General features: G+C 46.2%; 46 protein-coding genes and 2 riboswitches. Of the genes, 41 read left to right on the top strand and 5 right to left on the bottom strand.

The window, feature by feature from the left end; genetic code table 11:
* Window positions 1-310 precede the first annotated feature (310 nt).
* The 26 genes from CXF70_RS15325 (at window position 311) to CXF70_RS15200 (ending at window position 28,831) form a co-directional block, all read left to right on the top strand.
* Complete coding sequence (locus CXF70_RS15325; protein WP_199172846.1) at window positions 311-832, top strand: DUF2179 domain-containing protein; 522 nt, start codon at window positions 311-313, stop codon at window positions 830-832.
* Complete coding sequence (locus tag CXF70_RS15320) at window positions 829-1,017, top strand: NETI motif-containing protein (protein ID WP_084242335.1); 189 nt, start codon at window positions 829-831, stop codon at window positions 1,015-1,017. The genes CXF70_RS15325 and CXF70_RS15320 overlap by 4 nt, the downstream gene beginning before the upstream one ends.
* 86 nt (window positions 1,018-1,103) lie before the next feature.
* Window positions 1,104-1,203, top strand: a riboswitch (purine riboswitch).
* Between the two features lie 134 nt (window positions 1,204-1,337).
* Window positions 1,338-1,826 carry a 5-(carboxyamino)imidazole ribonucleotide mutase gene (gene purE, locus CXF70_RS15315; protein ID WP_084242334.1) on the top strand — a complete coding sequence of 163 codons (489 nt, stop codon included), beginning with the start codon at window positions 1,338-1,340 and terminating at the stop codon, window positions 1,824-1,826.
* Window positions 1,823-2,962 (top strand): 5-(carboxyamino)imidazole ribonucleotide synthase, encoded by a 1,140-nt coding sequence (gene purK, locus CXF70_RS15310; RefSeq protein WP_101803376.1) that lies wholly within the window; start codon window positions 1,823-1,825, stop codon window positions 2,960-2,962. The genes purE and purK overlap by 4 nt, the downstream gene beginning before the upstream one ends.
* Entirely contained in the window at window positions 2,962-4,257 is a 1,296-nt protein-coding gene (gene purB, locus CXF70_RS15305) for an adenylosuccinate lyase (RefSeq protein WP_084242332.1), read from the top strand. The genes purK and purB overlap by 1 nt, the downstream gene beginning before the upstream one ends.
* A gap of 16 nt (window positions 4,258-4,273) precedes the next feature.
* Entirely contained in the window at window positions 4,274-4,990 is a 717-nt protein-coding gene (gene purC / locus CXF70_RS15300; RefSeq protein WP_101803375.1) for a phosphoribosylaminoimidazolesuccinocarboxamide synthase, read from the top strand.
* On the top strand, window positions 4,987-5,241 hold the full coding sequence (purS, locus tag CXF70_RS15295) for a phosphoribosylformylglycinamidine synthase subunit PurS (RefSeq protein WP_084242330.1): 255 nt from the start codon (window positions 4,987-4,989) through the stop codon (window positions 5,239-5,241). The genes purC and purS overlap by 4 nt, the downstream gene beginning before the upstream one ends.
* Window positions 5,238-5,921, top strand: a complete 684-nt coding sequence (purQ, locus tag CXF70_RS15290) for a phosphoribosylformylglycinamidine synthase subunit PurQ (RefSeq protein WP_101803374.1) — start codon at window positions 5,238-5,240, stop codon at window positions 5,919-5,921. Before purS ends, purQ begins: the two co-directional genes overlap by 4 nt.
* Window positions 5,905-8,133, top strand: coding sequence for a phosphoribosylformylglycinamidine synthase subunit PurL (gene purL, locus CXF70_RS15285; RefSeq protein ID WP_101803373.1), 2,229 nt, complete (start codon window positions 5,905-5,907; stop codon window positions 8,131-8,133). The genes purQ and purL overlap by 17 nt, the downstream gene beginning before the upstream one ends.
* Entirely contained in the window at window positions 8,109-9,530 is a 1,422-nt protein-coding gene (gene purF / locus CXF70_RS15280; RefSeq protein WP_101803372.1) for an amidophosphoribosyltransferase, read from the top strand. The genes purL and purF overlap by 25 nt, the downstream gene beginning before the upstream one ends.
* Window positions 9,531-9,541: 11 nt before the next feature.
* Window positions 9,542-10,603 carry a phosphoribosylformylglycinamidine cyclo-ligase gene (purM, locus tag CXF70_RS15275; protein WP_101803371.1) on the top strand — a complete coding sequence of 354 codons (1,062 nt, stop codon included), beginning with the start codon at window positions 9,542-9,544 and terminating at the stop codon, window positions 10,601-10,603.
* Window positions 10,593-11,177: a phosphoribosylglycinamide formyltransferase gene (gene purN / locus CXF70_RS15270; RefSeq protein WP_101803370.1), complete on the top strand. Its 585-nt coding sequence runs from the start codon at window positions 10,593-10,595 to the stop codon at window positions 11,175-11,177. The genes purM and purN overlap by 11 nt, the downstream gene beginning before the upstream one ends.
* 352 nt (window positions 11,178-11,529) lie before the next feature.
* Entirely contained in the window at window positions 11,530-13,068 is a 1,539-nt protein-coding gene (purH, locus tag CXF70_RS15265) for a bifunctional phosphoribosylaminoimidazolecarboxamide formyltransferase/IMP cyclohydrolase (RefSeq protein WP_101803369.1), read from the top strand.
* Window positions 13,069-13,086: 18 nt separating this feature from the next.
* Window positions 13,087-14,340 (top strand): phosphoribosylamine--glycine ligase, encoded by a 1,254-nt coding sequence (gene purD, locus CXF70_RS15260; RefSeq protein ID WP_084242323.1) that lies wholly within the window; start codon window positions 13,087-13,089, stop codon window positions 14,338-14,340.
* A 203-nt stretch (window positions 14,341-14,543) separates the two neighbouring features.
* Window positions 14,544-15,134, top strand: coding sequence for a GNAT family N-acetyltransferase (locus CXF70_RS15255; protein WP_101803368.1), 591 nt, complete (start codon window positions 14,544-14,546; stop codon window positions 15,132-15,134).
* Window positions 15,135-15,339: 205 nt separating this feature from the next.
* Window positions 15,340-17,070 (top strand): adenine deaminase C-terminal domain-containing protein, encoded by a 1,731-nt coding sequence (locus CXF70_RS15250; protein ID WP_101803367.1) that lies wholly within the window; start codon window positions 15,340-15,342, stop codon window positions 17,068-17,070.
* A gap of 125 nt (window positions 17,071-17,195) precedes the next feature.
* Window positions 17,196-17,516: a YerC/YecD family TrpR-related protein gene (locus CXF70_RS15245; protein ID WP_101803366.1), complete on the top strand. Its 321-nt coding sequence runs from the start codon at window positions 17,196-17,198 to the stop codon at window positions 17,514-17,516.
* 205 nt (window positions 17,517-17,721) lie between these two features.
* On the top strand, window positions 17,722-18,423 hold the full coding sequence (pcrB, locus tag CXF70_RS15240) for a heptaprenylglyceryl phosphate synthase (RefSeq protein WP_101803365.1): 702 nt from the start codon (window positions 17,722-17,724) through the stop codon (window positions 18,421-18,423).
* Window positions 18,424-18,451: 28 nt separating this feature from the next.
* A complete protein-coding gene (pcrA, locus tag CXF70_RS15235) occupies window positions 18,452-20,665 on the top strand; it encodes a DNA helicase PcrA (RefSeq protein WP_101803364.1) in 2,214 nt (737 codons plus the stop codon).
* Window positions 20,666-20,679: 14 nt separating this feature from the next.
* A complete protein-coding gene (gene ligA, locus CXF70_RS15230; protein ID WP_101803363.1) occupies window positions 20,680-22,686 on the top strand; it encodes an NAD-dependent DNA ligase LigA in 2,007 nt (668 codons plus the stop codon).
* A 13-nt stretch (window positions 22,687-22,699) separates the two neighbouring features.
* Window positions 22,700-23,848 (top strand): CamS family sex pheromone protein, encoded by a 1,149-nt coding sequence (locus CXF70_RS15225; protein ID WP_084242315.1) that lies wholly within the window; start codon window positions 22,700-22,702, stop codon window positions 23,846-23,848.
* A 122-nt stretch (window positions 23,849-23,970) separates the two neighbouring features.
* Window positions 23,971-24,261, top strand: coding sequence for an Asp-tRNA(Asn)/Glu-tRNA(Gln) amidotransferase subunit GatC (gatC, locus tag CXF70_RS15220; RefSeq protein WP_084242314.1), 291 nt, complete (start codon window positions 23,971-23,973; stop codon window positions 24,259-24,261).
* Window positions 24,262-24,278: 17 nt separating this feature from the next.
* Entirely contained in the window at window positions 24,279-25,748 is a 1,470-nt protein-coding gene (gene gatA, locus CXF70_RS15215) for an Asp-tRNA(Asn)/Glu-tRNA(Gln) amidotransferase subunit GatA (protein WP_101803362.1), read from the top strand.
* Complete coding sequence (gatB, locus tag CXF70_RS15210) at window positions 25,745-27,175, top strand: Asp-tRNA(Asn)/Glu-tRNA(Gln) amidotransferase subunit GatB (RefSeq protein ID WP_084242312.1); 1,431 nt, start codon at window positions 25,745-25,747, stop codon at window positions 27,173-27,175. The genes gatA and gatB overlap by 4 nt, the downstream gene beginning before the upstream one ends.
* A gap of 101 nt (window positions 27,176-27,276) precedes the next feature.
* Entirely contained in the window at window positions 27,277-27,837 is a 561-nt protein-coding gene (locus CXF70_RS15205) for a thioredoxin family protein (protein WP_084242311.1), read from the top strand.
* 82 nt (window positions 27,838-27,919) lie between these two features.
* Window positions 27,920-28,831, top strand: a complete 912-nt coding sequence (locus CXF70_RS15200; protein WP_084242310.1) for a diacylglycerol kinase — start codon at window positions 27,920-27,922, stop codon at window positions 28,829-28,831.
* 46 nt (window positions 28,832-28,877) lie between these two features.
* Here the strand turns inward: CXF70_RS15200 and CXF70_RS15195 are convergent, their stop codons facing one another.
* A complete protein-coding gene (locus CXF70_RS15195) occupies window positions 28,878-29,306 on the bottom strand; it encodes an NUDIX hydrolase (protein WP_101803361.1) in 429 nt (142 codons plus the stop codon).
* 207 nt (window positions 29,307-29,513) lie between these two features.
* Between CXF70_RS15195 and CXF70_RS15190 the strand changes: the two genes are divergently transcribed.
* The 6 genes from CXF70_RS15190 to CXF70_RS15170 all read left to right on the top strand — a co-directional run bounded on the left by CXF70_RS15190 (window position 29,514) and on the right by CXF70_RS15170 (window position 35,712).
* Window positions 29,514-30,863, top strand: coding sequence for a cytochrome ubiquinol oxidase subunit I (locus tag CXF70_RS15190; RefSeq protein WP_101803360.1), 1,350 nt, complete (start codon window positions 29,514-29,516; stop codon window positions 30,861-30,863).
* Entirely contained in the window at window positions 30,860-31,888 is a 1,029-nt protein-coding gene (locus CXF70_RS15185; protein WP_101803359.1) for a cytochrome d ubiquinol oxidase subunit II, read from the top strand. The genes CXF70_RS15190 and CXF70_RS15185 overlap by 4 nt, the downstream gene beginning before the upstream one ends.
* A 15-nt stretch (window positions 31,889-31,903) precedes the next feature.
* The gene (cydS, locus tag CXF70_RS18605) at window positions 31,904-32,014 is read left to right on the top strand and encodes a cytochrome bd oxidase small subunit CydS family protein (protein ID WP_372869524.1); all 111 of its coding nucleotides are present in this window, start codon (window positions 31,904-31,906) and stop codon (window positions 32,012-32,014) included.
* Window positions 32,015-32,129: 115 nt separating this feature from the next.
* Entirely contained in the window at window positions 32,130-33,494 is a 1,365-nt protein-coding gene (rlmD, locus tag CXF70_RS15180; RefSeq protein WP_101803358.1) for a 23S rRNA (uracil(1939)-C(5))-methyltransferase RlmD, read from the top strand.
* Window positions 33,495-34,036: 542 nt separating this feature from the next.
* On the top strand, window positions 34,037-34,195 hold the full coding sequence (locus CXF70_RS15175; protein ID WP_084242305.1) for a Fur-regulated basic protein FbpA: 159 nt from the start codon (window positions 34,037-34,039) through the stop codon (window positions 34,193-34,195).
* A 68-nt stretch (window positions 34,196-34,263) separates the two neighbouring features.
* A complete protein-coding gene (locus CXF70_RS15170) occupies window positions 34,264-35,712 on the top strand; it encodes an amidase family protein (RefSeq protein WP_101803357.1) in 1,449 nt (482 codons plus the stop codon).
* Window positions 35,713-35,757: 45 nt separating this feature from the next.
* Here CXF70_RS15170 and CXF70_RS15165 read toward each other — a convergent pair whose 3' ends face one another.
* Window positions 35,758-36,615 (bottom strand): TetR/AcrR family transcriptional regulator, encoded by an 858-nt coding sequence (locus CXF70_RS15165; RefSeq protein ID WP_084242303.1) that lies wholly within the window; start codon window positions 36,613-36,615, stop codon window positions 35,758-35,760.
* A gap of 176 nt (window positions 36,616-36,791) precedes the next feature.
* On the opposite strand from CXF70_RS15165, the gene CXF70_RS15160 reads away from it, so the two are divergent.
* From CXF70_RS15160 to CXF70_RS15145, 4 genes are all read left to right on the top strand, one after another.
* Window positions 36,792-38,264, top strand: coding sequence for a DHA2 family efflux MFS transporter permease subunit (locus tag CXF70_RS15160; protein WP_101803356.1), 1,473 nt, complete (start codon window positions 36,792-36,794; stop codon window positions 38,262-38,264).
* 133 nt (window positions 38,265-38,397) lie between these two features.
* Window positions 38,398-39,555, top strand: coding sequence for a DEAD/DEAH box helicase (locus tag CXF70_RS15155; RefSeq protein ID WP_101803355.1), 1,158 nt, complete (start codon window positions 38,398-38,400; stop codon window positions 39,553-39,555).
* Window positions 39,555-40,784 (top strand): aminopeptidase, encoded by a 1,230-nt coding sequence (locus CXF70_RS15150; protein ID WP_101803354.1) that lies wholly within the window; start codon window positions 39,555-39,557, stop codon window positions 40,782-40,784. The genes CXF70_RS15155 and CXF70_RS15150 overlap by 1 nt, the downstream gene beginning before the upstream one ends.
* 12 nt (window positions 40,785-40,796) lie before the next feature.
* Window positions 40,797-41,729: an SGNH/GDSL hydrolase family protein gene (locus CXF70_RS15145; RefSeq protein WP_101803353.1), complete on the top strand. Its 933-nt coding sequence runs from the start codon at window positions 40,797-40,799 to the stop codon at window positions 41,727-41,729.
* Between the two features lie 45 nt (window positions 41,730-41,774).
* Here CXF70_RS15145 and CXF70_RS18395 read toward each other — a convergent pair whose 3' ends face one another.
* Window positions 41,775-41,921, bottom strand: a complete 147-nt coding sequence (locus CXF70_RS18395; protein WP_179135655.1) for a hypothetical protein — start codon at window positions 41,919-41,921, stop codon at window positions 41,775-41,777.
* A 69-nt stretch (window positions 41,922-41,990) separates the two neighbouring features.
* On the bottom strand, window positions 41,991-43,064 hold the full coding sequence (locus CXF70_RS15140; RefSeq protein WP_101803352.1) for a M20 family metallopeptidase: 1,074 nt from the start codon (window positions 43,062-43,064) through the stop codon (window positions 41,991-41,993).
* Between the two features lie 141 nt (window positions 43,065-43,205).
* Window positions 43,206-43,305, top strand: a riboswitch (TPP riboswitch).
* A gap of 94 nt (window positions 43,306-43,399) precedes the next feature.
* On the opposite strand from CXF70_RS15140, the gene thiT reads away from it, so the two are divergent.
* Both thiT and map read left to right on the top strand, forming a co-directional pair.
* Window positions 43,400-43,975, top strand: a complete 576-nt coding sequence (gene thiT / locus CXF70_RS15135; RefSeq protein WP_101803351.1) for an energy-coupled thiamine transporter ThiT — start codon at window positions 43,400-43,402, stop codon at window positions 43,973-43,975.
* Between the two features lie 117 nt (window positions 43,976-44,092).
* A complete protein-coding gene (gene map / locus CXF70_RS15130) occupies window positions 44,093-44,845 on the top strand; it encodes a type I methionyl aminopeptidase (protein ID WP_084242296.1) in 753 nt (250 codons plus the stop codon).
* Window positions 44,846-45,329: 484 nt separating this feature from the next.
* Here the strand turns inward: map and CXF70_RS15125 are convergent, their stop codons facing one another.
* Window positions 45,330-46,049, bottom strand: coding sequence for a tryptophan-rich sensory protein (locus tag CXF70_RS15125; RefSeq protein WP_101803350.1), 720 nt, complete (start codon window positions 46,047-46,049; stop codon window positions 45,330-45,332).
* A 203-nt stretch (window positions 46,050-46,252) separates the two neighbouring features.
* Here CXF70_RS15125 and CXF70_RS15120 point away from each other — a divergent pair, with 203 nt between their 5' ends.
* The 3 genes from CXF70_RS15120 (at window position 46,253) to CXF70_RS15110 (ending at window position 49,170) form a co-directional block, all read left to right on the top strand.
* Entirely contained in the window at window positions 46,253-48,052 is a 1,800-nt protein-coding gene (locus CXF70_RS15120) for a M3 family oligoendopeptidase (RefSeq protein WP_101803349.1), read from the top strand.
* Between the two features lies 1 nt (window position 48,053).
* Window positions 48,054-48,602: a GNAT family N-acetyltransferase gene (locus CXF70_RS15115; protein ID WP_101803348.1), complete on the top strand. Its 549-nt coding sequence runs from the start codon at window positions 48,054-48,056 to the stop codon at window positions 48,600-48,602.
* Between the two features lie 85 nt (window positions 48,603-48,687).
* Window positions 48,688-49,170 (top strand): DinB family protein, encoded by a 483-nt coding sequence (locus CXF70_RS15110; RefSeq protein WP_101803347.1) that lies wholly within the window; start codon window positions 48,688-48,690, stop codon window positions 49,168-49,170.
* The last annotated feature ends 7 nt before the right edge of the window (window positions 49,171-49,177 follow it).

Here is a 49,177-nt window from a genome sequence, read left to right as displayed (position 1 = left end):
AAAAGAAAGGTCGTTACCGCGCAAGCGGTAGCGGCCTTTTTTTATTAATAAATGAAAGTTATAAATGTTTATATTATTATTTCCCTACTATATTATTATGGAAAAACAAATTATGTAGACGCTTCTCAAATTAATGCCAACCGTAATCGAGGCAGTTCCTATTAAAAGCAGAATAAAGCAGATTCCCCAGTAAACATAAAGCTTTGGAAGACCTTTCGCCCTTGCTTTATAGAGCGGTTTCCACTAATATGTAATTTGATTCTTAAGGGAAAATGAAAGGGTGTACGAATTGGAAATAAATCCATGGTTGATGGTAATCATCATTTTCTCCATCAATATTGTGTATGTATCATTTTTTACTGTAAGGATGATCATGACATTAAAAGGCTACCGCTATTTAGCGGCGTTGGTCAGTATGGTAGAAACAGTAATATATATAGTAGGGCTTGGATTGGTGCTGGACAACTTGGATCAGATCCAAAACCTGGTAGCCTATGCAATCGGATATGGTTCAGGAGTTATTGTCGGTTCTAAAATAGAAGAGAAGATGGCTCTGGGTTATATTACGGTGAACGTTATCACCAGTGAACAAAACCAGCAGTTGCCTAATGCGCTGCGCGAAAAAGGTTATGGTGTTACTGATTGGGCAGCCAATGGACGGGACGGAGACCGTCAGTCTATGCAGATATTGACGCCGAGAAAAATGGAATTGAAACTATATACCACTATTAAGGAAATTGATCCTAAAGCGTTTATCATTGCTTATGAACCAAAATCGATACATGGAGGTTTCTGGGTTAAGCAGGTTAGGAAAGGGAATCTTTTTAAATGAATAAAAAAACAGTATGGTTTGAAGTGGCTGAGAACGAAACAATGGAAGATTGTTTGAAACGTATGAAAACAGAAGGTTATATGGCTGCCGGCAGAAAAGAAGAACCGTTATTCGAAGAAAAAGATGGTGTACCGGTACCTGTAAGGCAAATAATAAAATTTAAAGGGTTAAAAATAGAAGAATAATTTGTTAAAAGAGTAAAATCCGAACTATAATATATTCTGAAAAATTATTGTTCGGATTTAATTATTGACTAGTAAATAATGAGTTGTTATGATTGATTAGGAAACCCCATATATGCAGAAGAATTGGCTTCTGCGTCTCTACCAAGACACCGGAATGTCTGGACTATGCGGGAAAGCAACTTATGGAAATGACGCGAGGGATGTGCATGTATGCCATCAGTCTCTATTTCGTTGATTTTGAAGTCCTTAAGTAAACTGCTTTTCACGTAAAAGTGAGCAGTTTATTTGAGGGCTTTTTACTTTTTAAAAGGAGAGATACGATGAATCCGAAAATCGGTGTGATTATGGGAAGTTCGAGTGATTGGGAAACGATGAAAAATACCTGTGAGATTCTGGATGAGCTTGATATTGCTTATGAAAAGAAAGTCATTTCCGCTCATCGGACGCCTGAATTGATGTTCAGCTATGCAGAAGATGCCAGAAACAGCGGGCTCAAGGTAATTATTGCCGGCGCAGGTGGGGCGGCGCACCTTCCTGGGATGGTAGCAGCAAAGACCACTTTGCCGGTCATTGGAGTTCCTGTGCAATCCAAAGCGCTGAATGGATTGGATTCATTATTATCGATTGTACAAATGCCTGGAGGAGTGCCGGTAGCTACTGTCGCAATTGGTAAAGCGGGTGCTGTAAATGCCGGTCTTTTGGCTGCCCAAATTCTAAGTACCTCTGATGAACGTGTGGCAGAAGCGCTGCAGAAGCGCAGAGATCATACAAAAGCTGAAGTTTTAAAAAGTACGGAGGATTTAATATGATGAAAAAGATCTTACCGGGTCAAACTATCGGAATCATCGGTGGCGGTCAATTAGGACGCATGATGGCCATGGCAGCGAAAGAGGCAGGTTTTAAAATAGCGGTTTTAGATCCTTCAATGGATTCCCCGACGGGCCAGATTGCTGATATGCAATTGATTGCAGCTTATGATGATTTGGAAGCGTTGGAAGAATTGGCTTCGGTCAGTGATGTAATCACTTATGAGTTCGAAAATATTGATGTTGAAGGATTAGCGCATTTATGTAAAATTGCATATGTTCCACAGGGCTCTGAACTTATCCGCATCACTCAGAATCGCGTTTTTGAAAAAGAAGAAATAGCTAAAGCTGGAGTTCCTGTAGCGAAGTATATCGTAGCCGAAAATTTTTCGGATTTATTGGAACAAAAAGCAACGATCGATTATCCGTTTATAGTAAAAACCGCAAAAGGCGGTTATGACGGAAAAGGGCAGCAGACCATTCAATCAGAAAGAGAGTTGGAGCTGGCGAAGCCGCTTTTTGATAACGGGATCTGTGTTGCTGAGGAATTTGTAGGCTTCACGAAAGAAATTTCGGTTATCATTCAACGCAACGGCAACGGCGAAACTGTTTTATTGCCGATAGGGGAGAATATCCATAAAAATCATATTTTGCACGAAACGATTGTTCCAGCCCGAGTGGGTGAGACGACGATTGCAAAAGCGACCGAGGCCGCCAAAAAAATTGCAGAGCATCTAGGGATGGTTGGGACATTGGCGGTTGAAATGTTCGTTTTGGAAAATGGCGATATAATGGTGAATGAACTGGCGCCGAGACCACATAATTCGGGGCATTATTCAATTGAAGCGACAAGCAGTTCGCAGTTTCACCAACATATCCGGGCTGTATGCGGCTGGCCGCTGCGTCAGTCGGAGTTATGGTCGGATACGGTGATGGTCAATGTATTGGGGCAGCATGTAGCTCCGTTGGCCTCGAAAATCGCACAATATCCAAATTGGTCGATTCATCTGTATGGAAAAGAAGAAGCAAAACATGACCGGAAAATGGGGCATGTGACCATACTGACAGACGATTTGGAAGCAACATTAAAAGAAATAGACGAATCTGGCATTTGGTCGGACAAACTGGAGGAAAAATAATGATCGCACGTTACACAAGACCCGAAATGGGCGCAATCTGGACAGAAGAAAATAAATACAATGCTTGGCTTGAAGTGGAGATTTTAGCTTGTGAAGCATGGGCAGAGATCGGAGATATCCCGAAAGAAGATGTTGCCTTAATCAGAAAAAACGCTTCATTTTCAGTGGACCGCATTCTTGAAATTGAAGAAGAGACGCGCCATGATGTGGTGGCATTCACGCGTGCGGTATCTGAAACGCTTGGAGAAGAGCGTAAATGGGTGCATTACGGCCTGACCTCTACGGATGTTGTGGATACAGCGTTGTCTTACCTGTTAAAACAAGCAAACGAGATAATCCGCAAAGATTTGACAAATTTTATTGAAATATTAGCAAATAAAGCCAAAGAACATAAGATGACTGTAATGATGGGCCGTACGCACGGCGTACATGCAGAACCGACAACTTTCGGTTTGAAGCTCGCTTTATGGCATGAAGAAATGAAACGCAACCTGGAACGTTTTGAAGCGGCAGCAAAATCCATTGAAACGGGCAAGATGTCCGGTGCGGTTGGAACTTATGCCAATATCGATCCATTTGTTGAAGAGTATGTGTGTAAGGAACTTGGACTTGCGGCATCTCCGATTTCGACCCAGACTTTGCAGCGTGACCGCCATGCGCAGTATTTGAGTGTGCTGGCTTTGATCGGCTCATCCATAGAGAAATTTGCGACAGAAATTCGTGGACTGCAGAAATCGGAAACGCGTGAAGTGGAAGAGTTCTTCGCTAAAGGCCAAAAAGGTTCATCTGCGATGCCGCATAAACGCAATCCGATCGGTTCGGAGAACATGACTGGGCTGGCGCGTTTGATCCGCGGTTATATGCTGACGGCTTACGAGAACGTCTCACTTTGGCATGAACGCGATATTTCGCATTCTTCTGCAGAGCGTGTAATCCTGCCTGATGCGACGATCGCTTTGAATTATATGCTGAACCGTTTCGGCAATATCGTGAAGAATTTGACGGTGTTCCCGGAAAACATGAAGCGTAATATGGATTCGACACTTGGCCTCATTTATTCACAGCGGGTATTGCTGGCATTGATCGATAAAGGGATGGCCCGTGAAGCGGCGTACGATACGGTGCAGCCATGTGCTATGGAAGCGTGGGAGAACCAGACGCATTTCCGCAAAATCGTGGAAGCGAACGAGACGATCACTTCGCAGCTGACAAAAGAAGAATTGGATGATTGCTTCGATTACAACCATCACTTGCAGCAAGTGGACATGATTTTCAACCGACTTGGATTAAACTAAACGGAGGTCTCCCTACATGGAAAAAGGTCAGCTATTGTACGAAGGCAAAGCCAAACGCTTATACGCAACGGACGAACAGGATATTTTATGGGTGGAATATAAAGATTCAGCGACTGCTTTTAATGGCGAGAAGAAAGCGGAAATCACCGGAAAAGGCATGTTGAACAATAAGATCACATCATTAATTTTCGAAAGATTGCAGGAAGCGGGGATTGCTTCGCATTTTGTGGAACAATTGTCTGACCATGAACAGCTGGTCCGACAGGTTACAATCATTCCTGTCGAAGTTGTGGTAAGGAATATTGTAGCCGGCAGCATGGCCAAACGCCTTGGTTTGGAAGAAGGAACGGTTTTGAAACAATCGATTGTCGAATTCTATTATAAGGATGATGCACTTGGTGATCCGATCATCACAGAAGATCATATTGAGATGCTGGAACTGGCATCGACAGAAGAGATTAAACAGCTGCGCACGAAGGCACTCGAAGTCAATGAAGTTCTAATCGGCTTTTTCAAGGAAGTTGGCGTAGATCTTGTCGACTTCAAGATTGAATTTGGCCGTGACAATGACGGTCAAATCTTACTGGCGGACGAAATTTCGCCGGATACGTGCCGTCTTTGGGATGCAAAAACAAAACAAAAACTCGATAAAGATGTATTTCGTCGTGATCTCGGCAATTTAACGGAAGCATATGAACTCATTTTAGCTAAACTGGGAGGACAACATTCATGAGAAAAGTTAAAATCTACGTCACTTTGCGCGAAAGCGTACTTGATCCACAAGGATCCGCGGTAATGGGTTCACTTCATAAAATGGGTTACGGGGATGTTGAAGATGTACGGATCGGCAAATACCTTGAATTGATGATTTCCGATGACGCAAATGATGTTGATGCACTTGTAAATGAAATGTGCCAGAAGTTATTGACGAATACGGTGATTGAAGATTACCGTTTCGAAATCGAGGAGGCTGTCTCGCAATGAAATTCGCAGTAATCGTATTTCCTGGATCCAATTGTGATTTGGATATGTACCATGCGGTCAAGGATGAACTTGGTGAAGAAGCAGAATATGTTTGGCATGATTCAACTGATTTAAGCGGCTATGACGGAATTTTATTGCCGGGAGGCTTTTCATATGGCGATTACTTGCGCTGCGGTGCGGTAGCCCAGTCTTCACCGGTGATGGATGAAGTGAAAAAAGCGGCGGAAGCAGGAAAGCCGGTTCTTGGCATCTGCAATGGTTTCCAGATTCTTACCGAAGCAGGACTCCTTCCGGGAATTCTGCTGCGCAATAAAAACCTCAAATTCATGTGCCGTACGGTCGGCTTGAAAGTTGAAAATGCCAATACATTATTCACGAATGAATACATGGCCGGGCAGGAGATTCAAATTCCAATAGCACACGGTGAAGGAAATTATTACTGCGATGACGCGACTTATGATCAGTTGAAGAACAATAACCAGATCGTGTTCTCTTATGCAGATGACTTTAACGGCAGCCGCAATAATATTGCAGGAATCGTCAATGAACGCGGCAATGTCCTTGGCATGATGCCGCATCCGGAACGTGCCGTTTCCGATTTGATCGGCGGCAGCGATGGACTTTCTTTATTCAAATCAATCGTTAAACAGTGGAGGGAAGCAAATGTCAGTCACGCTTGAGCCAAATACTGAGCAGATCAAAGAACAGAAAGTCTATCAGCAGATGGGATTATCCGATGCAGAGTTCGCCATGGTGGAAAAGATTCTAGGAAGAACGCCGAATTACACGGAAACCGGCTTGTTTTCGGTTATGTGGTCGGAACATTGCTCTTATAAGAATTCAAAACCTGTATTGGCGAAATTCCCGACGAAGGCGCCCCGGGTTCTTCAGGGACCAGGGGAAGGGGCAGGAATTGTCGATATCGGCGACGGCCAGGCAGTGGTATTCAAAATGGAATCGCATAACCATCCTTCAGCAATTGAACCTTACCAAGGAGCAGCGACTGGTGTCGGCGGTATCATCCGTGATGTGTTCTCAATGGGTGCCCGGCCAATCGCGCTTTTGAATTCGCTGCGCTTTGGCGAACTTACTACCCCTCGCGTGAAATATTTATTCGAAGAAGTGGTTGCAGGTATCGCTGGATACGGTAATTGCATCGGCATCCCGACAGTCGGCGGCGAAGTGCAGTTTGATGCTTCGTATGACGGCAATCCACTGGTTAACGCTATGTGCGTCGGTTTGATCGACCATAAGGATATTCAAAAAGGAATCGCTTCCGGTGTCGGCAATCCGGTGATGTATGTCGGAGCCAAAACAGGCCGTGATGGAATACATGGAGCCACTTTCGCTTCGGAAGAATTGACGGAATCCTCGGGCGACAATCGCCCGGCGGTTCAAGTGGGAGATCCATTTATGGAGAAGCTATTGCTTGAGGCCTGCCTTGAACTGGTAAAATCCGACGCGTTGATCGGTATACAGGATATGGGAGCTGCAGGTCTGACTTCTTCTTCAGCTGAAATGGCGTCAAAAGCCGGGTCAGGAATTGAAATGGACCTGGATCACATCCCGCAGCGCGAAACTGGCATGACAGCTTACGAGATGATGTTGTCGGAATCGCAGGAACGCATGTTGATTGTAGTGAAAAAAGGACGTGAACCTGAGATCGTCGAGTTATTCGAGAAATACGGGCTGGACGCGGTAACGGTCGGAAAAGTGACGGATGATTCCACTTTGCGCCTTGTCCATAAAGGAGAAATCGTGGCGGAAGTGCCGGTCGATGCACTTGCGGAAGATGCACCGGTCTACCACAAGCCTTCGAGCGTGCCTGCTTATTATAAAGAGTATCAGCAGATGGACAACTTTGAACCGGAAGTTGAAAACTACGGTGAGACGCTGAAGGCTTTATTGCAGCAGCCGACCATCGCTTCGAAAGAATGGGTTTACGATCAATACGATCATCAGGTCCGCACGAGCACTGTGGTCAGTCCTGGATCAGATGCAGCGGTTATCCGTGTTCGCGGTACGAATAAAGGACTGGCGATGACGACGGATTGCAATTCGCGCTATATTTATCTCGATCCTGAAATGGGCGGGAAAATTGCGGTGGCGGAAGCGGCACGCAATGTCGTGGTATCAGGTGCGAAGCCGCTCGCAATCACGGATTGCCTGAACTTCGGGAATCCTGAAAAACCGGAGATTTTCTGGCAGCTTGAGAAAGCGGCTGATGGCATGTCTGAAGCCTGCACAATCCTTGATGCACCGGTTATTGGCGGAAATGTCTCTCTATACAATGAAACAAACGGAACGGCGATTTATCCGACACCGACGATCGGTTTGGTTGGCCTGGTTGAAGATTTATCGCATGTAACAACACAAGACGCAAAAAAAGCCGGCGATGTGGTTTATATGATCGGTGAAAGCTTTACGGAATTCGGCGGCAGCGAACTGCAGAAAATGCTGGAAGGACGCATTTTCGGCAAAGCGCCGTCCATCGATTTAACTGTTGAAGCACAGCGTCAGCAGCAAATTCTTAAAGCCATTCAAAAGGGACTGGTGGCATCTGCCCATGACGTGGCGGAAGGCGGTGTTGCGGTGGCTCTTGCGGAGAAGGCTTTCGGCAACGGCTTAGGAATGGATATCACACTAACAGGTTCACCAACGACAGCTCTTTTCAGTGAATCGCAATCACGGTTCATCGTATCCGTTTCTCCGGAACATGCTTCACAATTCGAACAGATCGTTCAAGATGCCAAGGAAATTGGGACAGTCACAGACTCTGGAGAATTAACGATCAAGAGTGAAGACGGCAGCGTCTGGGTCAACGATTCGGTCGACGCGCTTCGCGCATCTTGGAAAGGGGCAATACCATGCTTGCTGAAATCAGAAGCTTAAACGAAGAATGTGGTGTCTTTGGAATCTGGGGACATGAAAATGCCGCGCAGATCACCTATTATGGGCTTCATGCCTTGCAGCACCGCGGTCAGGAAGGTGCGGGTATCGTAACGACTGATGGCCAAAAGCTGAAACCGGTCAAAGGTGAAGGTTTGGTCAATGAAGTGTTCACTCCTGAAAAACTTGCGAAAATGGCAGGAAATGGAGCTATTGGGCACGTCCGATATGCAACAGCCGGAGGCAGCGGCATCGAAAATGTCCAGCCCCTGCTGTTCAATTCAACGACAGGCGGCCTTGCCATATCGCATAACGGTAATTTGGTGAATGCCAATCATCTGAGAGAACATCTCGAACGGCAGGGCAGCATATTCCAGACTACATCCGATACTGAAGTTTTAGCGCATCTGATTAAACGGAGCGGCTATGAAAGCTTCGAAGAAAAGATAAAAAATGCGTTGTCGTTATTGAAAGGCGCATTCGCCTGTGCAATCCTGACAGAAGAAGCGATGTATATCGCGCTTGATCCCCATGGCCTTCGCCCATTTTCCATCGGCAGACTTGGTGATGCCTGGCTAGTCGCTTCGGAAACTTGCGCCTTTGACATTGTCGGTGCGGAATTCGTCCGATCTGTCGAACCCGGAGAATTTATTGTCATAGATAAAGAAGGGATGCGGGCTGAACGCTTTGCTTACCCGAATGAACGCTCGATCTGTACAATGGAATATGTCTATTTTTCACGTCCGGATTCAGACATCGACGGCATCAATGTGCATTCAGCGCGTAAACGCCTAGGCAAGCAACTTGCGAAAGAAATTCAAATCGATGCAGATGTTGTTACCGGCGTACCAGATTCAAGTATATCTGCTGCCATCGGCTATTCAGAAGAAAGCGGCATTCCTTATGAACTGGGATTGATTAAAAACCGCTATGTCGGCCGTACGTTCATCCAGCCATCCCAGGATCTACGGGAACAGGGAGTGAAGATGAAATTGTCTCCTGTCCGCCAGGTTGTTGACGGCAAGCGTGTCATCATGGTCGATGATTCCATCGTCCGCGGCACCACTTCCCGTCGGATCGTCACTTTGCTGAAAGAGGCGGGGGCTACGGAAGTACATGTGGTCATCAGTTCACCGCCAATTAAAAATCCGTGTTTCTATGGAATCGATACAAGCACTTCAGGTGAATTGATCGCTGCCAACAATACAGTGGAAGAAATGCGCGAACAGATTGGCGCGGATTCACTTACATTTCTGTCAGTGGACGGTATGGTCCAAAATATCGGACGCACCGATCCTGGTTCTAAATGCGGCCATTGCCTGGCTTGTTTTACAGGGGACTACCCTACGGATATATATCCGGATACCGTTTTACCTCATGAAAAAGAAGTCAGCCAATAGGAGGAACCGATTTGTCTAAAGCATATGAACAAGCAGGTGTGAATATCGAAGCCGGCTACGAAGCGGTCAACAGAATGAAATCCCATGTTGAACGAACTGCAAGAAAAGGGTTGATGGGTGCATTCGGCGGCTTTGGCGGCATGTTTGATTTGACTGAATTGGATTTAAAGGAACCGGTCCTTGTATCAGGCACTGATGGTGTCGGCACGAAACTGAAATTGGCTTTTCTCGCCGACAGACATGACACAATCGGCATCGATTGCGTCGCCATGTGTGTCAACGACATCGTTGCTCAAGGAGCGGAACCGCTTTTCTTCCTCGATTACATCGCGGTCGGCAAAGCTGTTCCCGATAAAATAGAGAGCATCGTGAAAGGTGTGGCGGACGGCTGCGTTGAAGCCGGAGCAGCTCTTATTGGAGGGGAAACGGCGGAAATGCCGGGGCTTTATGAAGAAGATGAGTATGACATTGCAGGATTTGCAGTCGGTGCGGCTGAAAAATCAAAAATTGTCACTGGTGAAAAAATCAGTGCAGGAGACGTATTAATCGGCCTTGCTTCCAGCGGCATCCACTCGAACGGCTATTCGCTGGTGCGCAATATCGTTTTTGAACAGAACCATTTTCAACTTGATCAAATTATTGAAGGCTACGAAGATCTCGGGCCGCTTGGCAATGAACTGCTGACTCCGACGAAAATCTTCGCAAAAACAGTGGCTGCAATCGTTGAAAAAACTGAAGTCCATGGCATGGCGCATATTACAGGCGGCGGATTTATCGAGAACCTGCCGCGAATGATGCCTGTTGGATCGGGTGCAGAAATCGAGCTTGGCAGCTGGCCGGTATTGAGGGTTTTTGAAATGCTGAAGGAAAAAGGGTCATTGTCAGACAGGGACTTATTTTCTGTTTTCAACGCCGGCATCGGTTTTGTTCTTGCGGTTGCCGCTGAAGATGTTGAACAGGTATTGGCATCAGCTGAAGCGAGCGGCGAACAGGCCTATGTAATTGGCCGTGTTTCTGAAGTGGAAGGCGTCCAATTCAAAGGTGAACAGGATGGAACACTCAATGAAGAATAAGGTTAAAATTGCCGTTTTCGCTTCTGGAAACGGCTCTAATTTTCAGGCGATCGCAGATGCAGTGAAAGCAGGCAGTTTGGATGCGGAAATTGTCCTGGTTGTAACAGACCGTCCTAACGCTTACGTCATCGAACGGGCAAGACAAGCCAATATTCCTTCTTTCGCTTTTATACCGGCTGACTATGATTCGAAAAAATCATATGAAGAAATGCTGAAAGGGAAACTGGAGAGTCTGCAAGTGGATTGGATTGTTCTGGCAGGCTTCATGCGTTTGATCGGGCCAGCGCTTTTGGAAGCTTATGAAAATCGCATCGTCAACATTCACCCCTCAGTGCTGCCGGCTTTTCCGGGGAAAGACGCAATTGGCCAGACAATGGCGGCAAGAGCGGAATCAGCAGGAGTTACCATACATTTTGTGGATGCTGGAATGGACACGGGCAATATCATTGTCCAGGAGTCTTTCAAAGTGAACGGCCGCAGCCGGGAAGCTGTTGAGAATGAAATCCATGCAATCGAACATAAACTCTATCCTGTAGCTTTGCAGCGATTATTCAATTTAAATAATATGCATTAAAGAATCAGTATATATACCGCTTCGGCGCTTTGGACAAGGCTCCCACAATAAGCCGAGAAGAACACTCGTCTTATTGCTCCGCCCAGTCCTGTAGCGCGCCGGCGCTAGAGAAATCTCTAGAGATATGGAGCAAAACAACGGAGACTCCCAGAGGAGTAGAAGCGGAGTTGGTTTTCCAACTCCGGTTCGAGCGAAGTGCTGAGATCCACTCGGGCGAAGTGAAACGAGGCCGAGTTAGCTCAGCGCAAGCCCCCAGGAAAGCGGAGTTGTTTTGCGGAATATCGGCTACTATATTTAATTAATACAACTTATATAGAATAAAACATCTGCATTATTCAAAGGAGGATTCGATTTGAAAAAGAGAGCGTTGTTAAGTGTATCGGATAAATCAGGCATATTGGAATTTGCGCAAGAACTGGAAAAAATGGACTATCAAATCCTGTCAACAGGCGGCACTAAGCGTTTTTTGGAAGAAAACGGTGTCGCGATTACCGCGGTTGATGAAATAACGAAATTCCCCGAAATTCTTGGCGGACGCGTAAAAACTCTCCATCCACTGGTCCACGGCGGCCTTTTGGCTAAACATCATGATCCCCAGCACCAAAGTGAAATGGCTGAAAACGGCATTTCTCCTATCGAAATCGTCTGCGTTAATTTGTACCCTTTCCGCGAAACGATTGCAAAGCCGGAAGTGACAGTCGACGACGCTATTGAAAACATCGATATCGGCGGTCCGACGATGCTCCGTTCCGCAGCTAAAAACCACGCCCATGTTACTGTCATCGTTGATTCGGAAGATTACGCAATTGTCCTGGAAGAATTGCATGGCGCTGGAGCAGCGACCAGCCCTGAAACCAGAAGACGTCTGGCAGCGAAAGTATTCCGCCATACAGCGGCTTATGACTCGTATATCTCGAATTATTTGACTGACCTGACGGGAGAAGAATATCCGGAAGCGTTGACGCTTACATATGAATTGCAGCAGTCACTTCGCTATGGGGAAAATCCGCATCAAAAAGCGGCGTTCTACCGCAGTCCTCTGGGATCCGATTTCTCGATTGCCGCCGCTGAACAACTGCACGGCAAGGAAATGTCGTATAATAATATTCAAGATGCGAATGCTGCTCTCCAGATCATCAAGGAATTCAAAATGCCTGCCGCCGTTGCAGTGAAACATATGAATCCATGTGGAGTGGGTACCGGTGATACTATTGCCGATGCATTCAATAAAGCTTATGAAGCGGACTCAACTTCCATTTTTGGCGGTATTGTTGCGTTGAACCGCGAAGTGGATGTTGAAACTGCAGAAAAATTATCCGGCATATTTCTGGAAATCGTTATAGCACCAAAATTTTCAGCAGATGCGTTGGCAGTTTTGACACAAAAGAAAAACATCCGCTTGCTGACCATTCCTTTTGATGGAACAAAACAGGATAAGTGGAATACAGTCACTGTTGAGGGTGGTTTGCTCGTTCAACAGCCTGATGCTTTCGGCTTTGATGATGCGGATATCCGTGTTGCGACAGAAAGACAGCCGACTGAACAGGAACTGGAAGCGCTGAAACTCGGATGGAGCGTAGTCAAACATGTGAAGTCCAATGCCATCGTCGTCTGTGATTCAGCCATGACGCTCGGTGTCGGAGCCGGCCAGATGAACCGTGTCGGTGCTGCGAAAATTGCATTGGAGCAGGCAGGTGTTCGTGCGGAAGGAGCGGTTCTGGCTTCAGATGCATTTTTCCCGATGTCTGATACAGTTGAAGCAGCGGCCAAGGCCGGAATAAAAGCCATCATCCAACCGGGTGGTTCAAAGAAAGATCAGGATTCCATCGATAAAGCCAACGAATATGGCATTGCTATGGTCTTTACGGGAATTCGTCACTTTAAACATTAATGTGAGAGGGGCAGAAGCATGAAAGTCATGGTTATTGGGAGGGGCGGACGTGAGCATGCAATCGTCCGCCAGTTTGCAAGATCTGCTTCTATAGAAAAAGTATACGCTGCGCCAGGAAATGATGGTATGCGCCTTGAATCAGAGCTTGTGCCGATTGATGAAATGGATTTTGCCGCACTGGCTGATTTTGCAAAAGAGCAACAAATAGACTGTACTTTTGTGGGGCCGGAACAACCGCTGACAGCGGGCATTGTTGATTTCTTCGAAGGTCAGGGACTGAGGGTTTTCGGACCTTCGAAAGCGGCTGCACAAATTGAAGGAAGTAAAACTTTCGCTAAGGAATTGATGGCGAAATATGATATTCCGACTGCTGAATACAAAACATTTTCAGAAATTTCGTCTGCCATCGACTATATCCGCCAGATGGGAGCTCCGATTGTCATCAAAGCGGATGGCTTGGCAGCCGGCAAGGGCGTCGTTGTAGCGAAAACCGAAGAAGATGCAATTGCCGCAGTGCATGATATGCTGGAAGATCAAAAATTCGGTGAATCCGGTTCACGGGTTGTCATCGAAGAGTTTTTGGATGGTGAAGAATTTTCGTTCATGTCATTCGTCTATGATGGCGCGATTTACCCGATGGTGATTTCCCAGGACCATAAACGCGCATTTGATGGAGACAGAGGACCGAATACAGGAGGGATGGGCGCCTATTCACCAGTGCCTCAAATTTCTTCTGAAACGGTTGAAACAACCTATAGCACAATTGTCAGACCAGCGGTTGAAGCCATGGCTGCCGAAGGGGCTCCTTTTAACGGCATCCTGTATGCCGGCATTATTTTGACGCCGCAAGGGCCAAAAGTGATTGAGTTCAATGCGCGTTTCGGCGATCCTGAAACCCAGGTGGTGCTGCCACGGATGAAATCGGACTTCGGTGATTTCATGAATGCTTTGCTTGAAGGCGAACCTTATCAGTTGGAATGGCAGGAACGTTCTGTGCTTGGTGTAGTGATAGCGGCGGAAGGTTATCCTGAAAAACCGGTGAAAGGGCAAACCCTGCCGAATCTCGCAGGCCTCGCCGGAGTCGACATTTTCCATTCCGGGACAAAGGCAACCAGCAAAGGATTTGCGGCAAATGGCGGCAGAGTCCTGTTCATCTCTTCGGAAGGCGATTCCATCAAGGAAGCTCAGGAAAAAGTATATGCACAAGTCAATGCTCTGTCCTGGTCCGGTTTCATGTACAGAACGGACATCGGATGGCGTGCATTAGGCTAAATTACATGGTATAATAATTAATGACACAAATTCGACAAGAACTGTGTCATTTTTTCTTTCGTTTTTCTTATCTGGAATAGAAAGAAAAAGTTGAGGATTTTCAACAGCCCACGTTTACCTCTATTAAAACTCCAGAATCAAGACCCATCGTTACCCCGACAACAAAATCAGCAGGGCATCCAAATTTGAAAGGAGCAATAATTATGAATTGGTACGAAAAATTGAACCAGTATTTCCCGATTGTAGAAATGAAGTCTAAAGAGCATATGGATACGTTATTGAAGGAAAAAGGCAGCGTCTATTATAAGGACGAAGGTCCTTATCATGTATTGATGTATGCGGAATTCCCGAATTTCACTTTTGTGGATTATCTGTTTGTGGCTAAGGAATCCCGTGGTATGGGGATTGGCAGCAAAACGCTTCAAATGCTTAAAGACAAGAAAAAACCGATCATCCTTGAAGTTGAACCGGTGAATTACGAAGATACAGACACGGAAAAACGTCTTCGTTTCTATTCACGTGAAGGCTTTGAGCATGCTTCTTCAATCGGCTATAACCGACGTTCGATTGCGACAGGCGAAGAAAACTCGATGGAGATCCTTTACTGGGCGCCGAACAACGAGAGCGAAGAAGAAATCTTTGAAGGCATGAAGAAAATGTATGAAGACATCCACACTTACAAAGATGAACATTTCTACGGCGAATCTTATGAGCCGGTTGAAGAGGTTCTGACATTCAAAGAGAACGACAAGAAAGATGTTCTTAAACAATTCAGCAATCCGATCAACAATTAATTGAATTGATATTGCCAGAGTCAGGGAAAAACGAAAGCGCGGCTTTCGTCTTTCCTGGCTTTTTTCATTGCACCGTTAAAAGAGGCAGATATAACTGCTATTGCTCCTATCAGAATGTCCCCTTAATCCCCAGTTGCACTGTATTTAAATGCATTACTATGCTAGTATATAAAGTACTAGTTATGCATCGGAAAGGAGCGGGCTCATGGATAATCCACTTTGGAAAAACATTGAAATACGCAATCAATTGAAAATTATCGGGAAAGAACAGTCACCGGATCTGGTTCTGACCAACGCTTATTATCTGCATGGAATCTATAAAAAATGGATGACCGGAAATATTTGGATCCATGACGACCGTATTGTATATGCCGGGCAGGAAATGCCGAAAATCGGTGATGAGACGGAAGTTGCTGATATGACGGGGAAATTTATCGTACCCGGCTATATCGAACCTCACGTACACCCATTTCAGCTTTACAACCCTCAATCTTTTGCGGATTATTCAGCACAATTGGGAACAACCACATTCATATCCGATAACCTGACTTTATTTTTGTCGATGGAAAACGAGAAAGCGTTTTCAATTCTGGATCAACTGAATGAATTGCCGTTCACATTCTATTGGTGGACACGTTTCGATTCGCAGACAGAGCTGGCGGCTGAAGACATGCTCTTTACATCCAAATCTGTCGGTGAATGGCTTGATCGTCCGGAAGTATTGCTTGGCGGTGAGCTGACAGGCTGGCCAAAACTGATGGCTGGCGATGATCAGATGCTTTATTGGATTCAAAAAGCGAAAATGACCCGCAAGAAGATAGAAGGGCATTTCCCGGGGGCTTCCGAAAAAACGCTTGCGCGCATGAAATTGCTTGGTGCTGATGGAGATCATGAAGCGATGACGATCGATGAAGTGGAGATGCGCCTGCTGCATGGCTATGGCGTGACGCTCCGGCATTCGTCGATCCGCCCGGATTTGCCGAGTCTCTTGAAAGGCGTCGTGGACCGCGAACTGAATGTCTATGAAAAATTGATGATGACGACGGACGGTTCAACGCCTTCATTCCATAAAGACGGTGTCATGGATCTTTGCATACGCATTGCTCTGGAAGCCGGCGTTCCGGCGATTGAAGCGTATATGATGTCATCCTATAATGTAGCCAGATATTACAATATGACAGCGATGCACGGACTGATAGCGACTGGCCGCTACGCAAACCTCAATATATTGGATTCAATCGACAATCCGGTGCCATCAAGTGTCATTTCAAAAGGCAAATGGCTGAAGCGGGATGGTGAAAAAGTGCTGGCGCTTCCTGAAATAAACTGGGATGTGCTGCCGGACCTGAATATGGATTTCGAACTTACTGAAGATGATTTCCAGTTTTCAATGCCGTTCGGGCTTGATATGGTTAACGATGTCATCATTAAACCTTATTCGGTCAATATTGACACACACGACGGGACTTTATCGAAAGACCATGATGAAAGTTTTCTCATGCTCATCGATAAGCACGGTAAATGGCGAGTGAATACACTGATCAAAGGCTTCACCAATGCGGTTGAAGGATTTGCCTCTTCTTACTCGAACACAGGTGATATCATTCTGATCGGCAAAAACCGCAGACAGATGTGGCTCGCTTTTGATAAATTAAAAGAAATGAACGGCGGCATCGTTCTGATGGAAAGTGATGAGATGATCTGCCACATACCGCTTCCTCTTGGAGGCGGCATGTCCGAACTTCCGATGGAACAGATTATGGAACAGGAAACCGTCCTGAAGCAGGCATTGAAAGAGCGGGGCTACAAGCACGGCGACGCTATTTACACCTTGCTGTTCCTGCAGGCGACCCATCTGCCTTATGTGCGTGTGACGCAAAAAGGGATCTATGACGTCATGAATAAAAAAATACTGTTTCCGGCTTTCATGAGATAGTTTTCACGGAATCGGAGGAGTCTAAAGCTAAGTGGTTTATTTGTTAGTAAAGGAAATGCTAAGCTGACAACAGCGAGATTTCCTTTTTCCCGCAATGGACAGCAAGGAAAGGACGGTAAAGCTGAATGCAAGTTGACAAAATCAGAGGTCCACAAACTGATCAATTGATCGATGCAATATTGGCATTGAAAGACCGGGAAGAAGCTTACCGCTTTTTCGATGATCTTGCCACGATCAGTGAAATCCAATCGTTATCCCAGCGCTTTGAAGTCGCGCGCATGCTGCGGCTGAAAAAAACATATGAAAAGATCAAAAATGAAACCGGTGCAAGCACAGCAACGATTTCCCGTGTGCGCCGCTGCCTGAATTACGGCAATGACGGCTACGATGAAATGCTCGGGCGTCTGTATCCGGATGAAAAACCGTTCCAATTGCCGAAAGAATAAAAGCATGGCGGAGCAGTAAACAGGATGGAATCTCACAAATATCCGCAGCGGAATTTAAAGGCTGTCCATTAAGTCAGTGACCGGGCTTAGTGGATAGCCTTTTTGCTTTGTTTGAACTTTATCATTGTTAGGACACGAGCGGCGCTTACGCTTTTCTTTTGTTATAATAAATAGATGAAAATGATATGAAGTCAGGTGAAGCGAAATGGATTATCAATCGTGGCGGCATGTGTTCAAATTGGATCCCGCCAAGGAAATTTCCGATGGACATTTGGAACGAATTTGTGAATCCGGGACTGATGCCATCTTGATTGGCGGCAGCGATGATGTCACACTCGAAAATGTACTGGATTTAATGGCGCGTGTGCGCCCTTATTCCATTCCGGCCGTTATGGAAATTTCAACAATTGAATCAGTGGCGCCCGGGTTTGATTTTTATTTCATCCCGACTGTACTGAACAGCCGGAATCCGAAATGGATCAAAGGCCTTCACCATGAAGCGATTCGGGAATACGGCGATCTGATGGACTGGGAAGAGCTGGTTCCGGAAGGCTATTGCATCCTGAATCCGGATTGCAAAGCGGCACGATTAACCGATGCCGACTGTGTGCTTGACGAGGATGATGTTGTGGCATATGCCCGGCTGGCTGCGCATTTTTTCAAATTGCCGATTTTTTACCTGGAATACAGCGGTATTTACGGCGATCCCAAATTAGTTGAAACGGTTAAAAGACATTTATCGGATACCCGCCTGTTTTATGGCGGCGGCATCGATTCGGCGGAAAAAGCGCGGGAAATGGCGCGATTCGCGGATACTGTCGTTGTAGGAAATGTCATTTATTCAGATATTGAACAAGCGATTAGAACCGTTGCGGCGGTTGCGGAAACTATAGATCAATCGTTATAATAAGAACAAACGTTCGAGGTGGTGCACAATGGAATTAATAACGAAGAATCTGTTAAAGGGAATGAACCCGGAACAGGAAGAAGCGGTCAAAACGACTGAAGGCCCATTGCTGATCATGGCTGGTGCCGGGTCAGGAAAAACGAGGGTGCTGACACACCGGATTGCGTATCTCGTGCTGGAGAAGCAGGTTTACCCTTCCAACATACTGGCGATTACATTTACGAATAAAGCGGCGCGCGAAATGCGCAACCGGATCGATGGGCTGCTGGGGCACGGCACAGGTGAGCGTATGTGGGTTTCCACATTCCACTCGATGTGCGTCCGTATCCTTCGCCGTGACATCGATAAATTAGGATTTTCAAGAAATTTTTCCATCCTTGATTCGACCGACCAATTGTCGGTTATTAAAAATGTCTTGAAACAGCAGAACCTCGATCCAAAAAAATATGAACCGAGAATGATTTTAAACGCTATTTCTTCGGCAAAAAACGAGTGCATCACAGCCTCGGAATTTGCAGGCAACGCAAATCCGCATAACCCTTACGAGAAAACGATTGCGGATGTTTATGAGGGCTATGAAAAACGCCTTCAAAAAAATCAGTCGCTCGATTTTGATGATCTGATCATGACGACGCTGACTTTATTCAATAAAGAACCGGATGTCCTGGAATTTTACCAGAATAAATTCCAATATATCCATGTGGATGAATATCAGGATACGAATAATGCGCAATATCAGCTGGTCCAGAAACTGGCGAGCAAGTTTAAGAATATTTGTGTGGTCGGAGATTCGGACCAGTCGATTTACCGCTGGCGCGGAGCCGACATCACCAATATCCTGTCATTCGAAAAAGACTATCCGAATGCCAAAGTGATTATGCTTGAACAGAATTACCGGTCAACGAAGCGGATTCTGCAGGCGGCGAATGATGTGATCAAGCGGAATACAAGCCGCTATCCGAAAGAATTGCGCACCGATAATGACGAAGGTCCGGCTATTACATTGCACAAAGCGGGTGATGAGCGGCAGGAAGCGCAATTTGTCGTCCAGACCATCCAAAAGTTGATGGATGAGGAGAATTACAAGACTTCCGATTTTGCAATTCTTTACCGCACCAATGCCCAGTCGCGGATCATGGAGGAAATGTTCGTGAAATCGAATATGAACTACACGATTGTCGGCGGAACGAAGTTCTATGATCGGAAGGAAATCAAGGATCTTCTTGCTTATCTTCGGCTGATCGCCAATAACGATGACGATCTGTCGCTGGCGCGGATCATCAACGAACCGAAGCGCGGCATCGGCGCGACTTCCTTTGAACGGATGGCAGGATTCGCCATTGAACAGGACCGTACCATCATGGATGCTTTGCAGGAAGTCGACTTCATGGGCGTGTCTCCGAAAATTGCCCAGACGGCGCTTGAATTCCGCAATATGATCGCCGGGTTTACCGAAATGCAGGAATACTTGTCAGTAACTGAATTGGTCGAGGAAGTCCTGAAGAAATCCGGTTATCGCCAGATGCTCCAGAATGATAAGACCATCGAAGGTGAAAGCCGGCTTGAGAACTTGAATGAGTTCCTATCGGTTACTCAGGCATTCGAAAAACAAAGCGACGATAAATCACTTGTTGCATTCCTGACTGATCTTGCATTGATTTCCGATATCGATTCTTTGGATGATGAAGAAGAAACAGATGGACCGATTATCCTGATGACGATGCACGCAGCCAAAGGGCTGGAATTTCCGGTCGTCTTCATCATCGGGCTGGAAGAGAATGTGTTCCCGCATTCCCGATCCAATAATGATGAAGAAGAAATGGAAGAAGAACGGCGCCTGGCTTATGTGGGGATTACAAGAGCAGAAAAAAGGTTATATTTAACACATGCGTCTTCCCGTACTTTATTCGGCAAGAGCAATTGGAATATGCCGTCCCGGTTCATCAATGAAATCTCTGAAGAGTTGATCGAGCAGACGCTTGCGCATCATCGCGCCGGCGCGGCGACGAGCTACAAGCAGGCACCGAAACGCGCTGCTGTGACGCGCCCTGCCTATCAGCAATCTGGCGGCGACAAGCTCGGCTGGAAGCCTGGCGATAAAGCGACCCATAAAAAATGGGGCACCGGCACTGTAGTGGGTGTCAAAGGGGACGGAGAACAGACAGAACTGGATATCGCATTCCCGAGCCCCGTCGGCATCAAGCGGCTATTGGCCAAGTTTGCGCCGATTGAAAAAGAATAAGCGGGAGGTATATTATGGACCGTATCAAAGCGGAACAACGGGTGAGTGAATTGAATGAATTGCTCGGCACCTACGGACACGCCTATTATGTGCTGGATAATCCGCAGGTTCCCGACGCTGTTTATGATCAATTGCTCAATGAATTGATCGAGCTGGAAACCTTATATCCGGATCTGGTATTCCCGGATTCACCGACTCAAAGAGTCGGCGGGGCACCGATCTCAAATTTTGAAAAAGTGACGCACGACCGTCCGATGCTGAGCTTATCGAATGTTTTCGGGGAAGATGACCTGCGGGAATTCGATAAGCGCGTAAGAAATGGAGCGGGTGAAAAAATAGAGTATGTCTGTGAGCTGAAGATTGACGGGCTCGCTGTTTCACTTATATATGAAGACGGCAAGTTTGTCCGCGGGGCAACGCGCGGCGACGGCCGTGTCGGAGAAGACATTACAGTCAACCTTCGGACCATCCGTTCAATTCCACTGAAGTTGAAGGAACCGGTAACTCTTGAGGTGCGCGGTGAAGTTTTCATGCCTAAAAAATCCTTCCATCAATTGAATGAGCAGCGCGGCGAAAAAGGTGAAGAAGTTTTTGCCAATCCGCGCAATGCGGCTGCCGGTTCACTTCGCCAGCTTGACCCCAAAATAGCAGCGAACCGCAATTTGGATGTCTTCATTTATGGCATCGGCGGGGATGCCGAAAACTATGGTTTGAATGAACATGATGAGTCGCTGAATTTTCTCCAGAAACTTGGCTTCAAGACGAACGGGGAACGAAAAGTCTGCCACAGCGTCGAAGAAGTGTTGGCATATATCGAAACATGGACAGAAAAGCGCAATAACCTGTCGTATGAAATCGATGGAATCGTCATCAAAGTCAATCGTTTTCTGCAGCAGCAGGAACTCGGATTTACGGCGAAAAGCCCGAAATGGGCGACAGCCTATAAATTCCCCGCTGAAGAAGTGATGACCAGTCTCATCGATATCGAACTAAGCGTCGGCCGTACAGGCGCTGTTACGCCGACCGCCATCCTGGAACCTGTATCAGTGGCAGGCACGACCGTCCAGCGGGCATCTTTGCATAATGAAGATCTGATCAAAGAAAAGGATATACGCATCGGCGATCAAGTGATCATCCGCAAAGCGGGTGACATTATTCCTGAGGTTGTCCGTGCTTTGATTGAACTTCGTTCGGGTGAAGAAGAACCTTTCCATATGCCTGAAAATTGTCCTGCATGTGACGCAGAGCTGGTTCGGATCGAGGGAGAAGTCGTGTTGCGATGCGTCAATCCGAAATGCCCGGCTCAAATCACGGAAGGATTGATCCATTTCGTATCACGTAATGCGATGAATATCGACGGACTTGGTGAAAAAGTCATCGAACAGCTTTACCAGGAGCAATTGATCGCGGATATTGCCGATATTTATAAATTGACGAAAGATCAATTGATGGAACTCGACAGGATGGGTGATAAATCGGCATCCAACTTGATTGCAGCAATTGATGCTTCACGCAGCAATTCCATGGAACGTTTGTTGTTCGGCCTTGGCATACGCCATGTCGGCGAAAAAGCCGCGCGCATTCTTTCAGAGCATTTTGGTTCAATGGAAAAATTGATGGATGCCACGCTTGAAGAATTGACAGCCATCCATGAAATCGGCGATAAAATGGCTGATGCCATTGTTACTTATTTCGACAGTGAAGAAGTCCGTGCTTTGGTGGAACGTTTAGCTTCTGAAAACGTCAATTTAAGTTATACGGGTAAACGGGTGCAGGTGGAAGCTGGCGCAAACGCATTTGCCGGCAAGAAAATCGTGCTGACCGGCAAGCTGGAACAGCTGACCCGCTCGGAAGCTACAGAACGCATCGAAGCGATGGGAGGTAAATTATCCGGCAGTGTCAGCAAGAAAACGGATTTGCTGATTGCCGGAGAAGATGCAGGCTCTAAACTCGACAAAGCCCTGGACTTGAAGGTTGAAGTCTGGAATGAGCAGCAATTGATAGAAGAATTGAACAAATGAGGAGATATTTAAAATGAAACGCTTTTGGTGGATCCCTGCCAGCATCTTGCTGCTAACCGCCTGTGTGCCGACACAAACAAATGAAACAGAAGTGGTTGGCACAGAGGAAGTGGAAACGGCAATTATTCCAAGCATGCAATTGGATGATCAGTTTTATCGAACCCTTTTGCCATACAAACAAAGTGCCACCCGAGGAAAAATCGTCAACCGCCTGAATTCCCGCTATGACATAGAAGAAGCGGAAAAAGGGCTGTTGCGCTTGTCACAAAACCAATTTTCCCCTGACGACTATTATTTTCAGGAAGGCCAGAAGATAACGGATGAAGAAGTTTCCGCTTGGCTGCGCCGTTACCATCCGGAAGATAATCCGACAGGGTTGAATGCGGAAGACAAACGCCCGCCTTTATCTGAGGAAGAATTGGCAGCTGGCGAGACGCGTGACAATCCGTCACCGGAAATCCTTGCGCATATTATCGAACAGAACTATTTGGTGAAAACCAATGAAGACACGATCCGGCTTGGCGGTGTTTCTGTAGGACTTGCCTTGAATTCAATTTATTACAGTGAAAACGATCAGGGCGTATCTTATGAAGAAACGATTTCGCAGGAACAATTGGAGTCGGAAGGCAAGCGGATGGCAGATGAAATTGTCAACAGGCTTCGCCAAAAAGAAGGAATGGCGGATATACCGATCACCGTCGGCCTCTTCAAGCAGAAAAGCCGGAGTACAATTACGGCTGGCACTTATTTCACATATGGAGTCGCTCCGGGTGGTGAAAATTCAGTAGCCAAATGGAATCCGATCAATGAAGAATTCGTGATTTTCCCTTCGAGCAATCCTGAGGAGAAATATCGTGAAGTGGATACGGCATTCAAAAATTTCAAGCAGGATGTCGAAGAGTACTTCTCCAACTTCACCAGTGTCATCGGAACTGGCTTCTATCAAGGGGATTCCATCCGTAAACTTCAGATTGAAATTCCAATCCAGTTTTACGGTTCCTCCGAAGTCATCGGTTTCACACAATATTTGACGGGTCTGGTCATGAAGCATTTTCCGGAAAATATCCAAGTGGAGATTGATTTGAACTCTGTCAATGGAGCGGAAGCGCTGATATTAAGAAAAGCCAATGAAACTGAACCAATCGTCCATATTTATGAATAAAAAAAGTCTGCCCCTGATTTAAGGGACGGATTAAGGGGCAGCCAGCGCGGCTGTCTCTATTCTTTTGAGTCAAGGAATGGTATGATATAGCGTATGTTTACTGATTTCGGAGGTGTAAGGAAATGGCGAAAATGACGAAAGAAGAAGTGATCGAGGTTGCCCATTTGGCGCGTTTGGCGATTACTGATGAAGAAGCGATCCATTTTGCAGAACAATTGGAAGCCATCACAAATGCGATGGAGCTTTTAAATGAATTGGATACAGACAACGTTGAACCGACAACACACGTATTGCCGATGGTCAATGTATTGCGTGAAGATAAAGCGGAGGCAGGATTGCCGCGCGAAACGGTTCTGAAAAATGTTAAAGAACATGAAGCGGGACAAGTGAAAGTTCCGACCATTCTGGAGTAATAGCGAGGAGGGAAACCATGAAATTCTATGATAAGACAGCTGCTGAATTACAGGAAATGATACATAGTAATGAAGCGACGATTTCAGAAATAACAAAGCAGACAATTGAACGGATCAACGAACTTGACCCGAAAGTCGATGCTTTTTTGGCAATGAATGAAGAACAGGCGATGGCCGATGCAAGTGAAATGGATAAAGCACCGATGGAACAGCGGGGGCCTTTATTCGGTTTGCCGATCGGTGTGAAAGACAACATCATGACAGAAGGTTTGGTAACGACCGCGTCAAGCCGTATCCTGGAAGGTTTCAATCCTATTTACAACGCGACTGTGGTTGAAAAACTGCGCGCTGCAGGAATGGTGATTGTCGGGAAGTTGAATATGGATGAATTCGCAATGGGCTCATCGAACGAAAACTCCTATTATAAAAAGACAAGAAACCCTTGGAACCTTGATTATGTGCCAGGCGGTTCTTCGGGCGGCTCGACTGCAGCAGTAGCAGCAGGCGAAGTGCCTTTCACGCTCGGTTCAGATACTGGCGGTTCCATCCGCCAGCCGGCTGCATTCTGCGGCGTTGTCGGCATGAAGCCGACATATGGCCGTGTATCACGTTTCGGTCTGATTGCATTTGCTTCTTCATTGGACCAAATCGGTCCTGTAACACGCAATGTAAAAGACAACGCATTGTTATTGCAGGCGATTGCCGGACATGACGAAAAGGATTCCACTTCAGCGGATGTTGAAGTGCCTGATTTTGCGGCAGCGTTGACTGGCGATATCAACGGTCTCCGTATTGGCGTACCTAAAGAGTACTTTGCGGAAGGTGTCAGCGAATCCGCTAAAAAGGCGGTGTACGATGCACTGGATGTGCTGAAGGAAAAAGGGGCGACCGTAGAAGAGATTTCATTGCCTCATTCAAAATATGCGTTGGCGACATATTATCTGCTGGCTTCATCGGAAGCATCTTCGAACCTGTCCCGATTTGACGGAATCCGTTACGGTTATCGCACGAATAAAGCGAGCAGCCTATTGGATTTCTATATGAATACACGGGCAGAAGGCTTCGGTGATGAAGTGAAACGCCGGATCATGCTTGGAACATATGCGTTAAGTTCCGGTTATTATGATGCTTATTATAAAAAAGCACAGAAAGTGCGTACATTGATCAAAAAAGATTTTGACGATGCATTTGAAAACTATGATGTTATCATCGCACCGACAACACCGACACCGGCATTTAAAATCGGTGAAATCATTGATGATCCACTCACGATGTATGCAAATGATATCCTGACAATTCCTGTAAACCTTGCGGGCGTTCCAGCGATTTCGGTGCCATGCGGATTTGAAGGCGATATGCCGCTTGGCCTGCAGATCATCGGCAATTATTTCGATGAGGAAACGGTTTATCGTGTAGCCGATGTGTTTGAGAAGGCGACAGATTTCCATAAAAAAACTCCTCAATTATGGGAGGGAGCAGCACAATGAATTTTGAAACAATCATCGGACTTGAAGTGCACGTAGAATTGAAAACCGATTCCAAAATGTTTTCACCGTCTCCTGCACATTTCGGAGCAGAACCGAACACGAACACAAACGCCATCGACCTTGGTTATCCCGGCGTTCTTCCGGTAGTCAATAAAACTGCGGTCGACTGGGCGATGAAAGCGGCGCTTGCGTTAAACTGCGAGATTACACGCCACACGAAATTCGACCGGAAAAACTATTTCTATCCGGACAACCCGAAGGCTTACCAAATTTCCCAATTTGATCAGCCGATCGGCGAACATGGCTGGATTGAAATCGAAGTGAACGGCGAGAAAAAACGCATCGGCATCACGCGCCTTCATATGGAAGAAGACGCGGGTAAACTGACGCACACCGATAAAGGCTATTCGCTGGTCGATTATAACCGCCAGGGAACTCCGCTGATCGAAATCGTTTCTGAACCGGATATCCGTACAGCTGACGAAGCATATGCATATCTTGAGAAAATCAAAGCGATCATCCAATACACGGGCGTTTCCGATGTCCGCATGGAAGAAGGCTCACTTCGCTGCGACGCGAATATTTCCCTTCGTCCATATGGACAGGAGCAATTCGGGACAAAAACGGAATTGAAGAACCTGAACTCATTCAACTATGTCCGCAAAGGGATAGAACATGAACAGATTCGCCAGGAACAGGTATTGCTGTCAGGCGGCATCATTCCACAGGAAACCCGCCGCTATGACGAATCGACTGGTAAAACAGTGTTGATGCGTGTTAAGGAAGGCTCTGACGATTACCGCTATTTCCCGGAACCGGACCTTGTGGATATTGTTATCGATGATGCCTGGATCGAACGCGTCCGTGCAGAAATTCCGGAACTTCCGGATGCGCGTAAAGCACGCTACATTTCCGAACTTGGCATGTCTTCGTATGATGCGATGGTATTGACGCTTGCGAAACCGATTTCCGACTTTTTCGAGGCGACAGTCGAAGCCGGAGCAGACGCGAAACTGGTTTCCAACTGGCTGATGGGGGAAGTTTCGGCTTACCTGAATGCCGAACAAAAAGAATTGGGCGATACGGCATTGACTCCGGAAGGCCTGGCAGGAATGATCAAGTTGATTGCCGATGGAACCATTTCGTCTAAAATCGCTAAGAAAGTGTTCCGTGAATTGATTGAAAAAGGCGGCGACGCCAATGATATCGTGAAGGCGAAAGGGCTTGTCCAAATTTCGGATGAAGGCGTTCTGCGTGAATTTGTAACGAATACATTGGATGCCAACCCGCAGTCGATCGAAGATTTCAAAAACGGTAAAGACCGTGCGATCGGCTTCCTGGTCGGCCAAATTATGAAAGCGACCAAAGGGCAGGCGAATCCGCCATTATTGAATAAGATCCTTTTGGAAGAAATCAGCAAACGATAAAATGATGGGTGGCCCTTTGATGGGCCATCTTTTTTTAGGATGATATAATTTGATGGTTTTGAAAAAGACAAGTAAACTGGATTTAAAGGAGATGTGATACCATGACACTGGAGCAGAACTATTTTGACAATGCGATTACGCTTGAAAATTATATGTCCCAAATGGAATCGAACCAGGAAAAATCATATTCGATCTATGAAAAATTCACCCTGCCGGAAGATAAGGAATTCATCTCTTTATTGAAGGAGAAGAACCCTCATATCCTCGTCATCACGGAGGACTGGTGCGGCGATGCCATGATGAATAATGCGATTCTCCGTAAAATCGCGGATGCGGGAGACGTTGAGGTCCGGTGCGTGTACCGGGATGAAAACCTGGATTTGATGGATCGCTATTTAACGAATGGCGGACGTTCCATTCCAAAATACATCATTTTATCGCAGGACGGCGAAGTGCTGGGGGACTGGGGTCCGAGATCTGAGAAGGTCCAGGAATTCGTGGATGATTTGAAAGCGAAATTGCCCGAGAAAGAAGATCCGCAATACGACCTGCATTTTAAGACTGTGATCGGCGAGATATCAGACGGCTTTGTCTACAAAAGCGAGTTTTGGGACAGCGTTTATCAGGAATTAAAAGCAGTTTTGACTAAATCACTGGCTTAAAGAAAAAACTTGCAAAAAAAGGAACTTTAATCTTTTTTTATTGTCTTATTTTCTAGAGTAAGTGGAGAAAGGCTGAAATCTTATGAAGCGAGCACGCATTATTTACAACCCGACATCCGGCAGGGAGTTGTTCCGCAAGCATCTGCCGGAAGTGCTGGAAAAAATGGAAATAGCAGGATACGAAACATCCTGCCACGCTACGACCTGTGAAGGTGATGCTACGGCTGCTGCCATAACGGCTGTCGAAAGGAAATTTGATCTGATTGTCGCAGTTGGCGGCGATGGAACATTGAATGAAGTCGTATCCGGCGTTTCCACATTTGAAGAACGGCCGAAAATAGGATTGATACCGATGGGGACGACAAATGACTTCGCCCGTGCCGTACATATTCCCCGCGACATCAACAAGGCTGTCGATATCATTATTCAAGGGGATTCGGTTCCGGTGGATGTCGGCATGATGAACGATCGCTATTTCATCAATATCGCCGGCGGCGGAAGAATGACTGAGCTGACCTATGAAGTGCCAAGCAAACTGAAAACGGTCCTTGGACAGATGGCTTATTATCTGAAAGGGATTGAAATGCTGCCGTCCATCCGCTCGTCCAATGTCCGCATCGAGTATGATGGAGAAGTTTTTGATGACAAGGCGATGATGTTCCTGATCGGCTTGACTAATTCAGTAGGCGGCTTCGAAAAACTGGCTCCAGACGCCAGCATCAACGATGGCAAGTTCACGCTGCTGATTTTAAAAGAAGTGAATATGGCGGAATTTATCCGATTGGCTTCACTGGCGCTTCGCGGGGAGCATCTGTCAAACCCCCACGTCATCTATGCAAAAGCCAGCAGGATTTCGGTGTCATCCGAAGAGCGTGTCATGCTGAACCTTGATGGAGAGTTTGGAGGAGTGCTTCCGGCAGTATTCCAGAACCTTGAAAAACATATTGAAGTGCTGGTGCCGATCCAGTCACTGAACGAAAAAGACATAAAATGAAAGAAGCCCGGCAGTCTCAAGACTGCCGGGCTTCTTTTATTGTTTCTTATAAAAGTTCGATTGCCGTGTCCTGTTCCATTGCGAGCTTAGGCAAATTGTCCACGGGTTCCCAGCGGAATAACAGTGTCAAACCGTTATCGCGGCCATCGCTTTTGATGGTATGTTCCCAGTGGTCGACCTTTTCACCCGTATATTCGAAGTGGAAAATATTGCGTTCGTATACTTTGTCTCGATGTTCAGGATAATAATTATATTTATGGATTTTTCCTGCAAAATCCAAAACGTTGCTTGGCAGTCCGGTTTCTTCCTGGACTTCACGGTAAAGTGCATCGATAAGCATTTCTCCATCAGCGATGGAACCACCAGGGACCTGGACACCGACTTCCGGTTCACCTTTGTATTCGAAAACCAGCAATTCACGGTTTTCATCAGGGCCTCTTGTGATGTAGGCGAATACTTTTCTGCTTGTTTCCATATGAATCACCCTTTTTTTATGTTCTTAATAGAATACTAAAAATTCTAAAAAATATCAAGCGCTTAATTCAGCTATTGTCACAGCTTATTCAAAGTTTAGCGTAAATCTGTGGTTTTTAAATTCGCTCCAGAAGATTCAGCCGGCCTCCTTAGGGTACAATAAATGTAGAACTTACGGAGAAGTATATTCCTTGGGAGGGGTAAGGAAATGGGATTTGAAGATACAGCTTTATTAAGCCGTATCCTGACAACGATGACTCTTTCATTTCACATTTTGTATGCAACAATCGGAGTCGGTGTACCACTGATGATTTTGATCGCCCAGTGGGTCGGGATCAAAAAGAAAGATGATCATTATATTCTGCTCGCCAGAAGATGGGCGAGAGGATTTGTAATAACTGTAGCGGTCGGAGTTGTGACAGGTACCGCAATCGGTTTGCAATTGTCGCTGCTTTGGCCGAACTTCATGCAAATGGCGGGTAATGTAATCGCTTTGCCATTGTTCATGGAAGTTTTCGCATTTTTCTTTGAAGCTATTTTTCTGGGTATCTATTTGTATACTTGGGACCGCTTCGAAGATCAGCGAAAACATTTACTGCTGCTGATTCCTGTTGCACTCGGAGCGGCTGCTTCCTCGGTTTTCATCACGATGGTCAACTCATTCATGAACGCGCCGCAGGGCTTCGATCTGGTGAATGGTGAATTGGTCAACATCAGCCCATTGCTGGCGATGTTAAGCCCGGCTGTTCCGACAAAAGTGGCGCACGTCATGTCCACTGCTTTCATGACCAGCGCGTTCGTGCTCGCATCCATCGCAGCGCTGCGCATTGTTCAGGGATCGACGCATGTCTATCATAAAAAAGCATTGCTGATGACCATGAAACTCGGATTTGTCTTTTCAATCGCCACAGCTTTGATCGGCGACTTTTCCGGTAAATACCTTGCGGAATACCAGCCGGAGAAATTGGCCGCAGCTGAATGGCATTTTGAAACAGAAGATGAAGCAAGATTAATTCTTTTCGGTGTGCTTGACGGCCAGGAACCGAAGTATGCGATTGAAATTCCATATGCGCTGAGTATACTGGCTTACGGTGTGCCGAGTGCTGAAGTGACCGGGCTGAATGAATTTCCCGAAGACGAAATTCCACCGCTCTGGATCCACTATCTCTTTGATACGATGGTCTCCATCGGCATGTGGCTCGCGTTCTTCTCATTCGTGTATGTCGTAGCGGCATGGCGCAAATGGCCAATCATCACTAAAAAATGGTTCCGCTGGCTGACTGTGGCGGCCGGACCATTGGCATTGATCGCCATCGAAGCCGGATGGTGGTTCACTGAAGTCGGCCGTCAGCCATGGATTCTGCGGGGTTACATGAAGACAAGCGAAGCCGCCACTACAAGCGGCCAAGTCGACTTGATGATCATTTTATTCGCGGGACTGTATTTTATCCTGGGAATCGGTACAATCGTTGTATTATCCCGGATGTATAAACGGAATCCGGTGGAAAAAGAACTAGCCCAAAGACAAAAAGCTGATAAAGGCGGTGATCCGGAATGACACTTGAAATAATCGGAGTTTCGGTTTTATGGCTGTTTCTGTTTCTGTATGTAATCGTGGCGTCCATCGATTTCGGTGCCGGATTTTTCAACGCCTACAGTGCGTTTACAGATAAACAGCACATCCTGACCAATATTATTCAGCGTTATCTGTCGCCGGTGTGGGAAGTCACCAACGTTTTCTTTGTGTTCTTCTTTGTGGGAATCATCGGTTTCTTTCCGCAAACCGCTTTCTATTACGGAACGACCTTGCTCGTTCCTGCCAGTCTGGCACTGATCTTGCTCGCCATCCGCGGCTCATATTATGCCTTTGCGACATACGGGGCTAAAATCAATCACCGCGGTTATATATACATGTATGGGTTATCCGGTCTGCTGCTGCCAGCATCATTGTCACCGGTACTCGCCATGTCGGAAGGCGGTTTCATCAAGATGAACGGTGATCAGCCCTATCTCGATTACTGGGCGCTGTTTACAAGTCCGTTGATGTGGAGCATCGTTGTACTGAGCATCACTGCTGTACTTTATATCTCTGCTGTATTCCTGACCTGGTATGCCAATAAAGCGGGAGACGCCAAGGCGACCGATCTGATGCGCAAATACGCGCTTGTGTGGGCGGGACCTGCCATCGTTACGGCAACAGGGATCATATTCGAATTGCGCGGCCATAATCCTGAACATTACAGCCGCATCCTGGATCTGTGGTGGGTCTTCGCAATTTCGTTCCTGTTGTTCATCGGCACCGTTTATCTGATTTGGAAAAAGAAAAATTACGGCCTGGCGTTCATTCTGCTGGTCGGTCAGTTCTTTACCGCATTTTTCGCATATGGCGTTTCCCATTATCCATATCTGCTGTATCCATATTTGACCATCTACGACAGTTTTACAAACGAAGCAATGGCGATTGCCTTGATCGTCGCATTCATTGCAGGTCTCGGTTTACTGCTTCCGTCACTGTATCTTTTGTTCCGGCTATTCTTGTTCGATAAAGACTATGTCAAAGGCAAATCGGATTACCATGCATAAAAGGGGGAAGTTTCCATGCAGGATTTCTTGATATTCTATGCACCATTTCTCGTATTGCTCGCTTCATTGATCTTCGGTTTCTGGTTCGCGCTGAAAGACGGGCCGATATCGAAAGACCATGACTGACTGACGCGCCCAGGCTTTGCCGGGCGCGTATTTTTATTGCCCGAAACCTGCCGTCCAGATGGTCGCCTGAGCTTTTCTATAGTACAATAAACCAATGTGAAATGGAGTGAACGAATTGAAACCTGTAAACAAAAACGACCGGCTGCTGGTCCATGTGGAAGACTTGACCCACGACGGAGCAGGAGTCGCAAAAGTAGACGGATATCCTCTATTCATCCACGGCGCGCTGCCGGGAGAAGATGTCCACATCCATGTCTTGAAGACATTGAAATCCTATGGTTTTGCAAAATTGCTCGAAATTGAAAATGCTTCACCGTTCCGGGTGGAGGCCCCTTGTCCGGTCTTTGATACATGCGGCGGCTGCCAGATCCAGCACCTGTCATATGAAGGACAGATGACATTCAAGCGCAAGCTTGTGCGCGATGCCATCACACGCATCGGGAAGTTGCCGGATGTTCCGGTCCACGCTGTTAAAGGCATGGAAAATCCATGGCGCTACCGCAATAAATCACAGATTCCTTTCGGCATGGAAGATGGGCGTGTGGTCGCCGGGTTCTACCAGCCGCGCTCACATCGGATCGCGGATACCGATATTTGTCTCATCCAGACGCCGGAAGCGGACAGCATCATGGCCGGCATCAAACAGAAGCTGACAGAAATGGGCATCGAACCATACGAAGAAGAGACGCACCGCGGACAGCTCCGCCATGTCGTCGTCCGGAAAGCTCGTGCCACCGGTGAAATTATGGTCGTGCTGGTTACCAAGAAAAAGAAATTTCCGCAGGCGGCACAGGCCATCGAACTGATCCAGTCACTTGTCCCTGAAACGGTGTCGATTGTCCAGAACATCAATCCTCAAAAGACCAATGTCATATTTGGCGATGAGACGATTACACTTTGGGGCAAAGATGTCATCGAAGACCGGATCGGTGATGTGCGCTTTGAAATTTCAGCGCGTTCTTTCTACCAGATCAATCCGGAGCAGACAGAAGTGCTGTACGGTCAAGCGCTCGAATATGCCAACCTGACCGGCAATGAAACCGTCATCGACGCTTATTGCGGCATCGGTACAATTTCCCTGTTCCTTGCACAGCGTGCGAAATTTGTGATGGGTGTGGAGATCGTTCCACCTGCCATCGAAGACGCGAAACGCAATGCGGAACTGAACGGACTCAATAATACATTATTCGAGGCTGGTCCCGCAGAGCAGGTGATTCCGCGCTGGTTTAAAGAAGGCAGAAAAGCGGATGTCCTCGTTGTCGATCCGCCAAGAAAAGGCTGCGATGAACAATTGCTGCACACTATCTTGAAGCAGCGGCCGGAACGCGTTGTCTACGTTTCCTGCAATCCGGCGACACTCGCCAGAGATCTGCGCATACTTGAAGACGGCGGCTATCGTACGCAGGAAGTGCAGCCTGTGGACATGTTCCCTCAATCGACACATTGTGAGGCAGTCGCGTGGCTGCAGCTTGAAAAATAACAAAATAGGCATGACGTCCGATTAGACTGTTGAGAACAAATGCTCTTCAATCATTTCGCAGTAGTCGGACGCCTGCCGCTTCATTCTAGTACCAGGGAGAATTAAAGAGTTTACTTTCTATAAAAATATTGTATTTAACTGTCTCTCTTTATAGAAAACAATTAGAGATATGGAGCAAAACAGCGAAGACTCCCAGGGGAGTAGAAACGGAGTTGGCTTTCCAACTCTGTTTCGAGCGAAGTGCTGAGATCCACTCGGACGAAGGGAACCGAGTCCGAGTTAGCTAAGAGTTGGCCGTAGTTTGCAAGGCCGGCTCTTTGCGACGAAGCTAGCGTAGCGATGCAGGAGCACGGGTTTTTGCGAGTCCCCAGGAAAGCGAAGCTGTTTTGCGCAATATCGATTTCTCAATTTTTTGTTTCTCAATAAATTAACCGGATGCAATACGCATCCGGTTTTTCTTTTTTTATTTCACAGAAACGTTTCATGAATGGTCTCAAATGGGTAAAGACAAAGGAATACTTCACAAGGAGAGAACGAACATCATGGAACAGATACCCGAATCTAAATTCGAAGATAAACGCTCGAACGTCATCGAGGAACTGGTGGCGCAAAATGTTTTTAAAATCAATGGACGGCAATTATATGAGTTGAGTTTATATGAATTGATGAAAGAATATACGCAGAAAAGCCTTAGCTCGTAAGCTGCGGCTTTTTTATTTTCATGAGTAAAATTCTTATAATGGATAAAATGCTTATGGGAGGGAATGCCATGCATCAGAAAAAGCTGGAAGTTTACCGCGCCAAGCATCTGGACGAAATGACAATAGCCCAAATGCAGGAAGAAATGCAGGCGGGGAATATAACTTCTGAAGATTTGGTTTTGATGTATAAGGAGAATATCTCATTGCGAGATAAAAACATTCACGCGATTCTTGAAATCAATCCGGATGCTTTGCAAATCGCACAAGCACTGGATTTTGAACGCCAACGGAAAGGTGCGCGCGGTCCTATGCATGGGATTCCGATTGTTGTGAAGGACAATATGGATACCGCTGATAAGATGCATACCAGTGCCGGTTCCCTGGCGCTTGAAAACCATTATGCCAAGAAAGATGCATTTCTGATTGAAAAACTGCGTAAAGCAGGCGCAGTGATTATCGGCAAGACAAACATGACTGAGTGGGCAAACTTCATGTCGGACAAAATGACAAATGGCTACAGCTCCCGGGGGGGCCAGGTGAATAATCCTTACGGCGCTTTTGATGTCGGCGGCTCGAGTTCCGGTTCTGCCGCTGCAGTGGCTGCGAACCTTGCAGCAATAGGAGTCGGGACGGAAACTTCCGGCTCCATTATAAATCCTGCTGCCCAGAACAGCATCGTCGGATTAAAGCCGACTGTAGGAATGATCAGCCGGCGGGGCATTATTCCTTTGTCACATACTCAGGACACGGCGGGCACATTAGGCCGGACAGTTGAAGATGCCGTCAATGCTTTTTCAGTTCTGATCGGCTACGATCCCGAAGATCCCATCACCCGTATGTCAGCTGACTTTGAGACATATGAATGGAATGTCCATTTGAAAAAAGACGGCTTGAAAGGTGTAAAGCTGGCAGTCACACCTGAATTATTCAAGGAGATAACCGATGAACAGCTGGAGCTGTTTGAGCAGGCGAAGAAGAAACTGAAAGAATGCGGTGCCGAAATCATCGACGACGTGGACCTTGGTTCCAATCAGGAAGACCTTGGCTTTGCGGTCCTGCTGCATGAATTCAAAGCGGACCTGAATGCCTATCTGGCAAAAACTGATCCGATGAATCCGATCAGAACGATGGATGATGTGATAGAATTCAATAGTGAACACTCGGATAAAATGCTGAAGTTCGGACAGAATCTTCTGGAGCAGGCAAATAATCTGACAGGGATGCTGAAGGAAATGGAATACGTGGAAGCCCTCGAGCGGAACCGCTTCCTCGCTGCAGAACAAGGCATCGATGCAACTTTGAAGGAAATCGGAGCTGATGCCATCATCCTTCCACAAGATTTCGGCTGTAATGTTGGAGCGGCTGCAGGTTTCCCGTCTATTACAGTGCCTTATGGCTTTACCGGTACCAGTGAACCATTCGGCCTGACCTTTTACGGTATCGCTTTCAGCGAACCCCGATTAATCGAATATGCTTTTGCATTTGAACAAGCTTCAAAAGGCAGAAGAAAACCATAAAAAAAGGACGGCCCGATTTAAGGGCTGTCCTTTTTCTATGGCTATTTACAGCTTGGCAAGTTTTTTCCAAACCTGTTCAAGTAAAATCATGAGATCCGACTCATGTTCCGGCTGTTTGGCGAGTGTGCCCAAAACGCTTTCCACTAATGCTTTGCGTGGCGCTTGCTCCCTCAATTCTTCCGCAAGGAACAGGACCAGTTGACGTGAACCATGTTCTTCCTCAAAAGCTTGGCTGCAGGTTTCGAGCTGCTGTGCCAGTTCTTCAATTGAAAGGTTATCCGATGTTTTTTCCGTATATACGGTTGGCGCCGATATAAATCGTTCCCCGGATTTTATTTGATCCGAGATGGTGATTTGCAATCGGTTGATGACGAAGGCGGCTAACTTCTTCGTTGGAAGATCCTCATCCGTAGTCAATTGCCAGATATTGACGAGCTGCTGGATCGACCCGTGTACAGCGGCGGCATTATCCAACGCATAAGGAGAGGCTTTAACGCCATGGATATCAATAATGCGCGAGGTGATCCAATCCAGTTCTTTCCGGTAAGTGTTCTTAGCGAAATCTTTCAGCTCTTTGTCCTGGGAATAGAAAATACTTTCATATAATGAAAAAAGATTTTTCTCGCGGTTCATTTGAATTCTCACACACAGCTGCTCCGCCAATACTTCCGGATCATCCACCGGCTTTCCGGCAGCGGCTTCCATCCGTTTCTGCCTTATTTCATTGGCGACAGATTCCATGATGGCAATCAGACATTCCGTTTTGGAAGTGAAATAATTATAAAATGTTCCCTTGGATATGCCGGCTTCATCAAGAATATCCTGAATGGAAGTGGAATTATAGCCCTTTTGGATGAAAAGGGAGTATGCGGCGTCCAGTATATTTTGTTTTTTTCGATTCATTTTACTCACCTTTATACTCATAGTCTATGTTCAGAATACCTGTACCTGGCTGATTAAGCAATTAAAATAAACAGTCGGTATATTTTTATTGATAAATATATACTGCAGGTATAGAATAATGAAATGGAGATTGAGGAAAATAAATTCAGCATGAAATATATGGAGGAAGAAAGAAAATGACCGAACAGAAAAAACCGCCTTACGGCATAATCGCAATATTATTTACAGGGGCATTTGTAGCGATTTTCAACCAGACATTATTGAATATCGCATTGCCTGAAATCATGGCGGATTTTGGCATAAAAGCAGCTACCGCCCAGTGGCTGGTCACTGGATATATGCTGGTCAACGGGATATTGATACCGGCCAGCGCCTATTTTATCCAGCGCTTTTCAAATCGCTCGATCTTTATCGTTGCAATGTCGTTGTTCTCACTGGGGACATTGATCGCTGCGCTGGCACCGACTTTTGCTTTCCTTTTGGCCGGACGCCTTTTGCAGGCTTCCGGTGCTGCATTGATGATGCCGCTTTTGATGAACGTTATGCTTGCGGCATTTCCTGTTGAAAAACGTGGGACAGCAATGGGATACTTCGGGCTGGTCATGGTTGTCGCACCAGCAATCGGTCCGACCTTATCAGGGTATATCGTTCAAAATTATGACTGGCGGGTGCTTTTTTTCATCGTATTGCCGGTTGCGTTGATTCCATTACTGCTGGGGATTTTCAAATTAAAGAACTTAACCTTCCAGAACCGGGAAATTTCGCTCGATAAATTTTCACTGGTTTTATCAAGCTTAGGTTTTGGCGGCATTTTGTACGGCTTCAGTTCGGCTGGCACAATGGGCTGGTCCGACCCTGTCGTCTACCTGACAATTGCCGTCGGTCTGGCATCGTTGGTGCTCTTCGCGCTGCGCCAGTTGAAATTGGAAGAGCCGCTGCTCGAGATCCGCATCTATAAATATCCGATGTTCGCATTGTCGTCAGTCATTTCAATTGTCTTGTCGATGTCGATGTTCTCTGCGATGATCCTGATGCCGATTTATATTCAGACCATCAAAGGGATTTCACCGATCAACTCAGGATTATTGATGCTGCCGGGTGCCTTGATCATGGGAATGATGTCTCCGATCACCGGCCGACTGTTTGATAAATGGGGCGCTAAAGTCTTGGCAATCCCGGGGTTATCACTTGTCGTCATCACAACATATCTGTTCAGCCAGTTATCATTGGATACAAGCTATTGGCAGATCATGATCATCTATTCCATCCGGATGCTCGGTATTTCATTGGTCATGATGCCGGTCATGACCAATGGCTTGAATACGTTGCCGATGAAAGCATATCCACACGGGACGGCCATCAATAATACACTGCAGCAGGTTTCAGGGGCAATCGGCTCCGCATTCCTGATCACGTTGATGAATACGCGCACCGAGTCAGCCGCAGCCGATTTGATGGCGAATGGAACAGCACCGGAAAGTATTGTGAACATGGCGATGCTGGAAGGGATCAATTTTTCATTTTTTGTTTCTACTTTCATCGCATTAACTGCATTGCTTTTGGCGCTGTTTATCAAAAAGCCGCAGCGTCCCGTAACCGAACAGGAAAAGGACATTGTCTATACCCGCCAGGAAGCAACAGAATCCTGATTTTCAAACCGCTCCGACAATTGGAGCGGTTTTGTTTATTTTACAGGAATCAAGCAAGCCGGATTCATCAAAAAAAGGCGTTAGACCGCCAAATATGGTACACTGTAAGCATTGAAGAGAAGGTGGAATTAAAATGACATTTATAGAAGAATTAAAGCCAGTGTGGCAGGAAAAATGGAAAAAAACAGGTTTTGAATCAATTATGCCGATCCAGGAGCAGATGATTCCAGAGATGCTGGCCGGCAATGATATCCTGGCGCAATCACCGACAGGGTCAGGTAAAACATTGGCGTACGTACTGCCGATTTTAGAACGGGTCAATCCCAAAAAAGCAGCGACACAGGCCATGATCATCGCCCCTTCCCAAGAGTTGTCGATGCAGATCGTCAATGTGCTGAGAGAGTGGACAGAAGGCACAGATGTCACCGTTGCCCAATTGATCGGCGGAGCCAATATGCAGCGCCAGCTGGAAAAATTGAAGAAGAAACCGACTATTGTGGTGGGTACACCGGGCCGCTTGAATGAGCTTGTCAAAAGCAAGAAGCTGAAAATGCATGAAATCCGTATTCTGGTCCTGGATGAAGGGGATCAATTGATGGCGCGCGAGCATCGTAATGTGATGAAAGCGCTGATTGAAAAAACACAGACTGAAAGACAGCTCGTTCTGGTATCCGCAACAATAACCGAAGAAGTGGAGCTGGTCGCCGACCGTCTGATGCAACACCCTACACGCCTTCAAGTCACAGCTGCGGATATGCCGATGCAGGGCAAAGTGACGCATTCATTCATCAAAGTGGACGAACGCGATAAGACGGATCTATTGCGCCGTATTTCGCACATCGACAATGTCAAAGCGCTGGCATTCGTCAATAATCTCGATCAGCTGCTGATGAAGGAAAATAAATTGAAATTCCGTGACACTAAAATAGTGACCTTGCACTCTGAAATGAATAAAGAAGAACGAAAAGGGGCACTGGACGCATTCCGCAAAGGGGAAGTTTCGGTTCTTATCGCGACAGAGGTCGCCGCACGCGGACTCGATATCGATTCTGTGACACATGTTATCCATGTGGATGTGCCCAAAACAATCGATCAGTATCTTCATCGGTCAGGACGGACAGGTAGAGCCGGAAAAGACGGTGAAGTATTGACGCTATTAGCTTATCAGGATGAAAGACACTATAAAAAATTCACGAAGGACTTGCCATCGAAGCCTGTTCAGAAAATCATGCATGGCGGAGAATTGATTGAAGGGTCAAGCAAGACTGTGAACACAAAGGGGAAAAAATAATGGATTTTCAGAATAAAATGGAGCAGTATGCGGAGCTGACCGTATACGTTGGACTTAATGTCCAAAAGGATCAGCACGTTCTTATCAACACCACGACAGACACAATCGATTTCACACGTCTGGTTGTAAAGAAAGCCTATGAGGCTGGGGCAAAAAACGTACACGTAAATTATTCCGATCCAGTACAGACACGCACCCATTATGAACATGCGCCTGATGAGGCATTTACGGAATATCCGGAATGGTCGGTCTTGCAGCGGGACGAAATTATTGAAAAAGGCGGTTCATTCTTGTGGATCGATGCGGAAGATCCGGATTTATTGACCGGTATTCCAGCCAAACGTTTATCGAACTCACAAAAAGCAGCAGGCAAGGCATTGGCCAGATACCGCCAGGCAGTCGGTTCCGATAAAGTCGCCTGGTCGATTGTGGCAATCCCGTCAGAAAAATGGGCTGCCAAAGTCTTTCCGGAGCTTGAACCGGATCAGCAGATTGAAGCTCTTTGGGAAGCAATATTCAAAACCGTGCGAATCGGGGGCGGAGACGCTGTTGCATTGTGGAAGGAACATATCGATTTTCTTGAGAAACGCGCTGCCCAATTAAATGATCATCGTTTTGTAAAACTGCAGTACTCCGCTCCTGGCACTGATCTTACAATCGAGTTGCCAGACAAGCATATCTGGATGTCTGGCGCTTCAAAAACGCCGCAAGGCAATCCGTTCATCGCGAATATGCCGACAGAGGAAGTTTATACTGTACCATTAAAAAATGGAGTTAACGGTTTTGTCCGTAATACAAAGCCATTTGTTTATCAAGGCAACATCATCGATGGATTCACACTGACCTTCGAAAATGGCAAAATCGTTAAAGCTGAAGCTGAAACAGGTGAAGAGCTGTTAAATGAAATGATCAGTTCTGATGAAGGCGCAGCTTATCTCGGCGAAGTGGCATTGGTGCCGCACCAGTCGCCAATTTCAGATTCAGGCCTGTTATTCTTCAATACTTTATTTGATGAAAATGCCTCAAACCACTTGGCAATCGGCGATTCCTATCCGACATGCTACGAGGGCGCACGCGATCTTGAGCGTGAGCAATTGGAAGAGCTGGGATTGAATACGTCCATTGTCCATGAAGACTTTATGATCGGCAGTGCTGAAATGGATATCGATGGCGTCACTGCAGATGGATCGAAGATTCCGGTTTTCCGAAAAGGCAACTGGGCATTCTAAGAGGTGATAATAATGAAAAAGACTGCAGCATTACTGCTGGCTGGGACCTTTGCAATCAGTATGGTGAATACAGCGGCAGCTGAAGTGAAAATTCCGGCTGCCTATATTGCGCTGGGTGATTCGCTCGCTGCCGGGCAGACACCTGACAGCCAGATTGATGCTGGCTATGCTGATTTGATTGCACAGGAGCTGGGCCGGAACCAGCCGGTCGCATTGTTTTCGAAAGATCTCGCTTTTCCCGGATTCACGACAGCAGATGTTCTGGAGCGTGTAGAGGAAGAAGAGACGAAGAAACTTCTGGCATCGGCAAATATCATTACATTGTCAGCAGGAGCCAATGATCTGCTGCGGCTGGTCCAGGCGAATCCTGCTGACGGTTCCCTTCAGTTCCAGCGCATCCAATCGGACTTCGCCCTGAATAAAGCCAGAAAAAATATTGCCGATATATTGAATCGGCTAAATGAAGCTGCGCCAAACGCGGATGTATATGTCATGGGATATTATTTTGCCTACCCGCATGCCCGTGAGTCGCAGAAAAAAGGCATAGCTGAACAATTGGAGATCTTAAACAGGATACTCGAAAATGAAGCTGAAAAAGCGGATGCGATTTTTGTGTCAGTGGACGATGCATTCGGTGAAAATGCGACATCGAAAGTGCCGAATCCAGGGGATGTCCATCCGAATTTAGAAGGCTATCAGGCCATGGCCAATGAATTTTTGGCAGAATACCGAAGTGGCTGGACGATCGAAAACAGAGAGCTGCCTCAACCGAACCCTGTAAGTTTTGAAGAAATCCTGCAAGGGCAGGAAGAACAAGCGGATGAAAATCCTCAACCGGCTGCAGAAGATGAAGCCGAACTGACGGCGGATGATCAGTCTGCACAATTGTTTCCAAGTCTTCACTCAGATTATTTGGCTATAAGAACAATCCTTCCAATAGTATAGAACTAAAAAATCCCGCTACCTGAAATTAGGAAGCGGGATTTTTGCTTATCTTTTTGTCTGTTTTGTTTTATACTGGCTGGTGTTTGTTTGAGCGTTGCCTTTGGCTTTCTTTTTATTCATGAATTTACGGATAACCGGATATGCTATAGGACCATATTTGATCGCTGTTCTTAATAATCTACCTACTGCCATATTTATCGCTCCATTCGTTTTAAAGATACTATTTAAATGCCCTTTTTCGGACTGCCTTAAACATGGCACTTAACTTAAGGCATGAGTCACCAGAATGTCTTTATACTCATGGACACTTGAAATTTCCACATATTCAGCATTGCCGTGCCAGTCATCGCCACTCGGGCCAAACTCGATCGCCCCTTCGCCTCCATTGACAGCGGCGTAATAGCGGGTATCTGCAGCACCATGCTGGCCGAACAGCACAGGGTCATTTCCGGTATTGCTCCGGATGCTTTCCTGCAAGGTCTGTATATATGGATTATCGGCTGTCGTTGTCAGCGCCGGTGTCGTGGAAGAACTTGATTTATAATCAAAATCGATTCCCAGTGTTTCACCGAGTTCAACCATCTGACGCGTAATCTCTTTGGGATCCTGTCCCGGCATGAAACGGATATCATAGGACATTTCACAAAGTTCCGGAACCATATTATAGCGCTTGCCGGCATTGATGATGGCCAAGTTGACGGAAGGCTGCTCGTAATATTCAGTAGATTCTTTACGGAAAGGAAGTTCAGCCATCGCCATATGATATTTCATCGCCTGCTCGATGGCATTAATGCCTTCCCAAGGGCGGCTGCCGTGAGCCGGCTTGCCTTTGAACACCATGTCCATATGCAGGATGCCTTTTGACTGCAGTCCGACTTTCAACCCTGTAGGTTCACCGCAAATGATAAAGTCACCGCTGTGGCCTTGTGACACGAGCCATTCAGAAGTGTTATGGCCGCCGATTTCTTCATCGGTGACGATATGGAGATGGACTTCACGCTTTAATTTTTCAGGGTCAAGTTCGATGAACGCCTGCATCATGGCGGCTACGCCAGCTTTCATATCCGCTGAACCGCGGCCATACAAGCGGCCGAGTTCTTCCATCGGCGTAAATTGTTCATCATGCCCAGGAACCACATCGACATGTCCATTCCAGACCAATTTTTCTGATCCCTGGCCTTTTTGGGCAGTCAGCATCAAAAAACCTTTGTTGTCGTGGACTTCAACCGCTTCACCATATTCTTCGAGCCAGCGGGCGCAAAAAAGAAGAGCGTCATTGGCGCCTTCTTTGGTATCACTTTTAATTTTTATCAGCTCTTTCAATAATTCGATCATACGCGTGCAGCAGCAATTTCAGCTGCCTCCACCATCCTTTCTGAAACATTTACTTTCTCAATACCCTAATGGCTCCAGTTGAAACGAACTTGCATACCATCTTTATGTCCGTTACAATACAGATGTTAAGAAAATAACTGTATACACCACAAGGGGAGCTTTTGCTGAGAGTGAACGGAACCGTTCTTACCCTTTGAACCTGTAAGTTAATACTTGCGCAGGGATGTGGATGGAAACCTGCCCTTATGCGGCGTCAGGGTCTATCCTGGCGCCGCTTTTCGTATGGTTTTTATTGGCGGCCCTTCTGGTGATGTGCAAACATTAGGGAGGATATCATGAGAAATAAAAAATTATTATTGATGCTCGAAATCGCGATTTTCGGAGCCCTTGGCTTTGTATTGGATTTTATCGCGTTCAGTATGCCGCAGGGGGGATCGGTCAGTCTGGTGATGATCCCGATTATCCTGATGGCGTTCCGCCGCGGGATGGGTGCCGGTATTCTGACCGGCCTTACAGTTGGCTTGCTGCAGCTTGTTACGGGGCGTGTCTATATTGTGCCTTTATCATTCGGATTCGCTTTTACACAAGTGACACTCGATTACTTGGTCGCTTTCGCGAGCGTTGGGGTGGCAGGAATAATGAGATCCGCTTATCTTAAAAATTTGCGGAATGGTTCTCGTGGCAAAGCGGTTTCCTCGATTGTAGCAGGAGCTTTGATCGGCGCATTTCTGCGCTATATCATCCATGTAATCGTGGGGATCTGGTTCTTCAGTGAATTTGCGACGGGTAATGTTTATATTTACTCGTTTGTGTACAACGCGACTTATATGGTGCCGGCATTTCTGCTGACAGCGGTTGTCTGTTCCATTCTGTTCATAGCAGCTCCGAGATTGATTGATGTGAAAGAATGAAAAGTTGAAGGCTATCTTATGATAGTCTTCTTTTCTTTGTTCAGACTCCGGCGGCCCCTGTCGCTTTTCTTTTATGTTATAATTCTTGAATAGAAAAGCTTGAAAGAAGGGTATTTGATGATTGCAACTAACGAAAAAGATATTGAAATGTTAAAAAAAGCAGGGCAAATGGTAGCGAAGATCCGTGAGGAAATGAGAGCGGCAACCAAGCCTGGCGTAACTACCAAAGAAATTGATGAGTTGGGCGGACGATTGTTCGAAGAACTTGGCGGCGTTTCCGGTCCGAAATCCGAATATGATTTTCCGGGCTATACGTGCATCAGTGTAAATGAAGAAGTGGCACACGGTATTCCAGGGAAACGTGTCATCAAGGAAGGGGATATCGTCAACATTGATGTTTCCGGTTCTTATGAGGGGTATTTTTCGGATACAGGGATTTCTTTTGTCGTAGGGGATAATCATCCTGAAAAAGAGAAGATTTGTGAAGCGGCTGAAAAAGCTTTCGAACGGGCGATGACTAAAGTCAAAGCAGGTTCAAAATTAAACCAGATCGGTAAAGCGGTTGAGCGGGAAGCGAAAGAGCAAGGTTTGTTTGTCATCAAAAACCTGACAGGCCATGGCATTGGGAAATCACTCCATGAAGCTCCTCAGCATATCCTGAATTATTATGATGCCTGGGAAACGACAATCCTTAAAGAAGGAATGGTTCTCGCTGTCGAGCCTTTCATCTCGCAAAAAGCTGAGCATATCATTGAATCCGGGGATGGCTGGACTTTCATTACCCCGGACCAGTCGCTTGTCGCGCAGATTGAACATACAGTGCTGGTGACAAAAGGTGAACCGATTTTATTGACTAAACTAGAAGAATAAAAAAAAGCCTGCATAGCGCAGGCTTTTTTTGCAGCTTGTTGAGAAAGATAAAGATTTTAAATTCGATATTCCGCAAAACAGTTTCGCTTTCCAAAAACCGTGCTCCTGCATCGCTGCGCTAGCTTCGTCGCAAAGCGCTGGCCGAAATACTTTGGCCGCACTTGGCTGCTTGTGCTGAGCTAACTCGTGCTCGTTCCACTTCGCCCGAGTGGATCTCAGCACTTCACTTGGTCGCCTGGGAGTCTTCGCTGTTTTGCTCCATATCTCAATTCGCATTCTATAATAGAAATGTCTTTTACTTTTGATATCTAAAGGAGACGATCCGTCAGTTCAGACTAAACTTAAATGAAGCGTCAGGCAGCTCCTTGCGGAACGCGTCCGCCTAAAGCGAAATGATTTGAGAAGTGTCGATTTCTCGACAGCCATCAAAAAAGCCTGCATAGTGCAGGCTTTTTTGATGGAAACATTTTATCATAGGGCAACATCACTTTTTCTTGATAAGAAGGATTCCTGTAATGATCACCCCGCTCAGGAATAAGGAAGCTGTTGTAACGAGCATTTCATCCAGTCCGTGTTTGACTGCAATACCGATGAATGCCCAGACAAACACTAAAGTGAAAGGAATATCGGAGTGATGGAAACGGACATGCAGTGCAAGAGCTGTAGCAACAGTCAGCATGATGACTGCCCATAACTCGTTGCTGAGGCCCCAACCGCCCCAATTATAATAAGTGAGTACATAACTGATATTTGTAATGGTCGCAACACTGATCCAACCCATATTTACTGAAATCGGCAGCCGTTCGGTAAATTTTCTCTCATTATTACCATATTGGAGATATAACAGAATAAGTGAACCGAGGTAGAGGAGCATCGCTGCTATAGACCAGGCGAAGTATTCATAATGCCATAGGAATAGCCAGGTGATATTGGCCGCAGCGCTTAAGATGAAATACAAACTGATGGCTCGGGAAGGAAGTTCTTTTTCTTTCTTATAACGGATCCAGAATCCAGCAATCCAGATAGCTAATAATATGTATATGACTGACCAGATCGAAAAGACATAACCGGCAGGGGTGAACAGAACAGGAAGCCTGTTGGAAATTTCTCCTGTGGTTTGACCGTTGATCGGCAGGATATTGGCTAATGCGTTAATTGCAATGATGGCCAAAAAGGCGATTGTCATTAATATCAAACGGAACATCTGTGATCCCTCCTCGCTAACAGTATACCGTTCCTTGTTTCTGACAACAATTAACTGTTCGTTGATTTGAATAAAAAGTTCCGGGAAATCGTCAATATTATGTCATCGTGTCCGATCGGCTTTGCCAAATATTCCGTAAACCGAAGAACAATGGTATACTGATAAGTGTTTTTAGAAAATTTAGTTTATCAGGAGGAAAAGCCATGACAGTGAAATTTCCGGAAGTATGGGACTTGGATGTCTTGTTCCCAGGAGGCAGTGAGTCAGAAGAGCTCCGCGTACATATGGATGAAGCAGGACCCAAATTGGAGGAGTTTGAAAAACTTTCCCGTAATTTTTCCGTACCTGAAAAAGCCGCTGATGCCCAGCAAGTGGCAGAGGTGCTTGAAGCTGTAAAAGAAATGATGCTGCACCTCCGCCAGTCAAGCGCGTTTATCGGCTGTTTGCAGGCGCAAAATTCAGAAGATAAAAAAGCGTCGCTGCTGCAGAGTGAATCTGCCAGCCTGAGCGCGCGTTTTAACTCGGCTCTTCAGAAAATTCAGCAGGACCTGACGAAAACGGATGATGCTGTATGGAATGAGTTGATGGATGACGACAAACTTCGTGAATTCTCTTTCGTTTTAAATGAATGGCGGGACGAAGCAAAGCAATTGCTATCCGAGAAGGAAGAAAACTTGATCACTGCTTTGAGCATGGACGGTTATCACGGATGGAGCCAGCTCTACGATATGCTTGTGGGTGACATTAAAATCAAAATAACCGTAGATGGTCAGGAAAAAACCATGTCTGTCGGGCAGGCAAACAACTTAAGTTCACACGCAGATCCTCAAGTAAGAAAAGAATCATACGAAAAGCTGGAAGATGCATGGACAGAAAAAGAAGATTTCTTTGCGAAAACCTTAAATTCCATAGCGGGATTCCGTTTAGAAATATACAAGAAACGCGGATGGGAAAATCCGTTGCAGGAACCGCTGCAGATCAACCGGATGAAACAGCAGACTTTGGATGCTATGTGGAGCGCCATTTCAAAAAATAAACAGCCGTTCGTCGATTACCTTAATCAGAAGGCGGAGCTGCTCGGAAAAGACGGGCTTGATTGGTATGATGTGGACGCTCCGGTAACTGAGAGCACACAAACTTTTTCCTATCAGGAAGGTGCGGAATTCATTCTGGAGCATTTCAAGAAATTCGGTCCGGAACTTGAAAAATTCTCACGCCATGCTTTCGAAAAAGGATGGATTGAAGCGGAAGACCGTCCGAACAAACGGCCAGGTGGTTTTTGTACAGGCCTTCCATTAACTGAAGAATCGCGTATTTTCATGACTTACAGCGGCTCGATGTCGAACGTTGCAACCTTGGCGCATGAATTGGGACATGCTTTCCATTCGTACGCGCTGCGTCCGGTTCACCAGATCAACCGATCTTACGCAATGAATGTCGCAGAGACAGCTTCTACATTCGCTGAAATGATTGTTGCTGATGCGGCAGTGAAGAATGCATCATCCAATGATGAGAAAATCGCTCTGCTTGAAGATAAAGTTCAGCGCAGTGTCGCTTTCTTCATGAATATCCATTCACGCTTCCTGTTTGAAACGCGATTTTATGAAGAACGCAAAAAAGGAGTCGTACCGGCTTCCCGCCTGAATGAATTGATGGAAGAAGCACAGCATGAAGGATTCGGCGGCGGGTTAAAGTCCACGCATCCGCATTTCTGGGCATCGAAGCTTCATTTCTATATAACTTACGTGCCATTCTATAATTTCCCTTACACATTCGGTTATTTATTCTCGTTGAGTGTTTATGCCAAAGCGCTTGAAGAAGGAGCCGGATTCGAGGAGAAGTACATGGCGTTATTGCGGGATACGGTGATCATGACTGCTGAAGACTTGGCGATGAAGCATCTGGGTGAAGACATTACACAGGAAGCTTTCTGGGAAAAAGGGATTGCTCTATGTGTGAAAGATGCTGAAGAGTTTATTTCGCTGACGTCATCTGCTGAATGATATGAATTTTCTATTGACCGGTAAGTTGTGCTACCTTCGTATTTTGACAGTTGAGGACGCTGAAGAAATGGTGCAATTGCTTGTGCGCAACAAGGAATACTGGGCAATCTTCGAACCGAAACATCGGGACAGTTATTTCACTGCTGCTGTACAACGGGAAAAAATACGTGAATCCATTTATCAGGCCAGGGAAAATCGCGAGTACAGTTTCGGAGTGTTTGAAAATGGAAGCGATAAACTGATTGGCCATATTTCCATGTACAGCATTAAGCGATTGCCGTTTCTCAGTGCATTGGTCGGTTATTCAGTCGATGAATCATATATTGGGCGAGGGATTGCCACAGAAGCTGTAAAGCTGATTGTGGCTTTCGGCTTTGAAAAAATCCAGCTGCACCGGATAGAGGCGTATGTGTCTCCCCGAAATACAGGTTCCGTTCGTGTGCTTGAAAAAGCAGGATTTGAGAATGAGGGATTATTGAAGGAATTTCTTCATATCAATGGAGTGTGGGAAGACCATTATCACTACGCCATTTTGGAGAAAGATTTTTGAAAGGGCAAGGCCGCCTATAAAAAATGGTGGATCGAAATGAAGAGATGGTTATGGGAATAAAACATTGACAGAAAGCAGGTGCCTTATGTTAAGAGATAAACTGTTTGCCTACCATCAATGGGCCAGCCAGGAGATTCTTTCACATACAGAAGGCCTCGGTGATGCGGTTTTTACCCGGGAAGGGGATAGTTCATTTCCTTCTATCAAAGAAACAGTCAGGCATGTAATCACTGTTGAAAAACTCTGGCTGCTGAGAATGACAGGCATTGAAAAACCTGCAGCTGAACAATTTCAGGTGGACACTGCAGCTGAAGCGAAACAGGCTTTTATGCTGCTTCACGCAGAAATGGAATTGTATTTTTCTTCATTGACTGAAGACCAGTGGCAGGAAGTCATGAGATTCACAAATCTTCGCGGCAATTCCTTTGAGGAGACCAGGGAAGAGATGTTATTCACTTTCATTAATCATGCTTCTTATCACCGAGGTCAGATTGTTTCCTTGCTGAGGCAATTCGGCGAGGAAGGGACTGTACTTGATTATATTTATTTTCCAAAGGAAAACCGCTGAGAAGGTT

The organism is Planomicrobium sp. MB-3u-38, assembly GCF_002836425.1.
GTDB lineage: Bacteria > Bacillota > Bacilli > Bacillales_A > Planococcaceae > Planococcus > Planococcus okeanokoites.
The sequence above is the reverse complement of the archived record's forward strand: the minus strand, read 5'-3'. Positions and strand labels throughout refer to the sequence as shown.

Bases quoted from the DNA above. Each gene is read 5' to 3' on its own strand.
- CXF70_RS15325 (WP_199172846.1), top strand. From the start codon at position 311: ATGGTAATCATCATTTTCTCCATCAATATTGTGTATGTATCATTTTTT.
- CXF70_RS15320 (WP_084242335.1), top strand. From the start codon at position 829: ATGAATAAAAAAACAGTATGGTTTGAAGTGGCTGAGAACGAAACAATG.
- purE (WP_084242334.1), top strand. From the start codon at position 1,338: ATGAATCCGAAAATCGGTGTGATTATGGGAAGTTCGAGTGATTGGGAA.
- purK (WP_101803376.1), top strand. From the start codon at position 1,823: ATGATGAAAAAGATCTTACCGGGTCAAACTATCGGAATCATCGGTGGC.
- purB (WP_084242332.1), top strand. From the start codon at position 2,962: ATGATCGCACGTTACACAAGACCCGAAATGGGCGCAATCTGGACAGAA.
- purC (WP_101803375.1), top strand. From the start codon at position 4,274: ATGGAAAAAGGTCAGCTATTGTACGAAGGCAAAGCCAAACGCTTATAC.
- purS (WP_084242330.1), top strand. From the start codon at position 4,987: ATGAGAAAAGTTAAAATCTACGTCACTTTGCGCGAAAGCGTACTTGAT.
- purQ (WP_101803374.1), top strand. From the start codon at position 5,238: ATGAAATTCGCAGTAATCGTATTTCCTGGATCCAATTGTGATTTGGAT.
- purL (WP_101803373.1), top strand. From the start codon at position 5,905: ATGTCAGTCACGCTTGAGCCAAATACTGAGCAGATCAAAGAACAGAAA.
- purF (WP_101803372.1), top strand. From the start codon at position 8,109: ATGCTTGCTGAAATCAGAAGCTTAAACGAAGAATGTGGTGTCTTTGGA.
- purN (WP_101803370.1), top strand. From the start codon at position 10,593: ATGAAGAATAAGGTTAAAATTGCCGTTTTCGCTTCTGGAAACGGCTCT.
- purD (WP_084242323.1), top strand. From the start codon at position 13,087: ATGAAAGTCATGGTTATTGGGAGGGGCGGACGTGAGCATGCAATCGTC.
- CXF70_RS15255 (WP_101803368.1), top strand. From the start codon at position 14,544: ATGAATTGGTACGAAAAATTGAACCAGTATTTCCCGATTGTAGAAATG.
- CXF70_RS15250 (WP_101803367.1), top strand. From the start codon at position 15,340: ATGGATAATCCACTTTGGAAAAACATTGAAATACGCAATCAATTGAAA.
- CXF70_RS15245 (WP_101803366.1), top strand. From the start codon at position 17,196: ATGCAAGTTGACAAAATCAGAGGTCCACAAACTGATCAATTGATCGAT.
- pcrB (WP_101803365.1), top strand. From the start codon at position 17,722: ATGGATTATCAATCGTGGCGGCATGTGTTCAAATTGGATCCCGCCAAG.
- pcrA (WP_101803364.1), top strand. From the start codon at position 18,452: ATGGAATTAATAACGAAGAATCTGTTAAAGGGAATGAACCCGGAACAG.
- ligA (WP_101803363.1), top strand. From the start codon at position 20,680: ATGGACCGTATCAAAGCGGAACAACGGGTGAGTGAATTGAATGAATTG.
- CXF70_RS15225 (WP_084242315.1), top strand. From the start codon at position 22,700: ATGAAACGCTTTTGGTGGATCCCTGCCAGCATCTTGCTGCTAACCGCC.
- gatC (WP_084242314.1), top strand. From the start codon at position 23,971: ATGGCGAAAATGACGAAAGAAGAAGTGATCGAGGTTGCCCATTTGGCG.
- gatA (WP_101803362.1), top strand. From the start codon at position 24,279: ATGAAATTCTATGATAAGACAGCTGCTGAATTACAGGAAATGATACAT.
- gatB (WP_084242312.1), top strand. From the start codon at position 25,745: ATGAATTTTGAAACAATCATCGGACTTGAAGTGCACGTAGAATTGAAA.
- CXF70_RS15205 (WP_084242311.1), top strand. From the start codon at position 27,277: ATGACACTGGAGCAGAACTATTTTGACAATGCGATTACGCTTGAAAAT.
- CXF70_RS15200 (WP_084242310.1), top strand. From the start codon at position 27,920: ATGAAGCGAGCACGCATTATTTACAACCCGACATCCGGCAGGGAGTTG.
- CXF70_RS15195 (WP_101803361.1), bottom strand. From the start codon at position 29,306: ATGGAAACAAGCAGAAAAGTATTCGCCTACATCACAAGAGGCCCTGAT.
- CXF70_RS15190 (WP_101803360.1), top strand. From the start codon at position 29,514: ATGGGATTTGAAGATACAGCTTTATTAAGCCGTATCCTGACAACGATG.
- CXF70_RS15185 (WP_101803359.1), top strand. From the start codon at position 30,860: ATGACACTTGAAATAATCGGAGTTTCGGTTTTATGGCTGTTTCTGTTT.
- cydS (WP_372869524.1), top strand. From the start codon at position 31,904: ATGCAGGATTTCTTGATATTCTATGCACCATTTCTCGTATTGCTCGCT.
- CXF70_RS15175 (WP_084242305.1), top strand. From the start codon at position 34,037: ATGGAACAGATACCCGAATCTAAATTCGAAGATAAACGCTCGAACGTC.
- CXF70_RS15170 (WP_101803357.1), top strand. From the start codon at position 34,264: ATGCATCAGAAAAAGCTGGAAGTTTACCGCGCCAAGCATCTGGACGAA.
- CXF70_RS15165 (WP_084242303.1), bottom strand. From the start codon at position 36,615: ATGAATCGAAAAAAACAAAATATACTGGACGCCGCATACTCCCTTTTC.
- CXF70_RS15160 (WP_101803356.1), top strand. From the start codon at position 36,792: ATGACCGAACAGAAAAAACCGCCTTACGGCATAATCGCAATATTATTT.
- CXF70_RS15155 (WP_101803355.1), top strand. From the start codon at position 38,398: ATGACATTTATAGAAGAATTAAAGCCAGTGTGGCAGGAAAAATGGAAA.
- CXF70_RS15150 (WP_101803354.1), top strand. From the start codon at position 39,555: ATGGATTTTCAGAATAAAATGGAGCAGTATGCGGAGCTGACCGTATAC.
- CXF70_RS15145 (WP_101803353.1), top strand. From the start codon at position 40,797: ATGAAAAAGACTGCAGCATTACTGCTGGCTGGGACCTTTGCAATCAGT.
- CXF70_RS18395 (WP_179135655.1), bottom strand. From the start codon at position 41,921: ATGGCAGTAGGTAGATTATTAAGAACAGCGATCAAATATGGTCCTATA.
- CXF70_RS15140 (WP_101803352.1), bottom strand. From the start codon at position 43,064: ATGATCGAATTATTGAAAGAGCTGATAAAAATTAAAAGTGATACCAAA.
- thiT (WP_101803351.1), top strand. From the start codon at position 43,400: ATGAGAAATAAAAAATTATTATTGATGCTCGAAATCGCGATTTTCGGA.
- map (WP_084242296.1), top strand. From the start codon at position 44,093: ATGATTGCAACTAACGAAAAAGATATTGAAATGTTAAAAAAAGCAGGG.
- CXF70_RS15125 (WP_101803350.1), bottom strand. From the start codon at position 46,049: ATGTTCCGTTTGATATTAATGACAATCGCCTTTTTGGCCATCATTGCA.
- CXF70_RS15120 (WP_101803349.1), top strand. From the start codon at position 46,253: ATGACAGTGAAATTTCCGGAAGTATGGGACTTGGATGTCTTGTTCCCA.
- CXF70_RS15115 (WP_101803348.1), top strand. From the start codon at position 48,054: ATGAATTTTCTATTGACCGGTAAGTTGTGCTACCTTCGTATTTTGACA.
- CXF70_RS15110 (WP_101803347.1), top strand. From the start codon at position 48,688: ATGTTAAGAGATAAACTGTTTGCCTACCATCAATGGGCCAGCCAGGAG.